Raw genomic sequence first — 54941 nt, 5'->3', positions numbered from 1 at the left:
ACCGCTGCGTCGCGTGCAGCTGGATCTGTTCGGGTTCTCTCGAGGCGCTGCCGCCGCACGTGATATCGCCAACCAGCTGCAGGGCTGGGATACCACGCGTTGGCGGCAACTGCTGCAGTCGTCCGGCCTGGTCTGTACGCCGGACTTCGCCCCTGCCCTTCCGGTGCTGCGATTCATGGGCCTGTTCGATACCGTGGCTGCGGTCAGTGGTGGCCGCGCCGACGAACAACCGCAGCTTGCCTTGTCCAGTGGCATCGCTGCACGCGTGGTGCAGTTGACCGCGCGCGACGAGCATCGCCAGCACTATCCGCTGACCACGGTGGCACCGCCGTTCACCGAGATCGCTTTGCCCGGCGTGCACGCCAACATCGGCGGAGGCTACAACCAGCTGGAGGAAGGCCCCAAGCTGCTCAGCCGCCCACGTCGCCAGCAGCTGCGCCGCCCCGCCGTTGCCGACTACCAGATTCCCCCGCTGGCGATGCTGCAGGCCACCACGGCTTACGCTGAAACGCAGGCCGATGCCGAACGCTGGCGGCAGCAGCTGGGCGTGGACGAAAAGGAAGTGTGGGTGGATGTCTGGCACCAGTGGCAGCAGCAGCGCCGCGCCGGCAGCCGCAGCGTGCTGCTGTCCCCGGTGCTGTACGTGACTGCCGCCGTGGTACTGCGGCGGCGCATCGACTGGCGCTACCAGTTGATCGCGCTGCAGGTGATGCAGCAGCATGCCATCGATGCCGGCGTGACCTGGCGCGCCAGCGCTGCCGAGGTTCCCGGCTGGGAACTGCCGTCGGCCCTGCAACCGATCGCACGGCGGCTGGTGGCAGGGCAGGCGTTGACCCAGGCCCAGGAGGCGCTGCTGCGCCGACGCTACCTGATGCAGTCGGCGCACTGGAATTTCGACGCGCTGGGCGACACCGCCCTGACCTATGCCGCCGATGCCGGCGTCAGCGAACTGCCCTACCGGCCCGGTCCCGGCCTGTTCTACATCAACCGGCCCACCGTGGATGGCAAGCGCGTGGTGCTGCCCAACGCATGAAAAAGGGGACGGAGGGGATTAAGTCGTTTGTGCCACAAACGACTTAATCCCCTCCGTCCCCTTTTGTTCAACCGGCCTGTTCGACCAGGTTGCCGAGCTCGTCGGCGTCGAAGCCGGCCAGCAGGCGCGCTTCGATGTTGAACGGCCCGTGCAGGTAGCCGCCGGCGTATTCCACCAGCAGCGCCTTGAAGCGCGCACGCGGCTCGACGCCGGCGCGATCGCAGTACCAGCGGTACCAGCGCGAACCGGCGGCAACGTGCGCCACTTCCTCGCGCAGGATCACTTCCAGTACGTCGGCGGTTTCACCATCACCGACATTGCGCAGCTTCTCGATCATGCCCGGTGTCACGTCCAGGCCGCGCGCTTCCAGCACGCGCGGTACCAGGGCCATGCGCGCCAGGCCGTCATGCGCGGTCTTTTCGCACATTTCCCACAGGCCGTTGTGCGCGGGGAAATCGGCGTAGTCGTGGCCATGCGCCTGCAGGCGCTCGCGCAGCAGCATGAAGTGCCGCGATTCGTCGTCGGCACAGCTGACCCAGTCGGCATGGAACGCTGGCGGCAGGCCGCGGAAGCGGTACACCGCATCCCAGGCCAGGTCGATCGCGTTGAGTTCGATGTGGGCGATGGCGTGGATGAAGGCGGCGCGTCCTTCCACGCCGCCCAGCCCGCGCCGGGGCACTTCGCGCGGATGCACCAGCACCAGCCGTGCCGGCCGGCCAGGCATGCGGATCGGTTCCGGCGGCGGCGCATCGGCAGCCACCTTCAGGCGACCGGCACGGAACGCGGCGGCATACGCCTGGGTCAACGCGACCTTGCGCAGCGGGTCGGCTTCGGCCAGGCACTGCTGCGCCGCGCGCAGCAGGTCGCCACCAACGTCGGGTACATCGACCACGCCTGGACCTCAGGCGCGGCGCTTGTGCTTGGCGTCGTCCGAACGCAGCTGCTGGATGCGCTCGAAGTAGCCCGGCTCGATACCCGTCGGGTAGTGGCCGTTGAAGCAGGACGAATCGAAGTTGCGCAGCGCCGGGTTGCCCTCGCTCACCGCCGCTTCCATGTCCTCCAGATCCTGGTAGATCAGCCAGTCGCAGCCCAGGTGGGCCTCGATCTCTTCCACGGTGCGGTTGTGCGCGACCAGCTCTTCGGCCGCCGGCATGTCGATGCCGTAGATGTTCGGGTAGCGCACCGGCGGTGCCGCGCTGGCCAGGTAGACCTTGCGCGCGCCCGCATCACGGGCCATCTGCACGATCTGCTGGCTGGTGGTGCCACGCACGATCGAGTCGTCCACCAGCAGCACCACGCGGTTGCGGAACTCCAGGTGGATCGGGTTGAGCTTGCGGCGCACCGACTTCACGCGTTCGCCCTGGCCCGGCATGATGAAGGTGCGGCCGATGTAGCGGTTCTTGATGAAGCCTTCGCGGTACTTCACCCCGAGCACGTTGGAGATCTCCAGCGCGGCATCACGCGAGGTATCCGGGATCGGGATGATGGTGTCGATATCGTGGTCCGGGCGCAGGCGCAGGATCTTCTCGCCCAGCTTGATGCCCATGCGCATGCGCGCCTTGTGCACCGAGACGTTGTCGATCATCGAATCCGGACGCGCGAAGTACACGTACTCGAAGATGCACGGGGTGTGCTCGGCAGGCTCGGCGCAGATTTCCGAGAACAGCTCGCCGCGGGCGGTGATCACCAGGGCTTCGCCCGGCTGCACATCGCGCACGCGCTGGAAGCCCAGCACGTCCAGCGCGGCCGACTCGGAGGCCACGATGTACTCGTCGCCCTCGGCATGGCTGCGCTTGCCGAGCACCAGCGGACGGATGCCGTGCGGGTCGCGGAAGGCCACCAGGCCCAGGCCCAGCACCACGCTGACCACCGCGTAGCCGCCCTTGCAGCGGCGGTGCACGCCAGCCACCGCGCGGATCGCGGCTTCCGGGCTCAGCTGGCGCTGCTGCTCCAGCTCATAGGCGAACACGTTCAACAGCACTTCGCTGTCCGAATCGGTGTTGACGTTGCGGCGGTCCTGCTCGAACACCTGCTGGCGCAGCGCCTCGGTGTTGATCAGGTTGCCGTTGTGGGCCAGCGCGATGCCGTACGGCGAGTTGACGTAGAACGGCTGCGCCTCGTCCATGCCTTCCGAGCCGGCCGTCGGGTAGCGCACATGGGCGATGCCGACGCTGCCTTCCAGGGTGGACATGGTGCGTGCATCGAACACATCGCGGACCAGGCCGGTGGCCTTCTGCACCCGCAGGCGGCTGCCATTGGCCGTGGCGATGCCCGCCGCATCCTGGCCGCGATGCTGGAGAACGGTCAAGCCGTCATACAACTGCCCGGCGACGTTCTGGTTGCCGACGATTCCGACGATGCCACACATGGTGCGAAGTCTCCGCTGGGCTGTGCCCAGTTACAAGGAAGGTGGCCGTACCTGGCCGCGGTGGTCGCCGCGCCTGCGGTCGACATTGGCCGGATCGCCCGGCTCGATACTGTCTGGCAGTGCTGGGGCGTCCGGGCGCACTTCGGCCGGATCGTATGCGTCGCCCTGTTCCGCTTTCGCGGGCCGCAGCCATCCGCTGCCCGCCACTACCTGGTTGAGGATGCCATTATCGCCTGCCGCGCCCGGCTTTCCCAGATCGGCGCCTGCGCTCTTCCCCAGCTCCATCAATGCAGATGGGGACAGCATGTCGGTCGGCAAGGTCTTGGGCAGCAGGTCGGCGCCGGGCACCTGCCAGTGCGGCAGCTTCCCGTTCATCCAGGCCACGGCCGGGTTCAGCACCGGGCGGACCGCCGAGCGCTTCCAGGAGGGTTCGGCGGTCAGCGGGGTGAAGCCGGCCAGCAGCACCAGGATCGCCGCGATCAGGCCGCCACGCACGGCGCCCAGCACGCCGCCCAGCAACCGGTCCAGGCTGGTCAGCATGCTGCGATGGATCATCGCCTTGATGACCATGCCGATCACCGCGACCACGATCATCACGCCAATGCCCACGCCCAGGTAGCCGCCAACGAAATGCTCGCCGCCGGGTGCGGCCGGGGCCGCCCACCAGCGTGCCGCATCGTTGCCGAAGGCGAAGGCCGCCCACGCGGCCAGCAGCCACGACAGCGTGCCGATGACGATTCCAACAAAGCCACGCAGCATCCCGAGCAGGGTCGAGGCGGCGATCACGATCAGCAGCACCACGTCGATCATGGCGCCCCGCTCCTTCGGCGGCGCTGGCAACGGGCCTGCGCGTGGATCATGGGTGCGGTCGGACCATGCCGGCCACGCCGACCTTGGCGGCGACCTGCGCCTTCAGCTGCTCGGCGTCAGCGCGGTTGGCCACCGGTCCGACGCGGACGCGATGCAGCGTGCCCTTTTCAGTGCGTACCTGCTCGACGAAAGCACTGAAGCCGGCGGCGCGGACCTTGTCGCGCAGCGCGTTGGCATCGTTGGCCTGGCCGAACGCGCCCAACTGCACGGCGAAGCCGACGCCACTGGCCGCCGGTGCTGTCGGCGTGGCAGGCGCCGGCTTGCTGGCGGCGGCCTCCGGCTTCGGCTCGGGCTTGGCGTCCGGCTTCGGAGCCTCGGGCTTCGGTGCCGGCTTGGGCGGCTCTGGTTTGGTGGTCGCCGTCGGCGTGCTTGGCGGCAGGCTTTCGCTGCGCACCGGGTTGCTGGTGGCCGACGGCGTGGTGGCCGCGGCCGGGGTGCTGGTGGTCGGCGCCGGCGTGGCGGCAACCGCCGCACTGCTGCCTGCCGCCGCATCCAGGGTGATGACTTCTGCCTTCACATCGGCGCGGATCTTGACCGCCTGCAGGCGCGCGGCTTCGGCCTGGGCACGGTCGGCATACGGCCCGACACGCACACGCCACGCCTGGCGCCCGCTGATGGTGGTGGTTTCGGCGAAGCCTGGCAGCTGCGAGCGCTGCAGGTAGGCGATCACCGCATCGGCGTCGGCCTTGCTGCCGTAGGCGCCAAACGTGACGGCGAAGTTGCCGGCGGCAACCGCCGGAGACGTGTCCACGGTCGGCGGCGTAGCCGGCGCGGCCGTCTCCTGCAGCGGCTTGGCCTGCCCGGTCTGCAGGCCGGTGGCTCCACCGGCCGGAGCAACCAGCGGCAGCTCACGGGTTTCGAACTGGCCATCGGCCGGTGCGTCCGGCGCGGCGATCGGCACCGAGGCCACACCGCTGTCCGGCGCCGGTCCCTTGACCAGCATCGGCAGGAAAATCACGGCCAGCGCCACCAGCACGATGGCACCAATCAGACGCTGTTTCAGAGGCGTATCCACGTGAGGCGGCAACTGTCCGGAGGTTGCGGTCGATTATACGGGTGCCGGACCGGACGGCGTCGGCATTGGCTGAACGCGGATCAGGCGGCGCCCTGCAACCATTGCAGCGCGGCCGCGGCGGTATGGAAGGAGCCGAACACCAGTACGCGGTCACCGCGCCCGGCCTGGGCCAGTACCTGTGCCAGCGCCTGCTCGACAGTATCAGCGCGCTGGGCCTTGGCCGCCGCCGTACCGGCCAGGCGGGCCTGCAACTGGGCAGCACTCTGCCCGCGCGGGCCGTCCAGTCCGGCCAGGGTCCACTCGCCGACCACGTCCTGCAGCGCCTGCACAACGCCCACCGCGTCCTTGTCCTGCAGCGCGGCGTACACCGCCAGGGTGCGCCCGGCCGACGCTTCGGCCTTCAGCGCGCGCGCCAGCTGGCCCGCCGCCTGCGGGTTGTGCCCGACATCGACACGGACCTGCACGCCGTCACGCTCGAACGCCTGCAGGCGGCCAGAGATGCGCGCCGCCGCGACACCAGCAGCCCACGCCGCACGCGGCACCGGCTTGTCCAGCGCGCGCAGCGCAGCGATGGCGGCACCCGCGTTGGCCAGCTGGATCGGGCCGGCCAGCGCCGGGGTCGGCAGTTCCATGCGCAGGCCGACATCGCGCCAGCGCCAGCGCTGGGCATCGATTGGTTCGTAGAAATAATCGCTGCCGCCGCGGATCGCGTTGGCGCCGACCAGGTAGGCACGTGCGAGCACGCTCGACGGCGGGTCGGTCTCGCCCAGGATCACCGGCTTCCAGCCACGGATGATGCCGGCCTTCTCGGTGCCGATCGCTTCGCGGTCCCCGCCCAGCCATTCGGCATGGTCGATGTCCACGGTGGTGATCACCGCCACGTCAGCGTCGACGATGTTGACCGCATCCAGGCGACCGCCCAGGCCCACTTCCAGCACCGCCAGGTCCAGCCCGGCGTCGGCGAACAGCTGCAGCGCGGCCAGCGTGCCGTACTCGAAATAGGTCAGCGTGATATCGCCACGCGCGGCCTCGATGGTGTTGAAGGCGGCGACCAGCGCCGCATCCTCCACATCGTGGCCGTCGATGCGCACGCGCTCGTTGTAGCGCAGCAGATGCGGCGAGGTGTACGCGCCGACCTTCCAGCCGGCAGCACGCGCGATGGCTTCGATGAAGGCCACGGTGGAGCCCTTGCCGTTGGTGCCACCGACCACGATGGTGCGCTGGGCCGGCGCCCCCAGGCCCATCGCCGTGGCCACGGCGCGCACGCGCTCCAGGCCCATGTCGATGGTCGCCGGGTGCTGGCGTTCAATGTAGTCCAGCCAGTCGGCCAGGGTGGTCGGGGTGTTCGTCACGGCAGCGGTTCCAGCAGAAGCAGTTGATGCGAGGGGATGGATCAGAGTGCGCGGTGCTTGGCTTCGCCGAAGAACGGCGTGTGGTGGGCACAGTCGTTCAGGCGCACCACTTCCAGGCTGTCCAGGTCGGCGCCTTCGAGCAGGTTGAGCGTGGTCGGCGCCTGGCGGAAGGTCCACAGGCGGGAGATCGGCAGGCCCAGCACCCTGCACAGGATCACGCGGTTGACCGCGTCATGGGCGACCACCAGCAGGGTGTCGTGCTCGCCGAGGCCTTCGGTGGCGCGGGCCAGGCCGCGCCAACTGCGCTCCAGCACCAGGCGCAGCGATTCACCGCCGGGCATCAGCACGGTGTCCGGCTCCTCGCGCCACGCCTTCAGGCGCGACGGGTCCTTTTCGTTGATTTCGCTGGCCAGCAGGCCTTCCCACTCGCCGTGGGCGATTTCCTGCAGCTCCGGCTCGGTCAGCAACATGTCGGCACGGGCGGCACCGAGTGCCAGCTGCGCGGTGCGCTGCGCGCGTGACAGCGGCGAGGCGACGGCACGGGTGATGTCCACCGAGGCCAAGCGGGCGCCCAGGGCCTGGGCCTGGGCTTCACCGATCGGCGAAAGCGGGATGTCGATCTGGCCCTGGTAGCGGCCTTCGGCGTTCCACGGCGTTTCGCCGTGGCGGGCAAGCAGGATGCGCATGCGTGCAAGGGGTCCTGGGGGGAGGAGGTTCCGCGTTTCGTTCACATCCTGTGAAGTGCGCGGAACAGGGATGATACCCGTTCGGCGCACCGGGCCGTGCCGGGCATGAAAAAACCCCGCGACGTGGATCGCGGGGTTTTGGAAACTCCGGCTATCTGGTCGGGGTTGCCGGCCAGCGGCCGGCACTACCGCAACGGGTTTATTTCGCCAGGTTCAGTTCCTTCAGCAGCGCCGGCGCCGGCGCCACTTCCTGCATGATCCACTGCATGTAGCGGCTGTCGACCGCGATCATGCGGGTCATCACCGGGTCGAACACCCAGTTGGAGCTGACCGATTCCCAGTTGCCGTCGAAGGCCAGGCCGACCAGCTTGCCGTTGGCGTCCAGCACCGGCGAACCCGAGTTGCCACCGGTGATGTCCAGGTTGGACAGGAAGTTCACCGGCACCGAGCCCACGCGCTTGTCTTCCAGGCCGCCGTAGCGCTTGGCCTTGACCGCGTCGAGCAGGGCCTTGGGCGCATCGAACGGATCGACGCCGGTGTCCTTGGCGACGATGCCCTCCAGCGTGGTGAACGGGGTGTAGGCCACGCCGTCCCTGGGCTCATAGCCCATCACGTTGCCGAAAGTGATGCGCAGCGACAGGTTGGCATCCGGGTACACGAACTCGCCCTGGCTCTTCTTGTAGTCAGCCAGTGCCTGCAGGTACAGCGGACGTGCGGTCAGCGACTCGCCTTCGCGGATCTTCTTCTGCTCTTCCTGCTTCAGCAGCGACGGCATGATCGCCACCGCGTACTGGATGGCCGGATCGGTGCTGGCTTCGAACGCGGCGCGGTCGGCCTTGAACCACTTCAGGCGTGCATCCAGGCTGCCCAGCTCAGTGCCCGACAGCTTGCTCACCAGTGCCTTGACCGCGCTGGCATCGCTGCCGCCCAGCCAGGTGTTCAGCACGTCGTTGTTGCGCTGCGCGGCCGGCAGGGCGACGTACTGGTCCAGCCAGTAGGTCTGCAGCTGCTGGTCCATCTTCGCCACATAGCGGCGATCCATCTGCTTCAGGCCGCCTTCCAGGGTCGGCAGGTCGCGCTGCTGGTAGCCGACCTCGCGCTCGGCGTCCGGCTTGGTGCGCTCGATCGACAGGCGGTACAGGCCGATGGCGGCGTTGACCGCCGAGGTGTTGTTGAACTGGCCGACGAACAGATCGCGCTCGCGGGTCGCCTTGCTGGTATCCAGGTGCTTGACCAGCTGCGCGTGCGCTGCCAAGGCCGGCTTGCCGGCGGCGCCCTGCTTCTTCAGCCAGGCCAGCACGGCGGCTTCTTCAGCCTGCTTCTGGCCAGCAGCGTCGATGCGCTTGAAGCCTTCCAGCTGGCCGGCGTAGTTCTTGGCCACGTTGTTCATGCTGGCCGCGGTGGCGGCGTACTTCACCTTGACGTCGGCGTCGGCCTTGCCCGCCTCATCGATCATCTTCAACACTGCGTTGTAGTGCCTGGCGATGGTCGGGTAGGTCCAGCTGGCGGTTTCGTTGAACTCACCGGCCAGCGCGTAGCGGTTGGTGCGGCCCGGATAGCCTGCCACCATCACGAAGTCACCGGCGCCCAGCGGCTGGTCGGTGAACTTCAGGAAGTGCTTGGGCTGGTACGGCACGTTGTCGGCCGAGAATGCGGCCGGCTTGCCGTCCTTGCCGACGTAGGCGCGGTAGAACGAGAAGTCGCCGGTGTGGCGCGGCCACATCCAGTTGTCGACGTCGCCGCCGTACTTGCCGACGCTGCCCGGGGGCGCGTAGACCAGGCGCACGTCCTTGATTTCCATGTTGCGGAACAGTCGGTAGGTGTTGCCGCCGGAGAAGGTGTACAGGCGGCAGCGGAAGCCGTCCTCGGCTTCACACGCGGCGACCTGGGCCTTGTCGAAGGCGTCCAGCGCACGGCTGCGGGCCAGCGGGTCGTTGCCGGCGGCGGCAATGGCGGCCTTGGCCTGGGCGGTGACGTCGGTGATCTGGTCGAGCACGTAGACGCGGGCGTTCGGGCCGGCGCTCAGTTCATCGCTGTGCTTCGGCGCGTTGAAGCCGTCCTTGATCAGGTTCTTCTCGGCGGTCGAATTCAGCTGGATCGCACCGTAGGCGCAGTGGTGGTTGGTGACCACCAGGCCCTGCGGCGACACGAAGCTGGCGGTGCAGCCGCCGAGGGCGACGACCGCGCCCATCGGGTCGCCGGTAAGGTTGGACAGCTGCTCCGGGGACAGCTTCAGGCCGGCCTTCTGCAACGGACCGGCGATTTCCGGCAGCTGCTGCGGCACCCACATGCCTTCAGCGGCATGGGCGACCTGGGCCAGCCCGAGGCTGGCGACGATGGAGAATGCAAGCAGGTTCGAGCGCATGGAGCAGCCCCTGGTAGTGGAACCCTCGATTGTAGCCCGCCGCCCTGCCCCGGCCCGAACCCCGGAAGTCATGGGCCTACTTCTTGCTCTGCCATGCGCACATCGGCCGCGCACATGGAATCGTCCAGAGGAGGCGTGGTCACCCTGGCCGGGACCGTTGGCGCCATGGGCCGGGCGCATGCGACTGGCGGGTTGGGCAGGACGCCCAACCCCGGTCTTGCCGTGTGCGCAGGATAGCGCGCACGAGCAAGGCGCCATCGAGCACCATGGATGGGCTTTTGCGTGTCCCGGCCAGGGTGACCACGCCCCCTCCCCAGGAATCAAGGAGGCGCTGCTGTTTGCAGCACGTTCGAAACGCCCGTCGGCGCACGCCTTTCGTTCCGCCATTGCACCCGCAGCGCAACATGGGAAATCCGCGCGGCACCCTATAATCCGCGCTTTCCCCCTGATGAGTTCCACCCCGATGGCGCAGCAAACGATGAAGGCCCTGGTCAAGCGCGAAGCGGCCAAGGGCATCTGGCTGGAAGAAGTTCCGGTGCCGACCCCAGGCCCGAACGAGGTCCTGATCAAGCTGGAAAAGACCGCGATCTGCGGCACCGACCTGCACATCTACCTGTGGGACGAGTGGAGCCAGCGCACCATCAAGCCGGGCCTGACCATCGGCCATGAGTTCGTCGGCCGCATTGCCGCGCTCGGTTCGGCGGTGACCGGCTATGAGATCGGCCAGCGCGTCTCGGCCGAAGGTCACATCGTCTGTGGCCATTGCCGCAACTGCCGTGGCGGCCGCCCGCACCTGTGCCCGAACACCGTCGGCATCGGCGTCAACGTCAACGGCGCCTTCGCCGAATACATGGTGATGCCGGCCAGCAACCTGTGGCCGATTCCGGACCAGATCCCGTCGGAACTGGCCGCGTTCTTCGACCCGTACGGCAATGCCGCACACTGCGCGCTGGAATTCGACGTGATCGGCGAAGACGTGCTGATCACCGGCGCCGGTCCGATCGGCATCATCGCCGCCGGCATCTGCAAGCACATCGGTGCGCGCAACGTGGTGGTGACCGACGTCAACGACTTCCGCCTGAAGCTGGCCGCCGACATGGGCGCCACCCGCGTGGTCAACGTCGCCAACCAGTCGCTGAAGGACGTGATGAAGGAGCTGCACATGGAGGGCTTCGACGTGGGCCTGGAAATGAGCGGCAACCCGCGCGCGTTCAACGACATGCTCGACTGCATGTACCACGGCGGCAAGATCGCCATGCTCGGCATCATGCCCAAGGGCGCCGGCTGCGACTGGGACAAGATCATCTTCAAGGGCCTGACCGTGCAGGGCATCTACGGCCGCAAGATGTACGAGACCTGGTACAAGATGACCCAGCTGGTGCTGTCCGGCTTCCCGCTCGGCAAGGTGATGACCCACCAGCTGCCGATCGACGAGTTCCAGAAGGGCTTCGACCTGATGGAAGAAGGCAAGGCCGGCAAGGTCGTGCTCAGCTGGAACTGACCCGAAGGGTCAATTCCCCCGCATGTTTCCTTATCCCCGCGCCTTTGGCGCGCCCCTGAACAACAAGGGGGCTCTTCCCCAGATGGGATCAAGAACACCGCGGAACTGAAAAAGGCGCCCGATGGGCGCCTTTTTCGCAATGCGTGCCAGGCAAGCTTGGCACCTACCGTAACGCCTGCGGCGTTACTTGCCCACGGCCACGGTCAGCAGCACCCGGCTGTGGGCCAGCTTGCCCGAGTTCTCGCGTCCATTGCCGTCGGTGCCGTAGTAGCCCAGGCCGACGTTGAACAGGCCGAACTGGCGGCTGACGCCGACGTTCCAGTCGGTATAGTCCTTGGCGATGCCGTCCTCGAAGGTGCTGCGACCGACGTTGGCATTCAGCGTGAAGTCCTTCGGCAGGCCCCAGCTGCCGCCCAAGCCGTAGTACCAGCCATCGGTGCCGCTGTTCCACTGGTCGTTGGTGTAGGCCACGGTCAGCTTGTAGGTGTCGTCAAGCGTGGTGGTGGTCACCAGCTCGTTGTAGTTCTGGTGGCTGGCACCGAGGTAGGTGTAGCGGTTCAGCAGCACGTCGAAGTTGACGCGCGAAGTGACGTCCACGCCGTAGCCGATCTGGTAGTCGATCTCGGTGTTCGGATCGCCCGGACCGAAGTCCACGCCCGAACCCCAGACACCGGCATACAGGCCCACCGGCGAGGTGTAGGTGAAGCCCGCCTGCAGGGTCGGCTTCTCGTCGGTCTGCGACACGCCACGGAACAGGTAGTCGGAAACGGCGGTGACATTCCAGCTGTACGGCGATTCGTTCTCCTGCGCGCTGGCGGCGAACGGGGCGGCCAGGGTCAGGGCAGCGGCAATGGCGAGGCAGGCACGGGCGTGCTTCATGAGCGTCTCCGGTGGGGGCGGTGGCGTGGCGTGGAAGGCGGGAGCGGCCGGAGCGCGACAGCTCCGGTTCACGAATTCTTAACCACTTTGCTATTGCGATGCAACATGCACTGGCCATGGCGATGCCCCATCCAGCCCGGTTGATGACCGGCGATGCCCGGTAGAATCAGCGGTTTCCCCGTTCAGAGCCGTGCCCACGCCATGACCGACGTCTCCTCCGCCCTGACCCGCCACTACGCCGAGGAACTGGACGCCATCCGCGCCCAGGGCCTGTTCAAGTCCGAGCGGATCATCACCAGCCCGCAATCGGCCGAGATCACCCTCGACGACGGCCGCAAGGTGCTGAACTTCTGTGCCAACAACTACCTGGGCCTGGCCGACCATCCGGACCTGATCCAGGCCGCCAAGGACGCACTGGATACCCACGGCTTCGGCATGGCCTCGGTGCGCTTCATCTGCGGCACCCAGGACCTGCACAAGCAGCTGGAGAAGCAGATCGCCGATTTCTTCGGCAAGCAGGACACCATCCTGTACGCGGCCTGCTTCGATGCCAACGGTGGCCTGTTCGAGCCGCTGCTCGGCGAGAACGACGCGATCATTTCCGACGCGCTGAACCATGCTTCGATCATCGACGGCGTGCGCCTGTGCAAGGCCAAGCGCTTCCGCTACGCCAACTGCGACATGGCCGATCTGGAAGCGCAGCTGCAGGCCGCCGATGCCGCAGGCTGCAAGACCAAGCTGATCACCACCGATGGCGTATTCTCGATGGACGGCTTCATCGCGCCGCTGGACGAGATCACCGCGCTGGCGAAGAAGTACAACGCGCTGGTACACATCGACGAATGCCACGCCACCGGCTTCCTTGGCGCTACCGGCCGTGGTTCGGCCGAGGTCAAGGGCGTGCTGGAGAAGATCGACATCATCACCGGCACTCTGGGCAAGGCCATGGGCGGCGCGCTGGGCGGCTTCACCTGCGCCAGCGCCGAGGTGATCGAACTGCTGCGCCAGCGCTCGCGCCCGTACCTGTTCTCCAACTCGCTGCCGCCGCATGTGGTGGCCGCCGGCATCAAGGCGTTCGAAATGCTGGCTGCCGCTGACGACCTTCGCAGCACGCTGGCCGAGAACACCGCCTACTTCCGCGAGAAGATGACCGCCGCCGGTTTCGACGTGAAGCCGGGCGTGCATCCGATCAGCCCGGTAATGCTGTATGACGCACCGTTGGCGCAGAAATTCGCCGAGCGCCTGCTGGAAGAAGGCATCTACGCGATCGGCTTCTTCTTCCCGGTGGTGCCCAAGGGCCAGGCCCGCATCCGGACCCAGATCAGCGCCGCGCACAGCCGCGAGCACCTGGATCGCGCGATCGATGCGTTCACCCGCATTGGTGTCGAACTGGGCGTGGTCAAGGGCTGATCATGCCGGGGTCGGATCCCTTTCCTGCGGAAAAGGCCCTGACCCCGCTGGTCAAAGCGTGCCGACCAAGGTCGGCACCTACCGGGCTGGATGGCTGCCGACCACGGTCGGCACCCGCCGTGGCCTGAGGGCGTGCCGGCCAGGGTCGGCACCGCCAGGCGTCACTTCTTTTTCTTCTTGCCCTTCGGCTCTTCCTTGCTGGCCACCACTACCGGCTTGGCGGCGGCGTCCTGGCCGTTGCCCTTGGCAACGCGGATGCCGTTGGCCTTCATCCAGGCATCGAACTCATCGGCGGTCATCTTCTTGTCGCCGTTGCTCATCAGGAAGCGGTAACTGCCGCGACCATCCAGCTCCGGGGTCTTCACTTCCACCACCGGGGTCTCGGCAGGCGTTTCCGCCTTGGCCACCTTCTTGTGGCCGCCACAGGCGGCCAGCAGCACCATCGGCAGCAGCAGGCCTGCGCAGCGCAGGGTTTGGTTGAGGGTCGGGTGGTACATGGGCAGGCTCCGTTCGGGAAATTCAGCAACCAGGCGCCCCCTACGCCTGGAACGGTGGCCGGCGACTGCCGGCCGCGGGCGATGATCAGCCCGGTGCAGCGGCCCCCAGCCGCTGCTGGTCGCTGACCTCCAGCACCCGCCATTGCCCCTTGCCGAGATCGCCGAGCAGCAGCCCACCGATCGCGACCCGGACCAGGCGCAGCACCTGCAGGTCGAAGGCCGCCAACAGGCGGCGGATATGGCGGTTGCGTCCCTCGTCGAGGACCACCTCCAGCCATGCGGTCTTGTCGCCACTGCGCAGTACGCGCACGGCCTGGGCGACGAGGAACTCGCCCTCGTCCTCGACACCGGCGCGCAGCGCGGCCAGGGTGTCCTCATCGGGAAGACGATCCACCTGCACGTGATAGGTCTTCTGCGGGCCGGTCTCCGGATCGGTCAGGCGCGCCGCCCACTGCGGATCATTGCTGAACAACAACAGCCCTTCGCTGGCCTTGTCCAGGCGCCCGACCGGCGCGATCCACGGCAGGCCGGCACCATCGAAGCAGCGATACACCGTGTCGCGACCACGCTCGTCCTGCGCCGTGGTCACCACGCCGCGCGGCTTGTTGAGCACCAGGTACAGCCGCTGCGGCGCATCCATCGGCCGGCCATCGACTTCGATCGGCGGGTGCGGACTGGCAATCGGGAACTCGGGATCACGGATGATGCGGCCGGACACGCGCACGCGGCCCTCGGCAATCCAGCGCGCGGCCTCGCTGCGTGAGCACACGCCGGCCTTGGACAGCACGCGCGCCAGGCCATGGCGCACGCCATTGGAGACATCCGGAACCGCACGCCCACGCGGTGCGTGGGAGCGGGCAGCGGGGGCAGCAGGTGGGCGGCGCGTGCGCAAGCCTCTGCTCCCCGCCGCGCTTACTTCTTGTCGACCGGCTTGGTCTCAGCCGGTGCTTCGGCCGCAGCCGGAGTGGCGGCCGGAGCCGGACGCGCCTTGACCACACGCACGCCACGCGCCTTCATCCAGGCGTCGAACTCTTCGGCGGTCATGCGCTTGCCGTTCTGGCTCATGTCGAAGCGCCAGGGCGTGTTGTCGAATTCGGTCTGCGGCTTGTAGGCCGCCGGATCGTTCGGCTTCACCGCCGGTGCGCTCGGAATGGCCTTGGCGATGTTCTGGCACCCATCGATGCGCAGGCGCTGCAGCACCTGGTCCAGCGACTGCGACGGATCGTAGTTGCTGCTCAGCACGCCGGCCGGCATGCCCAGCTGGTTGCCACGGATGTAGAGCTCGTCGGCCACCGGCGCGATGGTCGTGGCCGGCAACGGCAGCGGCGAGGCGCTGGTGTTGACCGAGCAATCGACCGCAGCGTGGGCGGCGGGAACCAGGGCCAGCGCCAGGAAGGCGGCCGATGCAGAGCGCAGCATGAAGGGCATCCAGGAAAGGAAGTGACGCGGCGAGTTTAGCAATGCCGCGACAGCTTTCAAGCGCCACTTTCAATGAATACGGCAACTCATTGGTTTTATGGGCAAAATCCCGACGAACGGTTACTCCCGCGCCTGAAACGCCGGGTTCCGGACCGCAGAAACAACAAGACCCGGCCGAAGCCGGGTCCTGCTGTGTCCTACTGGTAGAGCGTCAGAACTTAGTTCTGGACGTTCAGCTCGGTACGACGGTTCTTGGCGCGACCTTCCGGGTTGTCCGAACCATCCGGGTTGGTGTTCGGAGCAATCGGACGGCTCTCGCCGTAGCCGATCGGGCCGACCAGGCGACCGGCGTCGACGCCGTTCTTGGTCAGGTAGTTGTACACGGCGGTGGCGCGACGCTCCGACAGCTTCTGGTTGTAAGCGTCGGTACCCTTCGAGTCGGTGTGACCGGCAACTTCAACGCGCAGATCCGGGTAACGCTTCAGGATCTCGGTGGCTTCGCTCAGGATCGCCACGGCGTCCGGACGCAGGTTCGACTTGTCGAAGTCGAAGTTGACGCCCTTCAGGTCGATGGAGACCGGAACCGGGCAACCGTCCGGACCGATGGTCTGACCCGGCTGCGAGTTCGGGCACTTGTCGTCGCAGTTGTTGACGCCGTCACCGTCGTCATCCAGGTCGGCGCAGCTCGGGGCAACCGGAGCCGGAGCCGGAGCAGCCGCGACCGGAGCCGGGCCCAGCGGGATCACGACGCCGACCGAAGCCAGCACGTCGCCGAACCAGCTCTCGTCCTTGGCGGCGATGCTCTGGTCGTCGAAGTCAGCGCGGTAGGCCACTTCGGCGCGGACAGCAACACGCTTCTCGAAGGTGGTCTGCAGGCCGACGCCCAGCTTGGCGGCAACGTTGCCGTCCTTACGCTGGCGCGGACCGTTGTTGTCGATTGCAGCGTACTCTTCTTCCGACTTCTGGTAGCCCAGGCCACCGACGATGTACGGGTTCCAGCCGCGGCCTTCCTTGATGAAGTGGCGACGCAGGTCCAGCGAGACGCCGTACTGCGACCAGTTCAGGTCCTGGTTGCTGTCGAAGTTCGGGTTCTGGTAGTTCAGTTCACCGTCCAGCGACCAGTTCGGGCTGATGAACTTACCCAGGCCCAGGGTCACGAACGGAGCGTCATTGGTCAGACGGTCGCTGTCCTGGAAGTTGAAGCCGGCCGAACCGGTCAGGTACCAGCGGTCATCGAACTCCTGCGCCGAAGCTGCCTGGGCGAAAGCCAGGCCGCCCAGCAGCGCGGCAGTAAGGATCTTCTTGTTCATTGAGTACAGCTCCTATTTCGGGGGTATGAAACCGGTAGAGGCATGGGCCAGCACTAGTGCGTCGATGTACGACAGCCGATTCAGCACGCCACCGCCGCGAACATTATGCTCAGGCGGGTGAAGGCCATGTTAACAGTCCCGTAACATGTGAAGTGTTGCGCCCGACCGTCGACCGGTCCGACGTTGAAACCCTATACAGGATGATGAAAATCCGCAAGACCCACACGCTGCAAGGGTTTGACGGGGTCTAAGCGCGAAAACCGACATACTGCGCAGCACATTGCATCGCACGGTTCAGCAGGTTTGCGGAAACGTGAGGAACCTTATGATGGGATCACGAACCCAGCCGGAGCCGTGATGAAAGCCGTCGCCCTGAGTCGTGAATACGCACCTGCCCTGCGTGATGTCCTGCTGCCGCCGCCGCTGCCTCCTCGCGGCCGCGATCTGCTGGTGCGGATCGAAGCGGTATCGGTCAACCCCGTCGATGGCAAGCAGCGGGCCGCTACCGATCCGGCCACCCTTGAGGTTCCCCGGGTGCTCGGCTGGGACGCCGCCGGTGTGGTCGAAGCCATCGGTGACGAGGCCAGCCTGTTCGCCTCCGGTGACGAGGTCTACTTCGCCGGTGACGTTACCCGGCCGGGCTGCAACGCCCAGTACCAGTGGGTGGACGAGCGCCTGGTCGCCCGCAAGCCGAGCACGCTCGATTTCGCCGAAGCCGCCGCACTACCCCTGACCACGCTGACCGCCTGGGAGATGTTGTTTCAGCGCATGCCGCTGCACCTGGATGATCGCCGCCATGGCGGCCAGCACCTGCTGGTGATCGGCGGTGCGGGAGGCGTGGGCTCGATGGCGATCCAGCTGGCCCGCCATGCCGGCTTCGAGGTGATCGCCACCGCCTCGCGCGAGGCCTCGATCGACTGGTGCCGGCAGATGGGGGCCACGCATGTGATCGACCATCGGCAGCCGCTGCAGCCCCAGCTGCAGGCACTGGGCATCGACGCAGTGCAGGTGGCGCTCAACCTGGCCGACACCGATCACTACTGGGACGAACTGGGCCAGCTGCTGGCACCACAGGGCCATGTCGGCCTGATCGTGGAGCCGCGTGGCGCACTGCGCATCGGCGATCCGTACAAGGCCAAATGCATCGGCATCCATTGGGAGTTCATGTTCGCGCGCTCGCGCTTCGCCACCGCCGACTGCATCGAACAGCATCGCATCCTCAGCCGCGCCGCCAGCATGATCGATGCCGGCCAGCTGCGTGGCACGCTCAGTGAAACGCTGGGCACGATCAATGCGGCCAACCTGGACATCGCGCATCAGCGCCTGGCCAGCGGGCACACGGTGGGCAAGCTGGCGCTGGTGGGCTGGGACAACTGACGCCGTGATGTAGGCCGAGCCCACGCCAGGCTGCTACGCCTGCCGCCACCAGCAGAGCACGGGCGCGGCCCTGCTCAACCGCCCGCCTGCAGGATCGGCGCTGCCTGTACCAGCGGATTGGCTGGGATCTGTATCTATGGGCTCAAGGAAATCAGGGATACGGTGGAAACAGATCTCCCCTCCCCCGAGCCCACCATGCCTACCGCCCTGCCCCTGCGCCTGCTGCAACTGATCACCGGCCTGTTCCTGTATGGCTTCGGTGCCTCGCTGATGATCCGTGCCGCCATCGGCGTGGCGCCCTGGGACGTGCTGTCGCAGGGCATCGCCGCACAGACGCCGCTGTCCTTCGGGCTGGCGACCAATGTCATCGGCGCACTGGTGCTGTTGCTGTGGTGGCCACTGCGCCAGAAGCCGGGCGTCGGCACGGTGCTCAACGTGATGCTGATCGGTCCCTCCGCACAGTTCGGGTTGTGGCTGCTGCCACCGGCCATCGGCGTGGGCTGGCAGCTGGCGATGTTCTGTGCAGGCATGCTGCTGGTCGCGCTGGCCACCGGCCTGTACATCGGCGCCCGCCTCGGCCCGGGACCGCGCGATGGCTTGATGACTGGCCTGCATGCCCGCACCGGTTGGCCGATCTGGAAGGTGCGCAGCCTGATCGAAGGCAGCGTATTGCTGCTGGGCTGGTGGCTGGGCGGCAATGTCGGCCTCGGCACCCTCGCCTTCGCCCTGCTGATCGGCCCGCTGTGCGGCGTCACGCTGGGCTGGTTCGGGATCGGCCGCCCCCCGGTCGTACCCGCCGCTGCCCGGCAGCCGCAATCACCCTGAGCTGCCCCGAATGCCGGCCAGCGGCCGGCACTACCGCCCCCGGAGTTCGGGGGCAGCGCCGCAGGCGCGGGGGGGTGGAGGCCGGTAAGTGGGGCCCGCGATTCGCGCAGCGAAACGCGGGAGCGACAGCACGCATGTGCCGAGCGTACCCGGCCAGCGGCCGGCACTACCGCCCCCGGAGTTCGGGGGCAGCGCCGCAGGCGCGGGGGAGTGGAGGCCGGTAAGTGGGGCCCGCGATTCGCGCAGCGAAACGCGGAAGCGACAGCACGCATGTGCCGAGCGTACCCGGCCAGCGGCCGGCACTATCGCCCCCGGAGTTCGGGGGCAGCGCCGGCGCCATCCAGCGGCCCTTGCCCCGGCCGCCGTTTCGCGGCACGCTTCGCGCTTCCGTACGCAAGCGTATCGACCATGTCGCCAGCCAACGAAAGCGCCTATCCCCATCTGTTCGCCCCGCTGGACCTGGGCTTCACCCAACTGCGCAACCGCGTATTGATGGGCTCGATGCACACCGGCCTGGAGGATCGCGCCCGCGACTTCCCGCGGCTGGCGGCGTACTTCGCCGAGCGCGCCGAGGGCGGCGTCGGCCTGATCGTCACCGGCGGCTTCGCACCGAATGTGGTCGGCTGGCTGAAGCCGTTCGGCGGCAAGCTGTCCTGGCCCTGGGAAGTGCGGCCGCACCGCCAGCTCACCGCCGCCGCGCACCAGCACGGCGCGAAGATCTGCCTGCAGCTGCTGCATGCAGGCCGTTACGCCTATCACCCCTTGTCGGTGGCACCGTCGAAGCTGAAGGCACCGATCAACCCGTTCACCCCGCGCGCGTTGTCGGCCAGCGGCGTCGACCGGCATATCGCCGATTACGCACGGAGCGCCAAGCTGGCCCGCGAGGCCGGCTACGACGGCGTGGAAGTGATGGGTTCGGAGGGCTACCTCATCAACGAATTCATCGCCCCGCGCACCAACAAGCGCACCGATGCCTGGGGCGGCGACGCGCGCCAACGCATGTGCTTCGCGGTCGAGATCGTACGCCGCATCCGCGAGGCCTGCGGCCCGGACTTCATCATCATCTATCGCCTGTCGCTGGTGGATCTGGTCGACGACGGCAGCAGCTGGGAAGAAATCGTGCAGCAGGCGCAGGCCATCGAGGCGGCCGGCGCAACGATCATCAATTCCGGCATCGGCTGGCACGAAGCGCGCATTCCGACCATCGCCACCTCGGTGCCGCGTGCTGCCTTCGCCGGGGTCACCGCCAAGCTCAAGCCGCATGTGAAGGTGCCGCTGGTGGCGACCAACCGCATCAACATGCCCGACGTCGCCGAGCGCATCCTCGCCGCTGGCGGCGCCGACATGGTGTCGCTGGCACGCCCGCTGCTGGCCGACCCGCAGTGGCCGAACAAGGCCCGTGCCGGCCGCGCGGAGGCGATCAACACCTGCATCGCCTGCAACCAGGCCTGCCTGGACCACGTGTTCGAGAACAAGCTGGCCAGCTGCCTGGTCAATCCGCGCGCCGCGCACGAGACCGAGCTGGTCTATCACCCCACCGCCACGCCGAAGAAGGTAGCCGTGGTCGGTGCCGGCCCCGCCGGCCTGGCCTGTGCCACCGTCGCTGCCCAGCGTGGCCACCAGGTCACCCTGTTCGACGCCAATGATGAGATCGGCGGCCAGTTCAACGTGGCCAAGCGCATCCCCGGCAAGGAAGAGTTCCACGAGACCCTGCGCTACTTCCGCCACAAACTGGCCGAAACCGGTGTGCAGCTGCGCCTCGGCACTCGCGCCGATGCCGCCCAGCTGACCGGCTTCGACGAGGTGGTGCTGGCCACCGGCATCACCCCGCGCAAGGTCGATTTCCCCGGTGCCGACCACGCCAGGGTGGTCAGCTACCTGGACGTGCTGCTGGGCCGGGTCGAAGTCGGCACCAGTGCGGCGATCATCGGCGCCGGCGGCATCGGCTTCGATGTCGGCGAATTCCTCAGCCACGCCGGCGAGTCCCCCTCCCTCGACCCGCAGCGCTGGATGGCCGAATGGGGCGTGGACAGCACCTTCGAGGCCCGCGGCTCACTGGCCAGGCCGGAGGTTGAGACCTCGCCGCGCCGGCTGTGGCTGCTGCAGCGCAGCCCGGGCAAGCCCGGCGCGCGCCTGGGCAAGACCACCGGCTGGATCCATCGCGCCACGCTGAAGGCCAAGGGCGTGCGCATGCTCGGTGGCGTCGAGTACCTCGGGGTGGACGACGAGGGCCTGCGCATCCGCGTGGACGGCAGCGAACAGCTGCTGCCGGTCGACCATGTGGTGATCTGCGCCGGGCAGGAACCGAACCGCACGCTGCAGGCCGAACTGCAGGCGGCCGGCGTCAACGCGCAGCTGATCGGTGGTGCCGACGTGGCCGCAGAACTCGACGCCAAGCGCGCCATCGACCAGGGCAGCCGGGTTGCCGCCGGGCTCTGATGAGCGCCTGAATGGGGGGCGGAATGTGATTTCCGTCACCCTCATTGAACCTGAATGTCAAGCCGAGCGGTTCACGATGCGTTCGGCTACGCCCCCCTACCTTGCGCCATCTTTCCGCTCACCAGCCAGTTTCCGGTGAGCCGGCGCAGCCCCACGATCGGTACTGGTCGTTTCTTTTGGGGCTGCCCAACGGGGCGGCCCCGATGGCCGCCTCCCCATGACGCCAAGTCGTACCCCGCCTCCTGTCGCCCTGCGGCCGGAACCGGAGGGTGCGGCCCATACGGAGCAAGGAGTTATATGAAACTGGCCTGGATTCTCTGGCTGTCGCAGTTGTTGCTGCAGCCGGCCGCTGATTCACTGTGTTTGAGCACCACCGTTTACCTGGAAGCCCGCGACCAGACCCTGCGCGGCCAGCAGGCCGTCGCCGAGGTCGCACTGCGCCGTCTCGACAGTGGCCTGTGGGGCGACTCGATGTGCCAGGTGGTCACCGCGCGCAAGCAGTTCGCACCGACCATCGTCTCCCCCGGCACCCAGTTGGGCAACGACGCGGCCTGGAGCGAGGCAATGAACGTGGCCTTCGACGCCGAGCGCAACTGGGCGCTGCCGGCCGGCGAGCGCCGCGAGATCGTGCCCGGTGCCAGCCACTTCGCCGCGCTGTCCATCGCCAGCCCGAACTGGCGCAATGCCTACCAGGTGGCCACCATCGGCGATCACACCTTCTATAAGGTGCAGAACCTCAAGCCGCGGCAGTCGTAACGATCCGTGCCGGCGGCAGCGTTGCCGCCTGCCGGCAGGCTCTGGGATAGTGGGCGTTTCCCGCCCGCATCACCTGGAGTTCCCATGAAGCTGTACAGCAAGCCCGGTGCCTGTTCCACCGCCGACCACATCGCCCTGCAGTGGACCGGCCAGCCGTTCGAGGTTGAACTGCTGAACAAGGACACCCTGAAGGGTCCGGAATTCCTCAAGATCAATCCGGCCGGTGCGGTGCCCGCGCTGGTCGACGGCGACTTCGTGCTGCTGCAGAACGCCGCGATCATGGGCTATATCGCCGACAGCTTCCCGCAGGCCGGCCTCGGCGGTGACGGCAGCCCGCGCCAGCGCGCCGAAGCCACCCGCTGGCTGGCGTTCGTCAATTCCGACGTGCACCCGGCCTTCTCGCCGCTGTTCGCGCCGGGCAAGTTCATTGCCGACGAAGGCCAGTACGACGCGATCCGCGCCGCCGCGCACAAGCGCCTGCGTGGCCTGTTCGAGACCGCTGACAGGCAGCTGGCCGACAAGCCCTGGCTGGCCGGCTTCCGCAGCTTCGCCGACCCGTACTTCTACATTACCCTGCGCTGGGCCGCCGGCACCAAGGTCGACCTGTCGGGCCTGGACAATCTGGCCGCCTACAAGGCACGCATGGATGCCGATGCCGGCGTGCAGGCCGCGCTGAAGGCCGAAGGCCTGGCCTGACCTTGGTCAGGGGTCAGAGCCGTTCGCGTGGCGGACGGATCTGACCCCACCGGCCACCAGACGGGGTCGGATCCGCCTGCGCAGCAGGCGGCTCCGACCCCTCGATATCATTCGCGCGATCAGCCGATCTGGCGGATCACTTCCCCCTTGGCATCGCGCAGGTAGGTCGGCACCACTTCGATGCGCAGCGCCCCCGCCACCGGGTAAACCCCGCGCTCGGCGCGCACCCCTGCCAGGGCCTGCAGGCCCGCCTCGTCCAGTGACCAGCGCGCGCTGTCGGCGGATACGTCCGCCGCTTCACCGCCCCCATGCGCGATGAACTCCCACTGCCGCTCGCGGCTGGCCAGTTCCAGCGATTTGCCGTGGCGCAGGCGCAGCGGCAACAGTTCGCACACGCTGGCGACCTGACCGGCGCCGAGCACCAGCGTGGTGACGCCCGCCTCCTGCCGCCAGTCCAGGGTCTCGATGAACAGCATGCCGGTGCTGGAACCCTCGCGTTCGCTGCCGGCCTGCACCCGCTGTGCCAGCGCAGGGTCCTCCAGCAGGTTGTCGCGATGCAGATCGCTGATCCACAGCGGCATCGCCGGCAGCAGCGCCTGCAGCACGCCACGCGTCGACCAGCGCTTGACCGCCTCCATCTCCTCATCGGTCAATCCGACCAACTGCAGGAACTGCAGATGGCCGTTGGCCGTGTCCCGCGCCGGCAACTGCGGGTCCGCAATGAAGGCCAGATGGCACAGCCGCGTGCCGGTCTCCAGCGCGATCGGACCGTTGGCGTTGAGGTGATGGCCATCCTCGAACACGTTGCCACTGCCGAACACGTAGCGCGCCAGGTTCTGCAGCAGGTTCATCGGCCACACCGGCGGGGTGCTGCCGGCGTTCTCACCGGCCTCGGCAGCCAGACGGAAGGTCAGCTCGAAGCCATAACCGCTGGCATCTGCATCACTGCTCTCCTTGGCGTACAGCTCGGAGAAGCCGTAGGTGATGTAATGCCAGTGCGGTACCGGCGCATCCGCCCAGTACACGCTGATGCCATCCAGTGGATCCTGGCCACCGAGCGTGTACGGAAGCGCGGTGCCGAAGTGACGCGGCTCCTGGCCGGCATACAGCGGCGCCAGCGCCGCATTGATCGCGTCCCAGCCTGGGGTGTCGGTGTCGTCGTGGTCGTCCTGCACGCGGGACTCCTTGTAGGGAAGTGAACCGATCACTTTACGCGGTGGCTCAGGCCTGCACGACCTCACTGCCAGCGTTCAGCACCGCCGACTGGGTTTCCTGCCACCAGCGCTGCGCCAATGCCGGGCTGCGCGCCTTGCCCACCGCCGCCAGCAACTCCGGGCACAAGCGCTCCAGCGCCAGCGCATCGGTGCAGCGTTCGATCTTCAACTGCATGAAGTAGCCCTTCAGGCCCAGGTGGCGGCGCACCGCCTCGCTCATCGCGTCGTACAACTGCTGGTACAGCGCCGGGTCCTGTTCGCGCCCGGTGCTGATGCCGCGCGCCGGCGCCACCTCTGCGCTTCCGCCGATCACTTCGATCAGGCCCTGTGCTGACAATTGCTCCAGTGCGTCCGGTGGTGCCCGCAGGCCTTCGAACAGGCCACGCAGTTCGGTGTCGTTGCGATGGCCATCGACCATCAGCAGGATCGAACGCAGTGCCGCCGGCAGGCGCCGGCTACGGTCTTCGATTTCCTGACGGCCAGCAGCCGTCTTGGCGTGCAGCAATGCCATTGCCTCCCCCTCGCTCGATGCGCAATGCCGGCGCGCCCTCGCGGGCACGCCCCCCTGTGTTGCCATCTCCGGACGGCACGCGCGTTCCCCGGCGCGAGCCGCGTATTGCAGGTCGATGACAGGCCGAGCTTAGCGCAAGTACTGCGGGTAGTGCCGGCCGCTGGCCGGCAACCTCGGGGTGGATGGGGGTGCCGGCCAGTGGCCGGCACGACCGGATCAACGGCCCAGCGCCCGGCGGATCTCCTCCAGCGCGCCGGGGTCGTCCAGCGTCGACAGGTCACCCGGGTCGCGCTGCTCGGCCAGCGCCTGCAACGAGCGCCGCAGCAGCTTGCCCGAACGGGTCTTGGGCAGCGCATTGACCACGTGCACGTGCGCCGGGCGGGCCACTGCGCCGAGCGAGGTGGTCACCGTGGCCATCATCTCGGCCACCACTTGCGCCGGATCCTCGCCATCCAGGCCCTGCTTGAGGGTGACGAACACCAGCGGCACCTGCCCCTTCAATTCGTCCTTGACCCCGATCACGGCAGCCTCGGCCACGCGCGGGTGGCTCGAAATGGCCTCTTCGATCTCGCGCGTGCCCAGCCGGTGCCCGGCCACGTTGATCACATCATCGGTACGGCCGAGGATGAAGGTGTAGCCATCGTCGTCGCGGATTGCCCAGTCCAGCGAGCTGTACAGCAGTTCCTTGAAGTGGCTGAAGTAGCTCTGCAGGAAACGGTTGTCGTCGTTCCACACCGTGCTCATGCAGCCCGGCGGCAACGGTGGCGACACCACCAGCACCCCCTTCTGCCCCGGTGCGACTTCCTCGCCGGTGTTCTCGTCGATCACCTTCATCCGGTAGCCGAGGTTGGGGAAGCCCGGCGAACCGAAGCGCACCGGCTTCATCTCCAGGCCCGGCAGCAGGGTCAGCGCCGGCCAGCCGGTCTCGGTCTGCCAGTAGTTGTCGATGATCGGCTTGCCGAGCGCTTCGCTGATCCAGTGCGCGGTCGGTTCGTCCAGCGGCTCGCCGGCCAGGAACAGGTATTTCAGCGCGCGCAGGTCGTGGCGATGGATGAAGTCCGCATCGTGCTTCTTCAGCACGCGGATGGCAGTGGGCGACGAGAACATCGTGCGCACGTTGTACTGCTCGCACAGCGCCCACCAGATGCCCGGGTCCGGGTTGGTCGGCAGCCCTTCGTACAGCAGCGAGGTGCAGCCGCCGATCAGCGGGCCGTACACATTGTAGGAATGGCCTACCGCCCAGCCGACATCGGACGTGGAGAACATCACCTGCCCCGGCCTGCAGTCGAACACGGTTTCCATCGACTGTGCCATCGCCACCGCGTAGCCGCCGACATCGCGCTGCACGCCCTTCGGCTTGCCGGTGGTGCCCGAGGTATACAACAGGTAGCTCGGCTCGCTCGATTCCAGCCACTGCACCGGCACGTCGACCTCACCGATCTGCGCACGCAGCGCGGCGTACTCCACATCGCGGCCCGGCACGCGTGGTTCGGCGGCATCCAGTCCGCGCGACACGATCAGCACGTGCGGCGGTGGCGACGTGGCTTCGGCGCAGGCTGCATCGACCATCGGCTTGTACGGAATCAGCTTGCCACCGCGCATGCCGGCATCGGCGGCGATCAGCAGCTTCGGCTTGGCATCGTCGATGCGCAGCGCCAGGTTGTGCGCGGCGAAGCCACCGAACACCACCGAATGCACCGCACCGATGCGCGCGCAGGCCAGCATCGCGAACACGGCTTCGGCCATGTTCGGCATGTAGATCACCACACGGTCACCGTGACCGACGCCGAGGTGCTTGAGCACGGCAGCGAAGTCGTTCACTTCCCGATACAGCTGGCGATAGGTGATCTCGCGGGTGCTGCTGGTCTCGGTGGAAATGGCAACCAGCGCGAGCTGGTCGGCGCGCTCGGCCAGATGGCGGTCGACGGCGTTGTAGCAGAGATTGGTTTCACCGCCGACAAACCAGCGCCGGAACGGCGGGTTGCTGTAGTCGAGTACCTGCTGCGGCGGTTTGTGCCAATGGATGCGCTTGGCTTCCTCGCCCCAGAAGGCCTCCGGCTCGTCGATCGAGCGACGGTAGGTTTCCTCGTAGTTCATGACGCAGCCCTCCCAGACAAAGTCATGGGTTCGAGGATAGTCCGGCGCTGCCGCGCGGGCCGCCCTACCTTGGTAGGGGGTGGGGTTTTCATGCAGGGCTGCGCCCTGCACCCGCGGTAGTGCCGGCCGCTGGCCGGCAACCTCAGAAGCAACAGCCGAAGCAACAGCGGGTTTCCCGTGGGATGGCGAGGTGGGTCCGGTTGCGGGGGACGCCGTGAATCCGTCCATGGAGGCTCGGTCGCCGCATCCATGCGGCTCACGCCCCCGCAACCGGACCCACCCCGCCTTCGACAGACTTCCGCGATCTGTCGGAGCACGGGGTCGGATCCCCAGATTCAATATTCAATTCGATATCTGACAGAAAAATCGTGTCGACCAAGGTCGACACCTACCAAGACCAACAGCGACAGCCGTTACCAACCGCCGCAGGAATCTGTCGGGGGTGGGGCGGTGTGGGTTGGCAGGACCGTTGGCGCCATGGATGGCGCCATCGAGCCCCATGGGTGAGGGCGCTTTGCTTGCGAAGCACTGCTTTGCAAGCGCCCGAACGCACAGCCGCCAGCGGCTGGGCCGGCCCCCGGAGGGGGGTTTACGGCGTGTCCTGCCAACCCACACCGCCCAGCAAGCAGAAGACCAGAGCCGCCTTGGCCTTTGACGTTGCTCCGGTTCGTAGCAGGTGCAGGGCTGCAAGCCCTGCCGAACCCCTAGAACGGAGTGGCGGACTCGAACGCGAGCGCCTCGCCCGTCACCGGGTGGGTGAACCGCAGGCTGCGCGCATGCAGATGCACGCGCTGCGCAGGCGCGGCGTCATAAAGCACATCGCCAACGATGGGATGGCCGAGACTGGCCATGTGCAGGCGCAGTTGATGGCTGCGGCCAGTAACCGGCTCCAGCGCCACGCGCGTGCGCTGCGCTTCGGCATCACGCGCCATTACGCGCCAGCGCGTCAGCGCCGGCTTGCCGCGTTCGTGATCGATCATCTGCTTCGGCCGGTTTGGCCAGTCCACGATCAGTGGCAGGTCCACGTCGCCGGCATCGCCTTCAAGCAGCCCCTCCACGATCGCTTCATAACGCTTGCCGACCTGGCGCTGCTCGAACTGCATCGACAACGCCACCTGCATGTCCTTGCCGCGCGCATGCAGCAGCAGGCCGGAGGTCACCTGGTCCAGGCGGTGCACGGTCAACGCATCCGGGTACAGCGCCCGCAGGCGCGCGACCACGCAATCCTGGTTCTCGGCGCCGCGGCCGGGCACGGACAGCAGGCCGGCCGGCTTCTCGGCCACCAGCAGCGCGTCGTCGATGTAATGCAGGTGGATCATGCGGCTCCGTATCCGTCCAAACAGAAACGGGGAAGCCGAAGCTTCCCCGTTCTGCGTACCGACCAACGGTCGGTAGCTACCTCGATGGGAATGTACCGACCAGCGGTCGACACCTCCCTTGATGAAAGAGGTACCGGCTCAAGCCGGTACCGCCTGCATCAGCCCAGCAGGTGGGCAACGCCGGCGCGCTCTTCTTCCAGCTCGGCCAGGGTCTTGTCGATGTACTTCTGGCTGAAGTCGTCGATCGGCAGATCCTTCACCAGGGTGTACTTGCCGTTCTCGGTGGTCACTGCGAAGCCGAAGATCACGCCTTCCGGAATGCCGTAGGAACCGTCGGACGGCACGCCCATGGTGACCCACTTGCCGTTGCTGCCCAGCACCCAGTCACGCACGTGGTCGATGGCAGCGTTGGCGGCCGAAGCGGCCGAGGACGAGCCACGGGCTTCGATGATCGCCGCGCCGCGCTTGCCCACGGTCGGGATGAAGGTGTTGGCGTTCCATTCCTGGTCGTTGATCGCATCGGCGATCGACGCGCCATCGGCGGTGGCGAAACGGTAGTCCGGGTACATGGTCGGGCTGTGGTTGCCCCACACGACCAGCTTCTCCATGCCACCGACCGGCTTGCCGAGCTTGGTCGACAGCTGGCTCAGCGCACGGTTGTGGTCCAGGCGCAGCATGGCGGTGAAGTTTTCCGGCTTCAGGTCCGGGGCCGACTTCATGGCGATGTAGGCATTGGTGTTGGCCGGGTTGCCGACCACCAGCACCTTCACGTCACGGCTGGCGACCTTGTTCAGCGCCGCCCCCTGGGCGGTGAAGATCTTGGCGTTTTCCAGCAGCAGGTCCTTGCGCTCCATGCCCGGGCCACGCGGACGTGCGCCAACCAGCAGGGCGATGTCGGCGTCCTTGAACGCGACTTCGGCATCATCGGTGCCGACCATGCCGGCCAGCAGCGGGAAGGCGCAGTCTTCCAGCTCCATCATCACGCCCTTCAGGGCGGCCTGGGCCTTGTCGACCGGCAGTTCCAGCAGCTGCAGGATGACCGGCTGGTCCTTGCCCAGCATTTCGCCGGAGGCGATGCGGAACAGCAGGGCATAACCGATCTGGCCGGCGGCGCCGGTCACGGCAACACGAACGGGTGCTTTCATGGGGGTTTCCTCTTGCTTGCAAGCGTTTGATGGGACGCCGCGGGCAGAGCCACGCAGGCCTGGCGGGCGGCGGGGAACAGGGAAACGGCCACCCGTGGGTGGCCGTTTCGAAGGGGGATCAGGCGGCGAGGTGCTTGTTCCACTCCGCGACGCGGTCGGCCTGGGCGGCCAGCACGGCGTCGACGTCGCCTTCCAGGGTAATCGAATGGATCACGTCGCCCTGCTTGACCGAATCGACGATCGCCTGGCCTTCCAGGACCTTGCCGAAGACGGTGTGGCGGCCGTCCAGCCAATCGGTCTTGATGTGGGTGATGAAGAACTGGCTGCCGTTGGTGTTCGGGCCGGCGTTGGCCATCGACAGCGAGCCGACCTCGTGCTTCACGCCATTCTTCTCGTCTTCGAACTTGTAGCCCGGGCCGCCGGTGCCACGACCCTGCGGGCAGCCGCCCTGGATCATGAAGTCGGCGATAACGCGGTGGAAGATCAGGCCGTCATAGAAGCCGTGCTTGACCAGGTTCACGAAGTTGGCCACGGTCAGCGGTGCCTTGTCGGCGAACAGCTCGACCTTGATCGGGCCCTGGGTGGTGTCGAAAGTGGCGATGAGGGACATGAAGATCCTTGATGCAAAGGGGAATGCGTCTAGCCACCTAGTTTACACCCGCCTCGTGTCGGCGGCGGCTTCGACCATTGGTGAAGCGCCCCGCTTCAGCCCCCGGACGGGGAGCCGCGCAGCCGGGTCCTGGCGGCCCCGGCCGGGGCGGCGGATGCCCAGCTGAATGGGTCCCGTGACAGGCGTGAAATCCACCTTTTCGCGAATCGTCAAGTTCGACGTATAATGTTGGACTTCTTTTTCCAAATCCGGCGCCGACTGGCCCCCTTTCGTATGTCCATCGAAAATCTTCGCAACATCGCCATCGTCGCCCACGTCGACCATGGCAAGACCACCCTGGTCGACCAGCTGCTGAAGCAGTCCGGCACCCTGTCCGAGCGTACCGTCCTCGCCGAGCGCGTGATGGACAGCAACGACCAGGAAAAGGAACGCGGCATCACCATCCTGGCCAAGAACACCGCCATCACCTGGGAAGACAAGAAGACCGGCATCAAGAACCGGATCAACATCGTCGACACCCCCGGCCACGCCGACTTCGGTGGTGAGGTCGAGCGCGTGCTGTCGATGGTCGACACCGTGCTGATCCTGGTCGATGCGATGGACGGCCCGATGCCGCAGACCCGCTTCGTCACCCAGAAGGCCTTCGCGATGGGCTTCAAGCCGATCGTCGTGGTCAACAAGATCGACCGTCCGGGCGCGCGTCCGGAATGGGTGATCGACCAGGTCTTCGACCTGTTCGACAAGCTCGGCGCCACCAATGAGCAGCTGGACTTCCCGATCGTCTACGCCTCGGCCCTGAACGGCTACGCCGGCCTGGAAGACACCGTGCGCGACGGCGACATGACCCCGCTGTACGAAGCGATCATGCAGCACGCCCCGCGTCCGGAAGTGGACCCGGAAGGCCCGTTCCAGATGCGCATCAGCCAGCTGGACTACAACAACTTCGTGGGCGTGATCGGCATCGGCCGCATCCAGCGCGGCACCCTGAAGAAGAACATGCAGGTCGCCGTCATCGACCGTGAAGGCAAGAAGCGCAACGGCAAGGTCGCCCAGGTGCTGGGCTTCCTGGGCCTGGAGCGCATCGAGCAGGAGACGGCCGAGGCCGGTGACATCGTGGCCATCTCCGGCATTCCGGAGCTGACCATCTCCGACACCCTGTGCCACCCGGATACCCCCGAAGCCCTGCCGGCGCTGACCGTCGACGAGCCGACCATCTCGATGACCTTCCAGGTCAACAACTCGCCGTTCGCCGGCAACAAGGACCTGTCCGGTGGCAAGTTCCTGACCAGCCGCCAGATCAAGGACCGCCTGGACCGCGAGCAGGTCCACAACGTGGCACTGAAGGTCGAACAGCTGGAAGACGCCGACAAGTTCCTGGTCTCCGGCCGCGGCGAACTGCACCTGTCGGTGCTGATCGAGAACATGCGCCGTGAAGGCTACGAGCTGGCGGTGTCGCGCCCGGAAGTGATCATCAAGGAAATCGACGGCCAGATGATGGAGCCGATCGAGCAGCTGGTGGTGGACATCGAAGAAATCCACCAGGGCGGCGTGATGGAAAAGCTGGGTACCCGCAAGGGCCAGCTGAAGAACATGGAACCGGACGGCAAGGGCCGTGTGCGCCTGGAATACCAGATCCCGGCCCGTGGCCTGATCGGTTTCCAGAACGAGTTCAAGACCCTGACCCAGGGTTCGGGCCTGCTGTTCCACGTGTTCGACCATTACGGTCCGAAGGAACAGGGCGCGATCGCCAAGCGCATCAACGGCGTGATGATCGCCAATGCGCCGGGCGTCACTCCCGCCTACTCGCTGGGTCCGCTGCAGGAGCGCGGCAAGCTCTTCGCTGCCGAAGGCGACAACGTGTATGAAGGCCAGCTGGTCGGCATCCACTCCAAGGACAACGATCTGACCGTCAACGCGATCAAGACCAAGCCGCTGACCAACATGCGCGCTTCGGGCAAGGACGACGCGATCCAGCTGACCCCGGCGATCAAGTACTCGCTGGAACAGGCCCTGGACTTCATCGAAGACGACGAGCTGGTCGAGATCACCCCCAAGGAGATCCGTCTGCGCAAGAAGTTCCTGACCGAAAGCGACCGCAAGAAGGCTTCGCGCGGCGGCTGAGCCAGCACCCCGTGGACCAGAGCGGCTACAACCCGGATCCGCACCGGCATCCGGGCCTCCACGTCATCGCCCTGCTCGAAGCGAGCAAGGCGATGCTGGCGCTGTTGGCCGCCACCGGGCTGGAAGTGCTCGGACCGCAGCCGCTGCGGCACGGCATCATGGTCCTGATCCGGCGTTTCAGCCTGGATCCGGACCATGGCACCCTGCCCTCGCTGCTGCACATGATCAGCCCCGACGCGGTCCACCTGGCCGCGGCGGGGATGATCGGCTACGGCCTGCTGCACCTGGTCGAAGCCTGGGGCCTGTGGCGGGCCAAGGCCTGGGCCTCCTGGCTGGGCTGCCTGACCGCCTCCCTGTACCTGCCTTTCGACATCTTCGCGATCATCCGCCATCCCGGCTGGCCATCGTGGACGATCCTGGCGATCAACCTGATCGTGGTCTACGTCCTCGCCCGCGACCTGCGCAAGCGCCACCGCTGAGCACCGGCTACACTGGGGATTGGAGCCGACCAAGCCGCCCCATGCGCCCGTCCCTGCCGCCTCTGCTGACCTGCCTGCTTGCCGCGCTGCCTGCGCTGCTTTCGGCTGGCTGCAGCCCGGCCGCGTCCAGCGCGCATGCGGCCGAACCCGCGAGCCGCAACGTGCCGTTCCCGTACGCCGAAACCGATGTCACCGACCTGCAGGCGCGGATGAGCGCCGGTGAGCTGGACAGCACCACCCTGACCCAGGCCTACCTGCAGCGCATCGCCACCCTGGACCGCACCGGGCCGCGCCTGCGCGCGGTGATCGAGCTCAACCCGGATGCACTGAAGGAAGCCGCTGCGCGCGACCGCGAGCGCCGTGATGGACGCCTGCGCGGCCCGCTGCACGGCATTCCGGTACTGCTGAAGGACAACATCAACGCCGCCCCGATGGCCACCAGCGCCGGCTCGCTGGCCCTGCAGGGGTTCCGCCCGGACGACGCCTACCTGGTGCGCCGGCTGCGCGACGCCGGCGCGGTGGTGCTGGGCAAGACCAATCTCAGCGAGTGGGCCAATTTCCGCGGCAACGATTCGGTGTCCGGCTGGAGCGCACGCGGCGGCCAGACCCGCAATCCCTATCGCCTCAGCCACTCGCCCTGCGGCTCCAGCAGCGGCAGCGCGGTGGCGGTCGCCGCCAACCTGGCCAGCGTGGCGATCGGCACCGAAACCGACGGCAGCATCGTCTGCCCTGCGGCGGTCAATGGCATCGTCGGCCTCAAGCCGACCGTCGGCCTGGTCAGCCGCGAGGGCATCATCCCGATTTCCTTCAGCCAGGACACCGCAGGGCCGATGACCCGCAGCGTCGCCGACGCTGCAGCCGTGCTGACCGCTATCGCCGGCCGCGACGATGCCGACCCGGCCACGGCGACCATGCCTGGCCGCGCGGTGTACGACTACACCGCGCGCCTGGACCCGCAGGGCCTGCGTGGCAAGCGCATCGGCCTGCTGCAGACACCGCTGCTGAAATACCGCGGCATGCCGCCGCTGATCGAACAGGCGGCCACCGAGCTGCGTCGGGCGGGTGCCTTCGTGGTGCCGGTGGAGCTGCCCAACCAGGGCGCCTGGGCCGAGGCGGAACGCACGGTGCTGCTGTACGAATTCAAGGCCGGGCTGGAGCGCTACTTCAGCACCCATCGCGCGCCACTACGCAGCCTGGCCGACCTGATCGCCTTCAACCAGGCGCACAGCAAGCAGGAGCTGGGCCTGTTCGGCCAGGAACTGCTGGTGGCGGCCGACGCTACCGCCGGCCTGGCCGACCCCGCCTATATCCGTGCACGCAGCAATGCGCGCCGGCTGGCCGGCGCGGAAGGCATCGACGCCGCCCTCGCCGCCCACCAGCTCGATGCCCTGGTGGCGCCGACCACCGGTGTGGCGTGGCCGATCCGCAGCGAAGGCGACGACTTCCCCGGCGAGAGCTACAGCGCCGCCGCCGTCGCCGGCTATCCCAGCCTCAGCGTGCCGATGGGCCAGATCAATGGCCTGCCGGTCGGCCTGCTGTTCATGGGCACCGCCTGGAGCGAACCGAAGCTGATCGAAATGGCCTACGCCTACGAACAGCGCACCCGCGCGCGACGCCCGCCGCACTTCGACACCGACACCCTGATCGACGCCGGCGAGCCGTGATCGTGTTTCTGTAGAGCCGAGCCCACGCTCGGCTTCAACGGAAAATCGAAAGCAGCCGAGCATGGCTCGGCTCTACAGCGGCTGGTCGGGCTCCACCGGCACGATCGCCGCCTCACCGTCTTCAGCCCCCGGCGAACGCACATCCGCAGTGCGCGCACGTGGACCGCGCGGCATGTCCAGTTCGTCTGCATGCTGCAGCCGCGCACGCACCTGCGGCAGCGACTGCGGATGCTCGCGCGCGAGGAAATCGAGCATGCGTTCGCGCACCAGGCAGCGCAGATCGAAGGCATCACCGGAGCTGCGCGCACTGACCAGCAGGCGCACCTGGATCGCGCGCTCGCTGGTCTCGGTCACCTGGGTCACGCAGACCCGGCCATCCCACAGCGCTTCACCGCGGCAGATGCGTTCCAGCTCGGCACGGATCGCTGCCACCGGGGCACGATAGTCCAGCCACAGGAACGCGGTGCCGAGCAGGTCGGCGCTGCGCCGCGTCCAGTTCTGGAAGGGGTTCTCGATGAACCAGGTCAGCGGCACCACCATTCGCCGCTCATCCCAGATGCGCACCACCACATAGCTGCTGCCGATCTCCTCGATGCGCCCCCACTCGCCTTCGACGATCACCACATCATCCAGCCGGATCGGCTGCGTCACTGCGATCTGCAGGCCGGCGATCAGATTGCCGAACACGGGCTTTGCAGCGATACCGGCCACCAGGCCGATCAGGCCCGCCGAGGCCAGCAGCGCGGTGCCGATCTTCTGCACCATGGGGAAGGTCAGCAGCACCAGCGACGCGCCCAGCACGATGATGCCGCCCATCAGCACGCGGCTGAGCACCCGCGTCTGGGTCTGGATGCGGCGCGCCTCCAGGTTGTCGGAGACATCGATGGGATGGCTGCGCAGGATGGCACGTTCGCCCGCCGCCACCGCCCGCACCAGCAGCCAGATGAAGCACGCGGTCAGCGCGATATGCAGCACCCGTTGCAGGTTGCCCAGAACGGGATCCTGCAGCGGCGTGGCCTGCAATGCAGGGATCAACAGCAGCAGCGGCCATGCGGTGGCCATCGGCAGCCCGAGCACACGCCCGATACGCGCGCGCCGACGATCGCGCCCCTTCAGCCGATGGTAGATCCACAGGATCAGCCACGCGCCGATGCCGCCCACCACTACGGCCAATCCCAACGGCCATGCGTATGCCTGTGCGCTTTGCCAGTGCACCGTTGCCACCTCCACTCGAACAGCCAAGTGGACAGACTCGCGCATGGCGCATGAGCGCCACGTCAGTCGTTCGTAAGCAGGGTGTTGGTCGGCAGGGCTTGCAGCCCTGCACCTGCGGTAGTGCCGGCCGCTGGCCGGCAACCTCAACAGCAACAGCAACAGCGTGCATTCCGAGGGATGGCGGGGTCGGTCCGGTTGCGGGAGACGCCGTGAATCCCGCTCCGCGGTCCGGCCCAGCCGCTGGCGGCTGTGCCGGACCCCGGAGCGGGATTCACGGCGTGTCCTGCCTGCCCACATCGCCCCGCCATCCCACGGAATGCATGCTGTTGCCGTTGCTTAGGCCGTTGCCGTTGCCGTTGCGTCAGCAGGTGCAGGGCTGCAAGCCCTGCCGCAACGCCCTTACCGCACCTGCTCCTGCTTGCGCACGATCGCCATCGCGATCTCCAGCGACTGCTCGTAGTTCAAACGCGGGTCCACCGTCGAACGATACGCGCGTTCCAGGTCGCGCTCGGTCAGTTCGCGCGCGCCACCGGTGCATTCGGTCACGTCTTCGCCCGTCAGTTCCAGGTGCACACCGCCCAGTCGCGTGCCTGCGGCCGCATGCAGATCGAACGACATCTCCACTTCGCCACGCACGTTGTCGAAGCGGCGCGTCTTGAAGCCATTGGCGGTGCTTTCGGTGTTGCCATGCATCGCGTCACACACCCACAGCACGCGACGGCCATCGCGCTTGACCGCATCCAGCAGCGGCGGCAGCTTATCGGCAATCTGCGCTGCCCCCATGCGGTGGATGAAGCTCAGTCGACCCGGCTCGTCATGCGGGTTGAGCACATCGATCAGGCGCAGCAGCTGGTCCGGCGTCACCGACGGGCCGACCTTGATCGCAATCGGATTGCGCACGCCACGCAGGTATTCCACGTGCGCGCCGTCAAGCGCGGCGGTGCGCATGCCGATCCACGGGTAATGCGTGCTCAGGTTCAACCAGCCCTGCTGGCGCGGCACCTGCCGGGTCAGCGCCTGCTCGTAGGGCAGCAGCAGCGCTTCATGCGAGGTGTAGAAGTCGATGCGGTTGAGGTTGTGCACGCGGGCCCCGGCCAGGGTTTCCATGAAGTGCACCGCATCACCGATCGACGCCACCATCTTCTGGTACTCGGCGGCCAGCGGCGAATGCCGCACCCACTCCAGGTTCCAGTACTCCGGATGATGCAGGTCGGCGAAGCCGCCATCGATCAGCGCACGCACGAAGTTCATGGTCATCGCCGAATGCGCATGCGCCTGCAGCATCCGCTTCGGATCCGGCAGGCGCGCCGCCTCGGTGAACGCCGGCGCATTGATCACATCGCCGCGGTAGCTGGGCAGGGTCACGCCGTCGCGGGTCTCGGTATCGGCCGAACGCGGCTTGGCGTACTGGCCGGCAAAGCGCCCGACGCGGATCACCGGCTGGCGAAGGCCATGCACCAGCACCAGGCTCATCTGCAGCAGCACTTTCAACCGGTTGGAAATCGTGCCCGATTCGCAGTCGCTGAAGTTCTCGGCGCAGTCGCCGCCCTGCAGCAGGAAGCGCTTGCCTTCCTGGGCCTCGGCCAACTGCTGCTTCAGCGCCAGGATTTCCCACGAGGTGACCAGCGGCGGCAGGCGCTTCAGCTCATGCAGTGCAGCGTCCAGCGCCACCGGGTCCGGGTAGGTCGGCATCTGCAGCGCGGTCTTGCCGCGCCAGCTCTCCGGCGACCAGGCAGCGCCAGCGGCGGTCGCGGCAGGATCGAGGACGGGCGGAACGGCGGACAGGCTCATTGCAGACTTCCGGGGAGGGGGGCGGTCATGGTCGCAGAGCCAGCCGCTGGCGCAAAGGGCTGGGCACGCCCTGCACATGACTGAACGCCGGGGAAAGGGCATCGCGATCGGCCAGAAACCGCATGGCCACGGCAGCCCGGACAGGCGCATGATTCGCCACGCACTGTTACGAAGTAACACTCCATCCCCGTCGGCCCCTTCCACAGCCTATCTGCCATGAAGCCCTCCCTGCTCGCTACCGGCATTACCTTCGCCCTGACCCTGGCCAGTCAGCCCACCCTCGCTATGGCCGCCGATGCCGCCGCTCCCGTGAAGGACCTCGACACGGTCACTGTCAGCGCCCAGCTCGACCAGGCCCGCAATGCGCTGTCGCCGGACATCGGCAGCAGCCAGTACCAGATCACCGCCGAGGACATCCAGAAGCAGCCGCTGGGTGCCTCCGCGCCGCTCAGCCAGGTGCTGCTGCAGGCTCCGGGCGTGGTCCAGGATTCCTACGGTGGCGTGCACGTGCGCGGCGACCACGCGAACCTGCAGTACCGCATCAACGGCGTACTGCTGCCCGAATCGATCTCCGGCTTCGGCCAGACCCTGGATGCCCGCACCATCAAGAGCATCCGCCTGATGGACGGGGCGCTGCCGGCGCAGTTCGGCGAGCGCACCGCTGCGGTGGTCGACATCACCACCCGCAGCGGCGCCGAGCTCGGCAATGGCGGCAGCGCCGGTCTGACCGCAGGCTCGTTCGGCAAGATCAATCCGAATGCCTCGTGGTGGGGCAATCAAGGACGCTGGAGCTGGTTCCTGACCGGCAACTACGACCAGAACGAGGTCGGCCTGGAGAACCCGACCCGCTCGCGCAAGCCGCTGCACGACGACACGCACCAGGGCAAAGCCTTCGCCGACCTGACCTACCTGGTCAACGAGAACACCCGCCTGAGCGTGTTCGCCGGCTTTGCCAACAATCGCTTCCAGATCCCGGTCAATCCCGGGCAGACCCCGCAGTTCGGTTACCTGGACACGACCACCTTCGACTCCAGCCAGCTGGATGAAACCCAGCGCGAGACCACCCGCTTCGGCATGCTGGTGCTGCAGGGCACGCTGGGCGGCACCGCCTACCAGCTGTCCGCCGGGCAGCGCTACAGCGACGTGGCGTTCAACCCGGATGTCATCGGCGATCTGGTATTCAGTGGCGTCGCCTCCCAGGTCCAGCGCAGCAACCGCGCCAACACGCTGCAGGCCGACCTCTCCACCCCGCTGGGCAACGACCACACGCTGCGCTACGGCCTGTACGGCAACTACGAGAATGCGCGCGCCAGCAACAACAGCTGGGTGTTCCCGGTCGATGGCGCCGGCCAGCAATCCAGCACCACGCCACTGCTGATTCCAGACCGCAGCGCCTTCCACGCCAGCACGCTGGCGGTGTACGTGCAGGATGAGTGGAAGATCGGCGACGACTGGACAGTGAACTACGGCCTGCGTGGTGATCGCTACAAGGCCTTCGGCCGCACCGAGGGCCAGCTCAGCCCCCGCCTGGGCGCGGTCTGGAATGCCAGCGACAGCACCACCGTGCATGCCGGCTATTCGCGTTACTTCACGCCACCGGCCAGTGAGTTGATCGCCAGCAGCGATATCGCCCTGTACGACGGCACCACCAACCAGCAGCCGGGCGGCGGCAACAACATTCCGCTGGCCGAACGCAGCGACTACTACGACATCGGCGTCTCGCAGCAGCTGGGTGAACACCTGACCCTGGGCCTGGACGCGTACGACCGCCGCGTCGCGCGCCTGCAGGACGAAGGCCAGTTCGGCGCCGCCTACATCTACTCGACGTTCAACTACCGCCGCGGCCATATCCGTGGGCTGGAGTTCAGTGCCGACTACAGCAACGGTCCGTTCAGCGCCTACTTCAACGCGGCGTACAACAAGGCCATCGGCACCCAGGTCATCACCAGCCAGTACAACCTCGATCCGGACGCGCTGGCCTATGTGGCCGACCACTGGATCCACCTGGACCACGACCAGAAGCTGACGTCGTCGGGGGGCTTCAGCTACGCCTTCGCCGGGCACAACCGGGTCGGTGCCAACTACGTGTTCGGCAGCGGCCTGCGTTCGGATATCGAGGGCGTGCCCAACGGCGGCGAGCTGCCGTCCTACCTGCAGGTGAACCTCAGCGCCGGGCATGATTTCAATGCCGACAGCGGCCATCCGCTGCACGTGCAGCTGGCCGTGATCAACGCATTGGATCGCAGCTACCAGCTGCGCGATGGCGGCGGTGTCGGCGTGTTCGCCCCGCAATGGGGACCGCGCCGCGGCGCCTACCTGAGCCTGCAGCAGGACTTCTGAGGAGACAGGGGCCGGATCCCTTTCCGCAGGAAAGGGCTCTGACCCCGCACCGGGAATGGGGTCAGAGCCCTTTGCGATGCAAAGGGATCCGACCCCATCCTGCTTCAGCGCTTGACCTTGCGCAGCGACACCACCAGTGCCCACAGCGCCAGCAGCACGAACCACACGCCCGACCACATCGGCATGGTCAGGCCCAGGAACGTCCAGTCGATGTTGCCGCAGTTGCCGGTACCGGTCAGCACCGTACGGAACACTTCCAGCGGCCCCATGGTCTCGCGCAGGAAGCTCAGCGGCGGGCCACAGGTCGCGCCCATCTCCGGCGGCAGCATCTGCACGTAGACGTGGCGCGCAGCGATGCCCACGCCGACGGCCGCCGCGATGAAGGCGAGCACGCCGTAGGTGGCGCGCCCGGGACGGTTGGACGGCCCGTGCAGCGCACCGATCAGGAACAACAGGCCCAGCGCGGCAAAAGCCAGGCGCTGGAAGATGCACAGCGGGCACGGCTCCAGGCCCATCTTCAGCTGCAGGAAGATCGCGTAGCCGAGCAGGCCCGCGCAGATCAGGAAGCCCAGGAAGAACTGGGCGCGGAAGGGCCAGCGCAGTGGATTCATCGTCAACGCTCGAATGGATCAAGGCGCCAAGCGTAACCGAGAGCGCGCCCCATTCGAACCGCCACAGGTGACGCCTGTCGGAACGGTGCGGGTCGGATCCCTTTGCGAATGCAAAGGGATCTGACCTGCGGTGCTGCCTGCTCGGGGTCAGAGCCCTTTCCTGCGGAAAGGGATCCGACCCCTGGAAACGCAAAAGCCCGGCAGGCGCCGGGCTTTCGCTGTGTCGCGTTGGAGCGGTCCGATTACTCGGCCACTTCCTCGGCCACGACCGGACGGTCAACCAGCTCGACGTAGGCCATCGGTGCGTTGTCGCCGGCGCGGAAACCGCACTTCAGCAGGCGCAGGTAGCCGCCCGGACGGTTCGCGTAGCGCGGGCCCAGGATGGTGAACAGGTTGCCCACGGCTTCGTTGTCGCGCAGGCGGGCGAAGGCCAGACGGCGGTTGGCGACCGAGTCGACCTTGGCCAGAGTGATCAGCGGCTCGGCAACGCGGCGCAGTTCCTTGGCCTTCGGCAGGGTGGTCTTGATCAGCTCGTGCTTGAACAGCGAGGCGGCCATGTTCTTGAACATCGCTTCGCGGTGCGCGCTGGTGCGGCTGAACTTACGGCCAGACTTCTGGTGACGCATGGTGATATTCCTTGGTTAATGATGCGGCTGTGTGGATCGTTGTCGCCATCCTGGCGTTACTGCGCGGACTGCGGTTGGTCCTGGCCGCCCGTCCTGGACGACCTGCCCGCGAACCTGCGGTTCGTCGTGGCATGGTGTGTTGCGTTGAAGGCTCCACCGCAAGCGGTGGAGCCTCCAGGCATTACCGATATCAGCCCAGCATGCCGTGGCTGGCGACGCCGGCCGGCGGCCAGTTCTCCAGCTTCATGCCGAGGGACAGGCCGCGCTGAGCCAGCACTTCCTTGATCTCGGTGAGCGACTTCTTGCCCAGGTTCGGGGTCTTCAGCAGCTCCACTTCGGTCTTCTGGATCAGATCGCCGATGTAGTAGATGCTTTCAGCCTTCAGGCAGTTGGCCGAACGCACGGTCAGCTCCAGATCGTCGATCGGGCGCAGCAGCACCGGATCCACGCCGTTGTTGGCCGGCTTGGCCGCACCGCGGTCGCGGTGGGTGAAGTCACCGAACACCGACAGCTGGTCGCTGAGGATGTCGGCGGCGGTGCGCACGGCTTCCTCGGCATCGATGGTGCCGTTGGTCTCGATATCGATGACCAGCTTGTCCAGGTCGGTACGCTGTTCGACACGCGCCGCTTCCACGGCGTAGGCGACACGGCGGACCGGCGAGAACGAGGCATCCAGGACCAGGCGGCCGATGGCACGGGTTTCTTCGTCCGGACGACGACGCGCGGCAGCCGGCTGGTAGCCGAAACCACGTTCGATCTTCAGACGCATGTTGATCGCCGTATCCTTGGTCAGGTGGCAGATCACATGGTCGCCGTTCAGGATCTCCACATTGTGGTCGACCTTGATGTCGGCAGCGGTGACAACGCCCGGGCCCTGCTTGGACAGGGACAGGGTGGCGCTGTCGCCGGAGTGCATACGGATGGCCACGTCCTTCAGGTTCAGCAGGACTTCGAGCACGTCCTCCTGCAGACCTTCGACCGTGGTGTACTCATGCAACACGCCGTCGATTTCGACTTCCGTGATGGCGAAGCCCGGGATGGACGACAGCAGCACGCGACGCAGGGCATTACCCAGCGTATGCCCGTAACCCCGCTCCAAAGGTTCGATAACGACCTTTGCACGGGTGTCGGTAAGGCGTTCGATCTGCGGACCGCGAGGACGCAGAACCTGGTTGGCGGTAACCGTCATGTTGCGGGTTCTCCTAGTGAACCCCCGGCCGTCGCCGGGGGCTCTCCAATGTGAATTACTTCGAATACAGCTCGACGATCAGCGCTTCGTTGATGTCCGCAGGCAGATCCGAACGATCCGGAACAGCCTTGAAGATGCCGGTGAACTTGCCGGAATCCACTTCAACCCACGACGGGCTCAGGTCATGCTGGGCGGCGACGGTCAGGGCTTCCTGGACGCGCAGCTGCTTGGCAGCCTTTTCAGACAGGGCGATGGCGTCGCCAGCCTTGACCTGGTACGAAGCCAGGTTGACCGACTTGCCATTCACGGTGACGCCGCGGTGCGACACCAGCTGACGGGCAGCCGGACGGGTCACGGCGAAGCCCATGCGGTAGACGACGTTGTCCAGGCGGGTTTCCAGCAGCTGCAGCAGGTTCTCGCCGGTGTTGCCCTTCTTGGTCGAGGCCTTCTTGTAGTAGTTGCGGAACTGACGCTCCAGCAGGCCGTAGATACGCTTGACCTTCTGCTTTTCACGCAGCTGGGTGGCGTAGTCGGACAGCTTGCCCTTGCGGGCAGTGGCGCCGTGCTGGCCGGGCTTCTGCTCCAGCTTGCACTTCGAGTCCAGCGCACGCGCCGGGCTCTTCAGGGACAGGTCGGCGCCTTCGCGGCGGGCGAGCTTACAGGTAGGACCGATATAACGAGCCATTTCTTATCGCTCCCTTTAGACGCGACGCTTCTTCGGCGGACGGCACCCGTTGTGCGGGATAGGCGTCACGTCGATGATGTTGGTGATCTTGTAGCCGACGTTGTTCAACGAACGCACGGCCGACTCACGGCCCGGACCCGGGCCCTTGATGCGGACTTCCAGCGACTTCACGCCGTAGTCCAGCGCAGCACGACCGGCCTTTTCAGCAGCCACCTGGGCAGCGAACGGGGTCGACTTGCGCGAACCGCGGAAGCCAGCGCCACCGGAGGTCGCCCACGACAGAGCATTGCCCTGGCGGTCGGTGATGGTGACGATGGTGTTGTTGAACGAAGCGTGGACGTGGGCAACGCCGTCGGTGACGACGCGCTTGATCTTCTTCTTGGTCTTAGCAGCGGGCTTAGCCATTTCTCAGTCCCTTACTTCTTGATCGCCTTGCGCGGACCCTTGCGGGTGCGGGCGTTGGTACGGGTGCGCTGGCCACGCAGCGGGAGGCCACGACGGTGACGCAGGCCGCGGTAGCAGCCCAGGTCCATCAGGCGCTTGATCGCGATACCGATTTCACGGCGCAGATCGCCTTCCACGATGTACTTGCCGACTTCGGCGCGCAGGCGCTCGATTTCCGGCTCCGACAGATCGCGGATCTTGGTGGTCGAAGCAACGCCTGCGACTTCGCAGACCTTCTTCGAACGGGTACGGCCGATGCCGTAAATGCTTTGCAACCCGACCCAGACATGCTTCTGGGCTGGCAGGTTGACGCCTGCAATACGCGCCATGACGCGGTTCTCCAGCTGAGTGATGGCCGACAGCGCGCCTCGGGCACGCCAATCCGGCAGGATGGATCAAAAAAGTGAACTAGCGATACTAACAAGGTTCCGGTTTACATGGAAGCCCGTGAAACCATTGGTTTCATGAACCCGGCCTGGGGAGTGTGCCCAGGCTCCGGCGCCGGATGGGGTTGGACCTGGGGTTTCCCCCGGGGCCGCCCGCGCTACTCCAGCGCGGGACCACCTCATCACACCCCCACCCGGAACCGCTGCGGGGGCCGCCCTTCGTTTGTGTGGCCGGAGTCCGCGAAGCGGAGGGACCATCACGTCAGGAAGACGAAAGTATAACAGGCCTATCAGCCGCGGGCAAAACCGCCGCGGTTGCCACCCTTCAGGTTGGCCTTCTTCAGCAGGCTCTCGTACTGGTGGGACATCAGGTGCGCCTGCACCTGGGCGATGAAGTCCATCACCACCACCACCACGATCAGCAGCGAAGTACCACCGAAGTAGAACGAGGCGTTCAGCTGCGTGCGCATCAGTTCCGGCAGCAGGCAGACGATCACCAGGTACGCCGAGCCGGCCGCGGTCAGGCGGGTCAGCACGCCGTCGATGTAGTCGGCGGTCGCCTTGCCCGGACGGATGCCCGGAATCAGCGCACCGGACTTCTTCAGGTTGTCGGCGGTTTCCTGCGAGTTGAACACCAGCGCGGTATAGAAGAACGCGAAACCGGTGATCAGCGCAGCGAACACGATCATGTGCAGCGGCTCGCCCGGGCCCAGGGCGTTGGCGACCTTCTGCAGGACCTGGCCGAAGCTGCTCTGGTTGGCGGCCTGGCCGGACCACATGGCCAAGGTGGCCGGGAAGGCCAGCAGGCTCGAGGCGAAGATCGCCGGGATGACGCCGGCCATGTTGAGCTTCAGCGGCAGGAACGAGGTCTGGTTCATGTACGCGTTGCGACCACCCTGGCGGCGCGCGTAATTGACCGTGATCCGGCGCTGGCCACGCTCGACGAACACCACGAAGAAGGTGAAGGCGAGCACGACGATGGCGATCAGCAGCAGCTGGATGAACTGGATGTTGCCGTCGCGGTAGGCATCGAAGGTGTGGATGACCGCACCCGGCAGGCCCGCCACGATACCGGCGAAGATGATCAGCGACACGCCGTTGCCGATGCCGCGCTCGGTGACCTGCTCACCGACCCACATCAGGAACATGGTGCCGGCGGTCAGTGCGACCACGGCAGTGAGCACGAAGCCCATGCCCGGCGCATACACGACCGGAGCGCCCGACGGCGAGACCTGGCCCTGCAGGGCCAGCGCGATCGAGCCGCCCTGCACCACTGCCAGCAGCACGGCGCCGATGCGCGAATACTGGGTGATCTTGCGGCGGCCGGACTCACCTTCCTTCTGCATCGCCTTCAGGGCGGGGAAGATGTGCACGGCCAGCTGCATCACGATCGATGCCGAGATGTACGGCATCACGTTCAGCGCGAAGATGCTGAAACGGTGCAGGGCGCCGCCCGAGAACATGTTGAACATGTCCACGATGCCGCCGCCCTGCTGTTGCATCATGGCAAGCATGGCATCGGGATTGACGCCCGGCACCGGCACGTAGCAGCCGATGCGATAGACGATCAAAGCCCCGACGACGAACAGCAAACGTTGGCGAAGTTCAGTGAACTTGCCCATTCCGCCCGCGAGGTTACCGATGCCAGCTTGCGCCATGATTTTCTTACTCCGTTACGCTGCCGCCGGCAGCTTCGATTGCAGCCTTGGCACCCGCCGTGGCAGCAATACCCTTCAGGGTGAACGCCTTGGTCACTTCGCCCTTGACGACGACCTTGGCCTTCTTTGCGGTGCTCGGGACCAGCTTGGCAGCACGCAGGGCGGCGAAATCGATCTCACCGGCCGGCAGCTTGTCCAGCGCGTACAGCAGCACTTCAGCGGTGTCCTTGGCGATCGGCGAACGGAAGCCGATCTTCGGCAGACGACGCTGCATGGGGGTCTGGCCGCCTTCGAAGCCAGCCTTGATCTTGCCGCCACCCTTACGGGCGAACGAACCCTTGTGGCCGCGGCCGGCAGTCTTGCCCAGGCCCGAGCCGATACCGCGGCCGACGCGGGTGCGCTCGGTGCGGGCGCCCGGTGCCGGGCTCAGTTCATTGAGACGCAGAGTCATGGTCGATTACTCCTCAACCTGGACGAGGTACTGAACCTTGTTGATCAGGCCGCGTACCTGCGGGCTGTCCTTCAGTTCACGCACATCGTTGAGCTTGTTCAGGCCCAGGGCACGCACCGACAGGCGGTGACGCGACTGGGTACCACGCAGGCCACGCACCAGGCGGACCTTCACAGTCTTGTTGGACTCATTAGCCATGGTTGAGTTCCTCCACCTTCTTGCCGCGCTTGGCCGCGATGCGAGCCGGCGACTGCGCAGCAGACAGGCCCTTCACGGTGGCACGCACCAGGTTGATCGGGTTGCGCGAACCGGTGGCCTTGGCCAGCACGTTCTTCACGCCAACGGCTTCCAGCACGGCGCGCATGGCACCGCCGGCGATCACGCCGGTACCTTCCGAAGCCGGCTGCATGAACACGCGGGCTGCGCCGTGACCATCCTTGATGGTGTGCCACAGGGTGCCGTTGTTCAGGTCAACGCTGACCAGGTTCTTGCGGGCCTGTTCCATCGACTTCTGGATGGCGACCGGCACTTCGCGGGCCTTGCCATAACCGAAACCGACCTTGCCTTCGCCGTCGCCGACAACGGTCAGGGCGGTGAAGGTGAACTGGCGGCCACCCTTGACGGTCTTGCTGACGCGGTTGACCGCGACCAGCTTTTCGATCATGCCGTCGTCGATCTTCTCTTCGCGGTTACGGTCGCGATCGCGACCCCGCTGCTGACGCTCTTCTGCCATGTTGATTCCTTGGTTGTTTGGGTATGTACGGCTCGAGGCCGCTTATGGTTGTGGAGTGACGCGTTGTTCCGGTGGGCCACTGCAGAAGAGCGGCGCCGTCCAGCCTCGCTCAGGCTGGCGAGCAGGCAGGCAGGAGGCCATCGGCCCCCTGCCCTTGTCCCTTAGAACTGCAGGCCGGCTTCGCGGGCCGCTTCTGCCAGGGCCTTGATGCGGCCGTGGTAGCGGTAGCCCGAACGATCGAAGGCAACCTTCTCGACGCCGGCGGCCTTGGCGCGCTCGGCGACGATGCGGCCAACCTTGGCAGCGGCATCGGCGTTCTTGCCGTTCTTCAGGCCTTCCTTGACGTCGGTCTGGGTGGTGTTGGCGGCAGCCAGCACCTTCGAACCGTCAGCGGTGAAGACCTGGGCGTACAGGTGCTGGCCGGTGCGCAGCACCGACAGGCGGGCGACGCCGAGCTCACGGATGTGGGCGCGGGTCGACTTGGCGCGACGCAGGCGGGCGATGTTCTTGTTCATTTTGATTATTCCTTGAAAGCTGAAGGATGGGCTTCTCCCTGAGGAGTCCGCACATGGATGTGCGGGCTCTTGCGAGGGAATCGCACTTACGCCTTCTTGGCTTCCTTACGGATGATGACTTCGTCGGAGTACTTCACGCCCTTGCCCTTGTACGGCTCCGGCTTGCGGAACGCACGGATCTTGGCGGCGACTTCACCGACGACCTGCTTGTCAGCGCCCTGGACCAGGATCTCGGTCTGGGTCGGGGTGGTGATGGTGATGCCTTCCGGCGCCACGAACACGACCGGGTGCGAGAAGCCCAGCGACAGGCTCAGGTCCTTGCCCTGCATGGCAGCACGGTAACCCACGCCAACCAGCTCCAGCTTGCGCTCGAAGCCTTCGGACACGCCCTTGACCATGTTGGACAGGATCGCACGCACGGTGCCGGTCAGTGCGACCAGCTCGGCGTTCTCGGTGCTCAGGGTGGCAACGCCATTGTCGACGTTGATGGCAATGCCGGCCGGCTTGGCCAGCGACAGGGTGCCCTTCGGGCCCTTGGCGGTGACGCTGTCCGACTGGACGTTCAGTTCAACCTTACCCAGGGTGATCGGCTTCTTGGCTACGCGGGACATAGTTCTACTCCTTTCGCCTTAGGCCACGAAGCACAGGACTTCGCCGCCGACGCCCAGCTGGCGCGCCTGCGCATCAGTCATGATGCCCTTGGAGGTGGAAATGATGGAGATACCCAGGCCGTTCATGACCTTCGGCAGCTCGCTCTTGCCGCGGTACTGGCGCAGGCCCGAACGCGAGAAGCGCTTCAGGGTCGCGATGACCGGCTTGCCTTCGAAATACTTCAGCACGATTTCCAGCTCGGACTTGTTGTTTTCCAGCTGGGTCACGCGCAGGTCGGTGATGTAACCCTCGTCCTTCAGGACCTGGGCGATCGCAACCTTGATCTTGGACGACGGGGCTTTCACCGTCTGCTTGCCAACTGCGGCCGCATTCTTGATGCGGACCAGCAGGTCGGCGATGGGATCAGTCATGCTCATATGAGTACCTTTGAGTGCACCGATATCCGCTTTCGCGAAAATCTGTTGTCTCCTGGAAACGGGCCAGGTCCCTTGATGCAGCGGGCCAGGCCCACTCCTACAACCCCGTCTGCACAGGGCAAGACGCGGGAGTATACGCCAAAAGAGCCCGACTTGCGTCGGGCTCTTCGGGTTTTTTCGCAGAAAGGAAGCTGAACAGCCCCCTCCCCCGGTTCAGCACCCCCGCAAGGGGGTGCTGAGCGCAGGGCCGGCTGGGATTACCAGCTGGCCTTGCGCAGGCCCGGGACGTCGCCACGCATGGTGGCTTCGCGCAGCTTGTTGCGGCCGAGGCCGAACTTGCTGTACACGCCACGCGGACGACCCGACAGCTCGCAACGGTTGCGCTGACGGCTCGGCGACGAATCGCGCGGCAGCTTGGCCAGCTTGGTTGCGGCGTCGATCTTCTCTTCGTAGGTCGCGTCCACGGAGGACACGATCTTCTTCAGAGCCGCACGCTTCTCAGCGTACTTCTTGGCCAGCTTTTCCCGCTTGATGTCGCGGTTGACCATGGAGGTCTTTGCCATTTCGGTTTCCTCGACAGATCAGTTACGGAACGGGAACTTGAACGCTGCCAGCAGCGCCTTCGCTTCCGCGTCGGTCTTCGCAGTGGTGGTGATGGCGATATCCATACCGCGGATCGCGTCGACGGCGTCGAAGTCGATTTCCGGGAAGATGATCTGTTCCTTCACACCCATGTTGAAGTTGCCGCGGCCGTCGAAGGAACGACCGGAAACACCACGGAAGTCGCGCACGCGCGGCAGCGAGATGTTGATCAGGCGGTCCAGGAACTCGTACATCTTGTGGCGACGCAGCGTGGTCTTGCAGCCGATCGGCCAACCATCACGGATCTTGAACGACGCAACCGAGATACGCGACTTGGTGACAACCGGCTTCTGGCCGGAAATCTTGGTCATGTCCGCGACGGCGTTTTCCAGGATCTTCTTGTTGGTGGCAGCCTCGCCGACACCCATGTTCAGGGTGACCTTGACGAGCTTCGGTACTTCCATCGGATTGGTGTAGCCGAACTGCTTCATCAGCGCCGGCACCACTTCTTCCTTGTAGATCTTTTCGAGACGGGAAGTCATCTTCACATTCCTCAGGCGTCGAGCGCCTCACCGCTGGAGCGGAACACACGCAGTTTGCGTCCATCCTCCAGCACCTTGAAGCCAACGCGTTCGCCCTTGCCCGAAGCCGGGTTCAGCACGTTCACGTTGGAGATATGGATCGAAGCTTCGCGCTCGACCACGCCGCCGGCAACACCTGCCTGCGGGTTCGGCTTGGTGTGGCGCTTGACGATGTTCACGTTGGCGACGACCACACGGTCACCGTCGACGCGGACGACTTCGCCCTGCTTGCCCTTGTCCTTGCCAGCGTTGACGACAACCTGGTCGCCCTTCTTGATACGGTTAGCCATGATTATCTCCTGTCGCTCACAGCACTTCGGGAGCGAGCGAGACGATCTTCATGAACTTCTCCGAACGAAGTTCACGGGTCACCGGCCCGAAGATACGGGTACCGATCGGCTCCTGCTTGTTGTTCAGCAGGACGGCAGCGTTGCCGTCGAAGCGGATCAGCGAACCGTCGGCGCGACGCACACCCTTGCGGGTACGCACCACGACGGCGTCATACACTTCACCCTTCTTGACCTTGCCGCGCGGAATCGCATCCTTCACGGTGACCTTGATGATGTCGCCGATGCCGGCGTAACGGCGCTTGGAACCACCCAGCACCTTGAAGCACATCACCTGCTTGGCACCCGAATTGTCCGCGACGTCAAGGTAGCTCTGCATCTGGATCATGATTCAGACTCCTTATTCAGCCGCACGCGTGATGACTTCCACCACGCGCCAGTTCTTGGTCTTGGACATCGGAGCAATCTCGGTCACGCGGACGACATCGCCTTCCTTGCAGGCGTTGTCGGCATCGTGGGCGTGCAGCTTGGTCGAGCGCTTGATGTACTTGCCGTACAGCGCGTGCTTGACCTGACGCTCAACCAGGACGGTAACCGTCTTGTCCATCTTGTTGCTGACGACACGGCCTTCGACCGTGCGCAGCGTCTTCTTTTCAGTATTGTCGCTCATAGCGGCCATCCTTACTTCGTGCTGCCGAGCAGGGTCTTGACGCGAGCAATCTCGCGACGGACCCGGCGAATGTCGTGGGTCTTCGGCAGCTGGCCGGTGACCTGCTGCATACGGACAGAGAACTGTTCCTTACGCAGGTCGATCAGGTGGGCCTTGAGTTCGTCAGCCGACTTTTCACGGAGAGTTTTGATATCCATCAGCGCACCGTACGGGTCACGAAAGTGGTGGTGACCGAGAGCTTGGCGGCGGCCAGGCGGAACGCCTCGCGAGCCACTTCCTCGGAAACACCCTCGATTTCATAGATCATGCGGCCGGGCTGGATCTGGGCCACCCAGTATTCCACGTTACCCTTACCCGAACCCATTCGAACTTCGATGGGCTTCTTGGTGATGGGCTTGTCGGGGAACACGCGGATCCACATCTTGCCGCCGCGCTTGACGTAGCGGCTGATCGAGCGGCGGGCCGCTTCGATCTGACGCGCGGTCAGCTGACCGTGTGCGGTTGCCTTCAGGCCGTATTCGCCGAAGCTGACAGCGTTGGCGCTCCAGCTCAGGCCATCGTTACGGCCCTTGTGTACCTTGCGGTACTTGGTTCGCTTGGGTTGCAACATTGTCGTTACCTCGCTTCACGGGCCGGGCGCTGACGGTCACCACGGTCGCCGCGATCGTGACGATCGTTGCGCGACGGGGTGTCGTCCTGCTTTTCCTGGCCAACCTGGGAGAAATCGAAGACCTCGCCCTTGTAGATCCAGACCTTGATGCCGATGATGCCGTAGGTCGTCTTGGCTTCAGCGAAGCCATAGTCGATGTCGGCACGCAGGGTGTGCAGCGGCACGCGGCCTTCGCGGTACCACTCCGAACGGGCGATTTCAGCACCGTTGAGGCGGCCACCAACGTTGACCTTGATGCCCAGGGCACCCAGGCGCATCGCGTTGCCGACCGAGCGCTTCATTGCACGGCGGAACATGATGCGACGCTCCAGCTGCTGGGCGATCGACTCGGCAACGAGCTGCGCGTCCAGTTCCGGCTTGCGCACTTCGGTGACGTTGATGTGCGCCGGGACGCCCATCATCTCGCTCACTTCCTTGCGCAGCTTCTCGATGTCCTCACCGCGCTTGCCGATCACCACGCCCGGACGGGCGGTGTGGATCGTCACGCGAGCGGTCTTGGCCGGACGCTCGATCAGGATCTTGCTGATGCCGGCCTGGGCCAGCTTCTTGCGCAGCATTTCGCGCACTTTCAGGTCGGCTGCCAGGTAACCGGCGAACTCGGCCTTGTTGGCGTACCACTTGGAGTTCCAGTCCTTGGAAATGCCGAGGCGGATACCAATCGGATGAACTTTATGACCCATGGTCTTTTCCTTATCCGCTTACTTGGCGGCGCCCACAACCACAGTGATGTGGCTGGTGCGCTTGAGGATGCGGGTACCGCGGCCTTTCGCCCGCGCCATGAAACGCTTCAGGGTCGGACCTTCATCAACCATGATGGTCTGAACCTTCAGCTCGTCGACGTCGGCGCCCTGGTTGTTCTCGGCGTTGGCAATTGCCGACTCCACCACCTTCTTGATCAGGTGGGCAGCCTTCTTGTCCGAGAACTTCAGCAGGTTGACCGCACGTTCGGCCGGCAGACCGCGCACCTGGTCAGCGACCAGACGAGCCTTCTGCGGGGAGATGCGCGCAGTGCGCAGGATGGCTTTCGCTTCCATTGTCATCTCTCCTTACTTGCCCGACTTCTTGTCACCACCGTGACCCTTGAAGGTCCGGGTGATGGCAAATTCGCCGAGCTTGTGGCCGACCATGTTCTCGTTGACGAGAACCGGGATGTGGTTCTTGCCGTTATGCACGGCAATGGTGATGCCTACCATGTCAGGCAGGATCATCGAACGGCGCGACCAGGTCTTGATCGGCTTCTTGCTGCCCGCAGCGGCCTCCACCTTCTTGACGAGGTGGTGATCGACGAACGGGCCCTTCTTGAGTGAACGTGCCATGGTCGATTAGCCCCTACGATCGCGGACGATGAACTGCTGAGTGCGCTTGTTATGGCGCGTCTTGTAACCCTTGGTCGGAACACCCCACGGGGTGACCGGATGCGGGTTACCCTGGCCGGCCTTGGCCTCACCACCGCCGTGCGGGTGGTCAACCGGGTTCATGGCAGCACCACGAACGGTCGGGCGGACGCCGCGCCAACGCTTGGCACCGGCCTTGCCCAGCTTTTCCAGGCTGTGCTCGTCGTTGCCGACTTCGCCGATGGTGGCGCAGCACTCGACCGGAACCTTGCGCATTTCACCCGAGCGCAGGCGCAGGGTGGCGTAGATGCCTTCGCGAGCCACCAGCTGCACGGCCGCACCAGCGGCGCGAGCGATCTGAGCGCCCTTGCCCGGCTTCAGCTCGATGCAGTGGATGGTGGTGCCGACCGGGATGTTGCGCAGCGGCAGGGTGTTGCCGGCCTTGATCGGGGCGTCCGAACCAGCGATCACCTGATCACCGGCCTTCAGGCCCTTCGGGGCGATGATGTAGCGACGCTCACCATCGACGTAGCACAGCAGGGCGATGTGGGCGGTGCGGTTCGGATCGTATTCGATGCGTTCCACGCGCGCCGGGATGCCCAGCTTGTTGCGCTTGAAGTCGATGATGCGGTAGTGCTGCTTGGCACCACCACCGACGTGACGCACGGTGATGCGGCCGTGGTGGTTGCGGCCACCCGAGCGGCTCTGCGACTCGACCAGTGCGGCGTGCGGAGCACCCTTGTGCAGGTCGGGCGTAACCACGCGCACGGCCGAACGGCGGCCGGGGGAAGTGGGCTTGAATTTCATCAATGGCATGGGATGTACCTCAGGCCTTGGCCGTTACATCGATCGACTGGCCGTCGGCCAGGCGAACGTACGCCTTGCGCCAATCGCCGCGGCGGCCAGCACGGTTACGGAAGGACTTGTTCTTGCCCTTGACGTTGACCACGTTGACGGCTTCGACCTTGACGTCGAACAGCTGCTCAACCGCGGCCTTTACATCGGCCTTGGTGGCTTCGTTCGAAACTTCGAAGACATACTGGTTGGAGAGTTCCTGCAGGCGCGCGGTCTTTTCGGAGACACGCGGGGCACGCAGCACGCTGAAGATTTTTTCGTTGCTGTTCATGCCAGCCACTCCTCGACCTTCTTGACCGCGTCAGCGGTGATGACGACCGTGTCGGCACCCACCAGCGAGACCGGATCCAGACCCTGGACGTCACGCACCTGCACGTACGGCAGATTGCGGGCGGACAGGTACAGGTGCTCGGACGCTTCTTCGGTGACGATCAGCGGGCGCTTGCCCACTTCCAGGCCGGCCAGCTTGGCGATCAGACCCTTCGTGTTGGTCACTTCGACATCGAAGGACTCCACGATGGTCAGACGGCCCTGACGGTTCAGCTCGGACAGGATCGCGCACATGGCGGCACGGTACTGCTTACGATTGACCTTCTGCTCGAAGCTGCGCGGCTTGGCCGCGAAGGTGACACCGCCGCCGACGAAGATCGGAGCCGTCAGTGCGCCATGACGCGCGCCGCCGCCCTTCTGCTTCTTCGACTTCTTGGTGGTACCAGCCACTTCGGAGCGAGTCTTCTGTGCCTTGGTGCCGGCGCGACCGGCGTTGCGGTAGGCAACGACGACCTGGTGGACCAGATCTTCGCTGAAATCGCGACCGAACACGGCGTCGGAGACCGAGACCTTGTTGTTGCTACCCGTGATAACGAGTTCCATCGTCATCTCTCCTTATGCCTTGCTCGCCGGACGGACGATCACATCGCCACCCGCCGCGCCCGGAACGGCGCCGCGAACGGCGATCAGACCGCGCTCGACGTCGACCTTGACCACTTCCAGGTTCTGGGTGCTCTGCTGCACCGCGCCCATGTGGCCCGACATCTTCTTGCCCGGGAAAACGCGACCCGGGGTCTGGCGCTGACCCAGCGAACCCGGCGCGCGATGCGACAGCGAGTTACCGTGGGTTGCATCGCCCATACGGAAGTTGTGGCGCTTGATGGTGCCCTGGAAGCCCTTGCCCTTGGTGACACCCTGGACGTCGACGATCTGGCCGACTTCGAAGATGTCCGCCTTGACTTCGCCGCCAACGGCGAAATCGCCGAGCTGCGCGTCTTCAACGCGGAATTCCCACAGGCCACGACCCGCTTCCACCTTCGCCTTGGCGAAGTGGCCGGCTTCCGGCTTGTTGACCAGGGCAGCGCGACGCGCGCCGACGGTCACCTGCACGGCGCTGTAGCCGTCGGTTTCGACGGTCTTGATCTGCGCGATGCGGTTCGGGGTTGCTTCGATCAGGGTCACCGGGATGGAACGGCCATCTTCGGTGAACACGCGGCTCATGCCGGCCTTGCGGCCCACGAAGCCCAACGAATACTTCTTCGTCATGGTCGTAGTCCTCAGGTCAGCTTGATCTGAACGTCGACGCCGGCAGCCAGTTCGAGCTTCATCAGCGCGTCCACGGTCTTGTCATTCGGGTCAACGATATCGAGCACGCGCTTGTGCGTGCGGGTCTCGTACTGGTCACGCGCGTCCTTGTCGACGTGCGGGGAGACGAGAACGGTGTAACGCTCGATCTTGGTCGGCAGCGGGATCGGGCCACGCACTTGCGCGCCGGTCCGCTTTGCCGTTTCAACGATCTCGCTGGCCGAACGGTCGATCAGACGATGATCGAACGCTTTCAGCCGGATCCGGATCTTTTGGTCCGCCATGGCGGTAGGTTCCTTCGTTAAAAGAGCGACAGACAAAGCCTCTGGGTTGCTTTGCCCCATGAAATTCCTGAATACGGACGGCCCGCAGTCCTGCAGGCCGACAAGGTCACTCCATGGACCTCAAAAACGTAGGCAGACCAGTTTCCCGGCCTGCCCAGACGTAGAAGCATAATGGCACGCAAGGCAGCTGTCAACAGTCGCCTGTTGACGCCGCCTGAATGGCATTGACCCTTCCTGGTCCGGGGAACACAAGGCACATCCTGTGCCTGCTTTCCCATTTGATACGCCCCGATGCCCTACCCAGGCAACATCGGGGCGCAGATACTACCAGATTACTCGATGATCTTCGAGACCACGCCGGCGCCGACGGTACGGCCGCCTTCGCGGATGGCGAAGCGCAGGCCTTCGTCCATTGCCACCGGGTTGATCAGGGTGACGACCATCTTGACGTTGTCACCCGGCATCACCATTTC

General features: G+C 66.0%; 61 protein-coding genes (1 of these 61 running past the window's edge). 12 read left to right on the top strand and 49 right to left on the bottom strand.

Annotation, left to right across the window (positions count from 1 at the left end):
* A protein-coding gene (locus AC5P6H_RS18310) for a T6SS phospholipase effector Tle1-like catalytic domain-containing protein (protein WP_241887136.1) crosses the window boundary here: on the top strand, window positions 1–1033 show its 3' portion. The gene continues 425 nt to the left of window position 1, outside the view; 1033 of the gene's 1458 nt are visible here — the last part of the coding sequence; its start codon lies off the left edge, out of view; its stop codon occupies window positions 1031–1033.
* A 67-nt stretch (window positions 1034–1100) separates the two neighbouring features.
* Here the strand turns inward: AC5P6H_RS18310 and AC5P6H_RS18305 are convergent, their stop codons facing one another.
* The 7 genes from AC5P6H_RS18305 to AC5P6H_RS18275 form a co-directional block, all read right to left on the bottom strand.
* Entirely contained in the window at window positions 1101–1925 is an 825-nt protein-coding gene (locus AC5P6H_RS18305) for a ferritin-like domain-containing protein (protein ID WP_049440272.1), read from the bottom strand.
* A gap of 9 nt (window positions 1926–1934) precedes the next feature.
* Window positions 1935–3401, bottom strand: coding sequence for an amidophosphoribosyltransferase (purF, locus tag AC5P6H_RS18300; protein WP_005408246.1), 1467 nt, complete (start codon window positions 3399–3401; stop codon window positions 1935–1937).
* A 30-nt stretch (window positions 3402–3431) separates the two neighbouring features.
* On the bottom strand, window positions 3432–4211 hold the full coding sequence (locus AC5P6H_RS18295) for a CvpA family protein (RefSeq protein WP_014036126.1): 780 nt from the start codon (window positions 4209–4211) through the stop codon (window positions 3432–3434).
* 46 nt (window positions 4212–4257) lie between these two features.
* Window positions 4258–5286, bottom strand: a complete 1029-nt coding sequence (locus tag AC5P6H_RS18290; protein ID WP_049440275.1) for an SPOR domain-containing protein — start codon at window positions 5284–5286, stop codon at window positions 4258–4260.
* A gap of 80 nt (window positions 5287–5366) precedes the next feature.
* On the bottom strand, window positions 5367–6638 hold the full coding sequence (gene folC / locus AC5P6H_RS18285) for a bifunctional tetrahydrofolate synthase/dihydrofolate synthase (protein ID WP_049407150.1): 1272 nt from the start codon (window positions 6636–6638) through the stop codon (window positions 5367–5369).
* Between the two features lie 41 nt (window positions 6639–6679).
* Window positions 6680–7324 carry a histidine phosphatase family protein gene (locus tag AC5P6H_RS18280; protein ID WP_049440278.1) on the bottom strand — a complete coding sequence of 215 codons (645 nt, stop codon included), beginning with the start codon at window positions 7322–7324 and terminating at the stop codon, window positions 6680–6682.
* Between the two features lie 199 nt (window positions 7325–7523).
* The gene (locus AC5P6H_RS18275; RefSeq protein WP_046429104.1) at window positions 7524–9689 is read right to left on the bottom strand and encodes a S46 family peptidase; all 2166 of its coding nucleotides are present in this window, start codon (window positions 9687–9689) and stop codon (window positions 7524–7526) included.
* A gap of 478 nt (window positions 9690–10167) precedes the next feature.
* Between AC5P6H_RS18275 and tdh the strand changes: the two genes are divergently transcribed.
* Window positions 10168–11190, top strand: coding sequence for an L-threonine 3-dehydrogenase (tdh, locus tag AC5P6H_RS18270; RefSeq protein WP_032955954.1), 1023 nt, complete (start codon window positions 10168–10170; stop codon window positions 11188–11190).
* 183 nt (window positions 11191–11373) lie between these two features.
* Here the strand turns inward: tdh and AC5P6H_RS18265 are convergent, their stop codons facing one another.
* Complete coding sequence (locus AC5P6H_RS18265; RefSeq protein WP_014646076.1) at window positions 11374–12069, bottom strand: TorF family putative porin; 696 nt, start codon at window positions 12067–12069, stop codon at window positions 11374–11376.
* A 201-nt stretch (window positions 12070–12270) separates the two neighbouring features.
* Between AC5P6H_RS18265 and kbl the strand changes: the two genes are divergently transcribed.
* Window positions 12271–13479, top strand: a complete 1209-nt coding sequence (kbl, locus tag AC5P6H_RS18260) for a glycine C-acetyltransferase (protein WP_041863091.1) — start codon at window positions 12271–12273, stop codon at window positions 13477–13479.
* Between the two features lie 161 nt (window positions 13480–13640).
* Here the strand turns inward: kbl and AC5P6H_RS18255 are convergent, their stop codons facing one another.
* From AC5P6H_RS18255 to AC5P6H_RS18240, 4 genes are all read right to left on the bottom strand, one after another.
* The gene (locus AC5P6H_RS18255) at window positions 13641–13976 is read right to left on the bottom strand and encodes a hypothetical protein (protein ID WP_005415439.1); all 336 of its coding nucleotides are present in this window, start codon (window positions 13974–13976) and stop codon (window positions 13641–13643) included.
* Window positions 13977–14061: 85 nt separating this feature from the next.
* Entirely contained in the window at window positions 14062–14868 is an 807-nt protein-coding gene (locus AC5P6H_RS18250; protein ID WP_219633258.1) for a pseudouridine synthase, read from the bottom strand.
* Between the two features lie 20 nt (window positions 14869–14888).
* Window positions 14889–15395, bottom strand: a complete 507-nt coding sequence (locus AC5P6H_RS18245; RefSeq protein WP_014646073.1) for a hypothetical protein — start codon at window positions 15393–15395, stop codon at window positions 14889–14891.
* A gap of 218 nt (window positions 15396–15613) precedes the next feature.
* Complete coding sequence (locus AC5P6H_RS18240; protein WP_014646072.1) at window positions 15614–16705, bottom strand: OmpA family protein; 1092 nt, start codon at window positions 16703–16705, stop codon at window positions 15614–15616.
* A gap of 357 nt (window positions 16706–17062) precedes the next feature.
* Between AC5P6H_RS18240 and AC5P6H_RS18235 the strand changes: the two genes are divergently transcribed.
* The 5 genes from AC5P6H_RS18235 to AC5P6H_RS18215 all read left to right on the top strand — a co-directional run bounded on the left by AC5P6H_RS18235 (window position 17063) and on the right by AC5P6H_RS18215 (window position 22798).
* Entirely contained in the window at window positions 17063–18082 is a 1020-nt protein-coding gene (locus AC5P6H_RS18235; RefSeq protein WP_495202945.1) for a zinc-binding alcohol dehydrogenase family protein, read from the top strand.
* Between the two features lie 195 nt (window positions 18083–18277).
* Entirely contained in the window at window positions 18278–18907 is a 630-nt protein-coding gene (gene yczE / locus AC5P6H_RS18230; protein ID WP_014646070.1) for a membrane protein YczE, read from the top strand.
* Between the two features lie 408 nt (window positions 18908–19315).
* Complete coding sequence (locus AC5P6H_RS18225; protein WP_495202944.1) at window positions 19316–21346, top strand: FAD-dependent oxidoreductase; 2031 nt, start codon at window positions 19316–19318, stop codon at window positions 21344–21346.
* A gap of 297 nt (window positions 21347–21643) precedes the next feature.
* Window positions 21644–22102, top strand: a complete 459-nt coding sequence (locus AC5P6H_RS18220; RefSeq protein WP_495202943.1) for a cell wall hydrolase — start codon at window positions 21644–21646, stop codon at window positions 22100–22102.
* Between the two features lie 84 nt (window positions 22103–22186).
* The gene (locus tag AC5P6H_RS18215; protein ID WP_014646068.1) at window positions 22187–22798 is read left to right on the top strand and encodes a glutathione S-transferase N-terminal domain-containing protein; all 612 of its coding nucleotides are present in this window, start codon (window positions 22187–22189) and stop codon (window positions 22796–22798) included.
* Between the two features lie 119 nt (window positions 22799–22917).
* Here AC5P6H_RS18215 and AC5P6H_RS18210 read toward each other — a convergent pair whose 3' ends face one another.
* The 6 genes from AC5P6H_RS18210 to AC5P6H_RS18185 form a co-directional block, all read right to left on the bottom strand.
* The gene (locus AC5P6H_RS18210) at window positions 22918–23973 is read right to left on the bottom strand and encodes a suppressor of fused domain protein (RefSeq protein ID WP_049406569.1); all 1056 of its coding nucleotides are present in this window, start codon (window positions 23971–23973) and stop codon (window positions 22918–22920) included.
* A 46-nt stretch (window positions 23974–24019) separates the two neighbouring features.
* Window positions 24020–24523 carry a hypothetical protein gene (locus AC5P6H_RS18205; protein ID WP_046429081.1) on the bottom strand — a complete coding sequence of 168 codons (504 nt, stop codon included), beginning with the start codon at window positions 24521–24523 and terminating at the stop codon, window positions 24020–24022.
* Window positions 24524–24739: 216 nt separating this feature from the next.
* On the bottom strand, window positions 24740–26620 hold the full coding sequence (gene prpE / locus AC5P6H_RS18200) for a propionate--CoA ligase (RefSeq protein WP_014646065.1): 1881 nt from the start codon (window positions 26618–26620) through the stop codon (window positions 24740–24742).
* Between the two features lie 704 nt (window positions 26621–27324).
* Complete coding sequence (locus AC5P6H_RS18195) at window positions 27325–27939, bottom strand: RluA family pseudouridine synthase (protein WP_346601110.1); 615 nt, start codon at window positions 27937–27939, stop codon at window positions 27325–27327.
* A gap of 158 nt (window positions 27940–28097) precedes the next feature.
* The gene (locus AC5P6H_RS18190) at window positions 28098–29084 is read right to left on the bottom strand and encodes a malate dehydrogenase (protein ID WP_004153634.1); all 987 of its coding nucleotides are present in this window, start codon (window positions 29082–29084) and stop codon (window positions 28098–28100) included.
* Between the two features lie 118 nt (window positions 29085–29202).
* Window positions 29203–29694, bottom strand: a complete 492-nt coding sequence (locus AC5P6H_RS18185; protein WP_005408225.1) for a peptidylprolyl isomerase — start codon at window positions 29692–29694, stop codon at window positions 29203–29205.
* Window positions 29695–29967: 273 nt separating this feature from the next.
* On the opposite strand from AC5P6H_RS18185, the gene typA reads away from it, so the two are divergent.
* The 3 genes from typA to AC5P6H_RS18170 are packed head-to-tail and all read left to right on the top strand — an operon-like array spanning window position 29968 to window position 33958.
* Complete coding sequence (typA, locus tag AC5P6H_RS18180; protein WP_046429077.1) at window positions 29968–31815, top strand: translational GTPase TypA; 1848 nt, start codon at window positions 29968–29970, stop codon at window positions 31813–31815.
* Between the two features lie 11 nt (window positions 31816–31826).
* Entirely contained in the window at window positions 31827–32294 is a 468-nt protein-coding gene (locus AC5P6H_RS18175; RefSeq protein WP_032955872.1) for a DUF2127 domain-containing protein, read from the top strand.
* A 41-nt stretch (window positions 32295–32335) separates the two neighbouring features.
* Complete coding sequence (locus AC5P6H_RS18170; protein ID WP_049440294.1) at window positions 32336–33958, top strand: amidase; 1623 nt, start codon at window positions 32336–32338, stop codon at window positions 33956–33958.
* Window positions 33959–34030: 72 nt separating this feature from the next.
* On the opposite strand, the gene AC5P6H_RS18165 is transcribed toward AC5P6H_RS18170, so the two are convergent.
* Both AC5P6H_RS18165 and AC5P6H_RS18160 read right to left on the bottom strand, forming a co-directional pair.
* On the bottom strand, window positions 34031–35218 hold the full coding sequence (locus tag AC5P6H_RS18165; RefSeq protein ID WP_169411760.1) for a mechanosensitive ion channel family protein: 1188 nt from the start codon (window positions 35216–35218) through the stop codon (window positions 34031–34033).
* 354 nt (window positions 35219–35572) lie between these two features.
* A complete protein-coding gene (locus AC5P6H_RS18160; RefSeq protein WP_014646058.1) occupies window positions 35573–36964 on the bottom strand; it encodes a class II 3-deoxy-7-phosphoheptulonate synthase in 1392 nt (463 codons plus the stop codon).
* Window positions 36965–37180: 216 nt separating this feature from the next.
* Here AC5P6H_RS18160 and AC5P6H_RS18155 point away from each other — a divergent pair, with 216 nt between their 5' ends.
* Window positions 37181–39304, top strand: a complete 2124-nt coding sequence (locus AC5P6H_RS18155) for a TonB-dependent receptor (protein WP_495202942.1) — start codon at window positions 37181–37183, stop codon at window positions 39302–39304.
* Window positions 39305–39408: 104 nt separating this feature from the next.
* Here AC5P6H_RS18155 and AC5P6H_RS18150 read toward each other — a convergent pair whose 3' ends face one another.
* The 29 genes from AC5P6H_RS18150 to AC5P6H_RS18010 form a co-directional block, all read right to left on the bottom strand.
* Entirely contained in the window at window positions 39409–39915 is a 507-nt protein-coding gene (locus AC5P6H_RS18150; RefSeq protein WP_005415421.1) for a disulfide bond formation protein B, read from the bottom strand.
* Window positions 39916–40157: 242 nt separating this feature from the next.
* Entirely contained in the window at window positions 40158–40541 is a 384-nt protein-coding gene (gene rplQ / locus AC5P6H_RS18145; protein ID WP_005408217.1) for a 50S ribosomal protein L17, read from the bottom strand.
* A 190-nt stretch (window positions 40542–40731) separates the two neighbouring features.
* On the bottom strand, window positions 40732–41730 hold the full coding sequence (locus tag AC5P6H_RS18140) for a DNA-directed RNA polymerase subunit alpha (protein ID WP_005408216.1): 999 nt from the start codon (window positions 41728–41730) through the stop codon (window positions 40732–40734).
* Window positions 41731–41785: 55 nt separating this feature from the next.
* Window positions 41786–42415, bottom strand: a complete 630-nt coding sequence (gene rpsD / locus AC5P6H_RS18135) for a 30S ribosomal protein S4 (protein WP_004145446.1) — start codon at window positions 42413–42415, stop codon at window positions 41786–41788.
* A gap of 15 nt (window positions 42416–42430) precedes the next feature.
* Window positions 42431–42820: a 30S ribosomal protein S11 gene (rpsK, locus tag AC5P6H_RS18130; protein ID WP_004145443.1), complete on the bottom strand. Its 390-nt coding sequence runs from the start codon at window positions 42818–42820 to the stop codon at window positions 42431–42433.
* Window positions 42821–42831: 11 nt separating this feature from the next.
* Complete coding sequence (gene rpsM, locus AC5P6H_RS18125) at window positions 42832–43188, bottom strand: 30S ribosomal protein S13 (RefSeq protein WP_004154500.1); 357 nt, start codon at window positions 43186–43188, stop codon at window positions 42832–42834.
* Between the two features lie 347 nt (window positions 43189–43535).
* The gene (gene secY / locus AC5P6H_RS18120) at window positions 43536–44903 is read right to left on the bottom strand and encodes a preprotein translocase subunit SecY (protein ID WP_005415420.1); all 1368 of its coding nucleotides are present in this window, start codon (window positions 44901–44903) and stop codon (window positions 43536–43538) included.
* Window positions 44904–44910: 7 nt separating this feature from the next.
* Window positions 44911–45354, bottom strand: coding sequence for a 50S ribosomal protein L15 (gene rplO, locus AC5P6H_RS18115; RefSeq protein WP_004154498.1), 444 nt, complete (start codon window positions 45352–45354; stop codon window positions 44911–44913).
* 6 nt (window positions 45355–45360) lie between these two features.
* Complete coding sequence (gene rpmD, locus AC5P6H_RS18110; RefSeq protein ID WP_005408214.1) at window positions 45361–45552, bottom strand: 50S ribosomal protein L30; 192 nt, start codon at window positions 45550–45552, stop codon at window positions 45361–45363.
* Complete coding sequence (rpsE, locus tag AC5P6H_RS18105; protein WP_005408213.1) at window positions 45545–46087, bottom strand: 30S ribosomal protein S5; 543 nt, start codon at window positions 46085–46087, stop codon at window positions 45545–45547. Before rpsE ends, rpmD begins: the two co-directional genes overlap by 8 nt.
* Before the next feature lie 161 nt (window positions 46088–46248).
* Window positions 46249–46608 carry a 50S ribosomal protein L18 gene (rplR, locus tag AC5P6H_RS18100; protein WP_169411773.1) on the bottom strand — a complete coding sequence of 120 codons (360 nt, stop codon included), beginning with the start codon at window positions 46606–46608 and terminating at the stop codon, window positions 46249–46251.
* 80 nt (window positions 46609–46688) lie between these two features.
* Window positions 46689–47213, bottom strand: a complete 525-nt coding sequence (rplF, locus tag AC5P6H_RS18095; protein WP_014646052.1) for a 50S ribosomal protein L6 — start codon at window positions 47211–47213, stop codon at window positions 46689–46691.
* An 18-nt stretch (window positions 47214–47231) separates the two neighbouring features.
* Window positions 47232–47630 (bottom strand): 30S ribosomal protein S8, encoded by a 399-nt coding sequence (gene rpsH / locus AC5P6H_RS18090; protein ID WP_005408210.1) that lies wholly within the window; start codon window positions 47628–47630, stop codon window positions 47232–47234.
* 257 nt (window positions 47631–47887) lie between these two features.
* Complete coding sequence (rpsN, locus tag AC5P6H_RS18085; RefSeq protein ID WP_005408209.1) at window positions 47888–48193, bottom strand: 30S ribosomal protein S14; 306 nt, start codon at window positions 48191–48193, stop codon at window positions 47888–47890.
* A gap of 18 nt (window positions 48194–48211) precedes the next feature.
* On the bottom strand, window positions 48212–48754 hold the full coding sequence (gene rplE, locus AC5P6H_RS18080) for a 50S ribosomal protein L5 (protein ID WP_005415416.1): 543 nt from the start codon (window positions 48752–48754) through the stop codon (window positions 48212–48214).
* 11 nt (window positions 48755–48765) lie between these two features.
* On the bottom strand, window positions 48766–49083 hold the full coding sequence (gene rplX, locus AC5P6H_RS18075; RefSeq protein WP_004154490.1) for a 50S ribosomal protein L24: 318 nt from the start codon (window positions 49081–49083) through the stop codon (window positions 48766–48768).
* Window positions 49084–49099: 16 nt separating this feature from the next.
* Entirely contained in the window at window positions 49100–49468 is a 369-nt protein-coding gene (rplN, locus tag AC5P6H_RS18070) for a 50S ribosomal protein L14 (protein WP_010483978.1), read from the bottom strand.
* 12 nt (window positions 49469–49480) lie between these two features.
* Entirely contained in the window at window positions 49481–49750 is a 270-nt protein-coding gene (gene rpsQ / locus AC5P6H_RS18065; protein ID WP_004154489.1) for a 30S ribosomal protein S17, read from the bottom strand.
* Between the two features lie 11 nt (window positions 49751–49761).
* Window positions 49762–49947 carry a 50S ribosomal protein L29 gene (rpmC, locus tag AC5P6H_RS18060; protein WP_004154487.1) on the bottom strand — a complete coding sequence of 62 codons (186 nt, stop codon included), beginning with the start codon at window positions 49945–49947 and terminating at the stop codon, window positions 49762–49764.
* Window positions 49947–50360 (bottom strand): 50S ribosomal protein L16, encoded by a 414-nt coding sequence (gene rplP, locus AC5P6H_RS18055; RefSeq protein WP_004154486.1) that lies wholly within the window; start codon window positions 50358–50360, stop codon window positions 49947–49949. The genes rpmC and rplP overlap by 1 nt, the downstream gene beginning before the upstream one ends.
* 5 nt (window positions 50361–50365) lie before the next feature.
* Window positions 50366–51100: a 30S ribosomal protein S3 gene (rpsC, locus tag AC5P6H_RS18050; RefSeq protein ID WP_004145350.1), complete on the bottom strand. Its 735-nt coding sequence runs from the start codon at window positions 51098–51100 to the stop codon at window positions 50366–50368.
* An 18-nt stretch (window positions 51101–51118) separates the two neighbouring features.
* Complete coding sequence (rplV, locus tag AC5P6H_RS18045; protein ID WP_004145348.1) at window positions 51119–51454, bottom strand: 50S ribosomal protein L22; 336 nt, start codon at window positions 51452–51454, stop codon at window positions 51119–51121.
* Between the two features lie 12 nt (window positions 51455–51466).
* A complete protein-coding gene (gene rpsS, locus AC5P6H_RS18040; protein WP_005415413.1) occupies window positions 51467–51736 on the bottom strand; it encodes a 30S ribosomal protein S19 in 270 nt (89 codons plus the stop codon).
* Between the two features lie 6 nt (window positions 51737–51742).
* A complete protein-coding gene (gene rplB, locus AC5P6H_RS18035; RefSeq protein ID WP_004145339.1) occupies window positions 51743–52570 on the bottom strand; it encodes a 50S ribosomal protein L2 in 828 nt (275 codons plus the stop codon).
* Window positions 52571–52580: 10 nt separating this feature from the next.
* Window positions 52581–52880, bottom strand: a complete 300-nt coding sequence (rplW, locus tag AC5P6H_RS18030; protein ID WP_004145338.1) for a 50S ribosomal protein L23 — start codon at window positions 52878–52880, stop codon at window positions 52581–52583.
* Window positions 52877–53482, bottom strand: coding sequence for a 50S ribosomal protein L4 (gene rplD, locus AC5P6H_RS18025; RefSeq protein WP_004145337.1), 606 nt, complete (start codon window positions 53480–53482; stop codon window positions 52877–52879). Before rplD ends, rplW begins: the two co-directional genes overlap by 4 nt.
* Window positions 53483–53494: 12 nt before the next feature.
* A complete protein-coding gene (gene rplC / locus AC5P6H_RS18020) occupies window positions 53495–54145 on the bottom strand; it encodes a 50S ribosomal protein L3 (RefSeq protein ID WP_004145336.1) in 651 nt (216 codons plus the stop codon).
* A gap of 11 nt (window positions 54146–54156) precedes the next feature.
* Entirely contained in the window at window positions 54157–54468 is a 312-nt protein-coding gene (rpsJ, locus tag AC5P6H_RS18015) for a 30S ribosomal protein S10 (protein ID WP_005408208.1), read from the bottom strand.
* 332 nt (window positions 54469–54800) lie between these two features.
* Window positions 54801–54941: EF-Tu C-terminal domain-related protein (locus AC5P6H_RS18010; protein WP_487247787.1), on the bottom strand; the 141-nt coding region annotated here is incomplete at its 5' end.

This window comes from Stenotrophomonas sp. YJH_SMC_110, from assembly GCF_059369255.1.
This window is presented reverse-complemented; position numbering and strand designations above follow the sequence as displayed.

Coding starts and splice junctions, on each gene's coding strand:
- purF (WP_005408246.1), bottom strand. CDS start 3,401: ATGTGTGGCATCGTCGGAATCGTCGGCAACCAGAACGTCGCCGGGCAG.
- AC5P6H_RS18295 (WP_014036126.1), bottom strand. CDS start 4,211: ATGATCGACGTGGTGCTGCTGATCGTGATCGCCGCCTCGACCCTGCTC.
- AC5P6H_RS18280 (WP_049440278.1), bottom strand. CDS start 7,324: ATGCGCATCCTGCTTGCCCGCCACGGCGAAACGCCGTGGAACGCCGAA.
- AC5P6H_RS18275 (WP_046429104.1), bottom strand. CDS start 9,689: ATGCGCTCGAACCTGCTTGCATTCTCCATCGTCGCCAGCCTCGGGCTG.
- tdh (WP_032955954.1), top strand. CDS start 10,168: ATGAAGGCCCTGGTCAAGCGCGAAGCGGCCAAGGGCATCTGGCTGGAA.
- AC5P6H_RS18265 (WP_014646076.1), bottom strand. CDS start 12,069: ATGAAGCACGCCCGTGCCTGCCTCGCCATTGCCGCTGCCCTGACCCTG.
- kbl (WP_041863091.1), top strand. CDS start 12,271: ATGACCGACGTCTCCTCCGCCCTGACCCGCCACTACGCCGAGGAACTG.
- AC5P6H_RS18255 (WP_005415439.1), bottom strand. CDS start 13,976: ATGTACCACCCGACCCTCAACCAAACCCTGCGCTGCGCAGGCCTGCTG.
- AC5P6H_RS18245 (WP_014646073.1), bottom strand. CDS start 15,395: ATGCTGCGCTCTGCATCGGCCGCCTTCCTGGCGCTGGCCCTGGTTCCC.
- AC5P6H_RS18240 (WP_014646072.1), bottom strand. CDS start 16,705: ATGAACAAGAAGATCCTTACTGCCGCGCTGCTGGGCGGCCTGGCTTTC.
- AC5P6H_RS18235 (WP_495202945.1), top strand. CDS start 17,063: ATGAAAGCCGTCGCCCTGAGTCGTGAATACGCACCTGCCCTGCGTGAT.
- yczE (WP_014646070.1), top strand. CDS start 18,278: ATGCCTACCGCCCTGCCCCTGCGCCTGCTGCAACTGATCACCGGCCTG.
- AC5P6H_RS18225 (WP_495202944.1), top strand. CDS start 19,316: ATGTCGCCAGCCAACGAAAGCGCCTATCCCCATCTGTTCGCCCCGCTG.
- AC5P6H_RS18220 (WP_495202943.1), top strand. CDS start 21,644: ATGAAACTGGCCTGGATTCTCTGGCTGTCGCAGTTGTTGCTGCAGCCG.
- AC5P6H_RS18215 (WP_014646068.1), top strand. CDS start 22,187: ATGAAGCTGTACAGCAAGCCCGGTGCCTGTTCCACCGCCGACCACATC.
- AC5P6H_RS18205 (WP_046429081.1), bottom strand. CDS start 24,523: ATGGCATTGCTGCACGCCAAGACGGCTGCTGGCCGTCAGGAAATCGAA.
- prpE (WP_014646065.1), bottom strand. CDS start 26,620: ATGAACTACGAGGAAACCTACCGTCGCTCGATCGACGAGCCGGAGGCC.
- AC5P6H_RS18195 (WP_346601110.1), bottom strand. CDS start 27,939: ATGATCCACCTGCATTACATCGACGACGCGCTGCTGGTGGCCGAGAAG.
- AC5P6H_RS18190 (WP_004153634.1), bottom strand. CDS start 29,084: ATGAAAGCACCCGTTCGTGTTGCCGTGACCGGCGCCGCCGGCCAGATC.
- AC5P6H_RS18185 (WP_005408225.1), bottom strand. CDS start 29,694: ATGTCCCTCATCGCCACTTTCGACACCACCCAGGGCCCGATCAAGGTC.
- typA (WP_046429077.1), top strand. CDS start 29,968: ATGTCCATCGAAAATCTTCGCAACATCGCCATCGTCGCCCACGTCGAC.
- AC5P6H_RS18170 (WP_049440294.1), top strand. CDS start 32,336: ATGCGCCCGTCCCTGCCGCCTCTGCTGACCTGCCTGCTTGCCGCGCTG.
- AC5P6H_RS18165 (WP_169411760.1), bottom strand. CDS start 35,218: ATGCGCGAGTCTGTCCACTTGGCTGTTCGAGTGGAGGTGGCAACGGTG.
- AC5P6H_RS18160 (WP_014646058.1), bottom strand. CDS start 36,964: ATGAGCCTGTCCGCCGTTCCGCCCGTCCTCGATCCTGCCGCGACCGCC.
- AC5P6H_RS18155 (WP_495202942.1), top strand. CDS start 37,181: ATGAAGCCCTCCCTGCTCGCTACCGGCATTACCTTCGCCCTGACCCTG.
- AC5P6H_RS18150 (WP_005415421.1), bottom strand. CDS start 39,915: ATGAATCCACTGCGCTGGCCCTTCCGCGCCCAGTTCTTCCTGGGCTTC.
- rplQ (WP_005408217.1), bottom strand. CDS start 40,541: ATGCGTCACCAGAAGTCTGGCCGTAAGTTCAGCCGCACCAGCGCGCAC.
- AC5P6H_RS18140 (WP_005408216.1), bottom strand. CDS start 41,730: ATGACGGTTACCGCCAACCAGGTTCTGCGTCCTCGCGGTCCGCAGATC.
- rpsD (WP_004145446.1), bottom strand. CDS start 42,415: ATGGCTCGTTATATCGGTCCTACCTGTAAGCTCGCCCGCCGCGAAGGC.
- rpsK (WP_004145443.1), bottom strand. CDS start 42,820: ATGGCTAAGCCCGCTGCTAAGACCAAGAAGAAGATCAAGCGCGTCGTC.
- rpsM (WP_004154500.1), bottom strand. CDS start 43,188: ATGGCGCGTATTGCAGGCGTCAACCTGCCAGCCCAGAAGCATGTCTGG.
- secY (WP_005415420.1), bottom strand. CDS start 44,903: ATGGCGCAAGCTGGCATCGGTAACCTCGCGGGCGGAATGGGCAAGTTC.
- rplO (WP_004154498.1), bottom strand. CDS start 45,354: ATGACTCTGCGTCTCAATGAACTGAGCCCGGCACCGGGCGCCCGCACC.
- rpmD (WP_005408214.1), bottom strand. CDS start 45,552: ATGGCTAATGAGTCCAACAAGACTGTGAAGGTCCGCCTGGTGCGTGGC.
- rpsE (WP_005408213.1), bottom strand. CDS start 46,087: ATGGCAGAAGAGCGTCAGCAGCGGGGTCGCGATCGCGACCGTAACCGC.
- rplF (WP_014646052.1), bottom strand. CDS start 47,213: ATGTCCCGCGTAGCCAAGAAGCCGATCACCCTGGGTAAGGTTGAACTG.
- rpsH (WP_005408210.1), bottom strand. CDS start 47,630: ATGAGCATGACTGATCCCATCGCCGACCTGCTGGTCCGCATCAAGAAT.
- rpsN (WP_005408209.1), bottom strand. CDS start 48,193: ATGGCAAAGACCTCCATGGTCAACCGCGACATCAAGCGGGAAAAGCTG.
- rplE (WP_005415416.1), bottom strand. CDS start 48,754: ATGACTTCCCGTCTCGAAAAGATCTACAAGGAAGAAGTGGTGCCGGCG.
- rplX (WP_004154490.1), bottom strand. CDS start 49,083: ATGGCTAACCGTATCAAGAAGGGCGACCAGGTTGTCGTCAACGCTGGC.
- rplN (WP_010483978.1), bottom strand. CDS start 49,468: ATGATCCAGATGCAGAGCTACCTTGACGTCGCGGACAATTCGGGTGCC.
- rpsQ (WP_004154489.1), bottom strand. CDS start 49,750: ATGAGCGACAATACTGAAAAGAAGACGCTGCGCACGGTCGAAGGCCGT.
- rpmC (WP_004154487.1), bottom strand. CDS start 49,947: ATGGATATCAAAACTCTCCGTGAAAAGTCGGCTGACGAACTCAAGGCC.
- rplP (WP_004154486.1), bottom strand. CDS start 50,360: ATGTTGCAACCCAAGCGAACCAAGTACCGCAAGGTACACAAGGGCCGT.
- rpsC (WP_004145350.1), bottom strand. CDS start 51,100: ATGGGTCATAAAGTTCATCCGATTGGTATCCGCCTCGGCATTTCCAAG.
- rplV (WP_004145348.1), bottom strand. CDS start 51,454: ATGGAAGCGAAAGCCATCCTGCGCACTGCGCGCATCTCCCCGCAGAAG.
- rpsS (WP_005415413.1), bottom strand. CDS start 51,736: ATGGCACGTTCACTCAAGAAGGGCCCGTTCGTCGATCACCACCTCGTC.
- rplB (WP_004145339.1), bottom strand. CDS start 52,570: ATGCCATTGATGAAATTCAAGCCCACTTCCCCCGGCCGCCGTTCGGCC.
- rplW (WP_004145338.1), bottom strand. CDS start 52,880: ATGAACAGCAACGAAAAAATCTTCAGCGTGCTGCGTGCCCCGCGTGTC.
- rplD (WP_004145337.1), bottom strand. CDS start 53,482: ATGGAACTCGTTATCACGGGTAGCAACAACAAGGTCTCGGTCTCCGAC.
- rplC (WP_004145336.1), bottom strand. CDS start 54,145: ATGACGAAGAAGTATTCGTTGGGCTTCGTGGGCCGCAAGGCCGGCATG.
- rpsJ (WP_005408208.1), bottom strand. CDS start 54,468: ATGGCGGACCAAAAGATCCGGATCCGGCTGAAAGCGTTCGATCATCGT.